This is a genomic window from Chitinophagales bacterium, assembly GCA_040877935.1.
Classification (GTDB): Bacteria; Bacteroidota; Bacteroidia; order Chitinophagales; family CAIOSU01; genus JBBDNB01.
On record JBBDNB010000048.1, the window covers coordinates 57,672 to 115,342 of the forward strand.

General features: G+C 39.9%; 51 protein-coding genes (2 of these 51 cut by a window edge). 19 read left to right on the top strand and 32 right to left on the bottom strand.

What is annotated here, in order from left to right:
* Positions 1–442, top strand: partial view of an iron-containing alcohol dehydrogenase gene (locus tag WD048_13340; protein ID MEX0813196.1) — the end only. Its footprint begins 710 nt before the window's first position; 442 of the gene's 1,152 nt are visible here — the last part of the coding sequence; the start codon falls outside the window, past its left edge; its stop codon occupies positions 440–442.
* Between the two features lie 33 nt (positions 443–475).
* Here the strand turns inward: WD048_13340 and WD048_13345 are convergent, their stop codons facing one another.
* The 3 genes from WD048_13345 to WD048_13355 are packed head-to-tail and all read right to left on the bottom strand — an operon-like array spanning position 476 to position 2,429.
* Entirely contained in the window at positions 476–832 is a 357-nt protein-coding gene (locus WD048_13345; protein MEX0813197.1) for a DUF5615 family PIN-like protein, read from the bottom strand.
* Positions 829–1,116, bottom strand: coding sequence for a DUF433 domain-containing protein (locus WD048_13350; GenBank protein ID MEX0813198.1), 288 nt, complete (start codon positions 1,114–1,116; stop codon positions 829–831). The genes WD048_13345 and WD048_13350 overlap by 4 nt, the downstream gene beginning before the upstream one ends.
* 56 nt (positions 1,117–1,172) lie before the next feature.
* Positions 1,173–2,429, bottom strand: a complete 1,257-nt coding sequence (locus tag WD048_13355; GenBank protein ID MEX0813199.1) for a hypothetical protein — start codon at positions 2,427–2,429, stop codon at positions 1,173–1,175.
* A gap of 561 nt (positions 2,430–2,990) precedes the next feature.
* Between WD048_13355 and WD048_13360 the strand changes: the two genes are divergently transcribed.
* The gene (locus WD048_13360; protein MEX0813200.1) at positions 2,991–3,380 is read left to right on the top strand and encodes a DUF6088 family protein; all 390 of its coding nucleotides are present in this window, start codon (positions 2,991–2,993) and stop codon (positions 3,378–3,380) included.
* A 493-nt stretch (positions 3,381–3,873) separates the two neighbouring features.
* On the opposite strand, the gene WD048_13365 is transcribed toward WD048_13360, so the two are convergent.
* From WD048_13365 to WD048_13435, 15 genes are all read right to left on the bottom strand, one after another.
* Positions 3,874–4,146, bottom strand: a complete 273-nt coding sequence (locus WD048_13365) for a hypothetical protein (GenBank protein MEX0813201.1) — start codon at positions 4,144–4,146, stop codon at positions 3,874–3,876.
* Positions 4,121–4,339 carry a hypothetical protein gene (locus WD048_13370; GenBank protein MEX0813202.1) on the bottom strand — a complete coding sequence of 73 codons (219 nt, stop codon included), beginning with the start codon at positions 4,337–4,339 and terminating at the stop codon, positions 4,121–4,123. Before WD048_13370 ends, WD048_13365 begins: the two co-directional genes overlap by 26 nt.
* 57 nt (positions 4,340–4,396) lie before the next feature.
* Complete coding sequence (gene lptB / locus WD048_13375) at positions 4,397–5,143, bottom strand: LPS export ABC transporter ATP-binding protein (protein MEX0813203.1); 747 nt, start codon at positions 5,141–5,143, stop codon at positions 4,397–4,399.
* A complete protein-coding gene (gene recJ, locus WD048_13380; GenBank protein ID MEX0813204.1) occupies positions 5,124–6,848 on the bottom strand; it encodes a single-stranded-DNA-specific exonuclease RecJ in 1,725 nt (574 codons plus the stop codon). The genes lptB and recJ overlap by 20 nt, the downstream gene beginning before the upstream one ends.
* A gap of 64 nt (positions 6,849–6,912) precedes the next feature.
* Entirely contained in the window at positions 6,913–8,961 is a 2,049-nt protein-coding gene (locus WD048_13385) for a S8 family serine peptidase (GenBank protein ID MEX0813205.1), read from the bottom strand.
* Positions 8,962–9,211: 250 nt separating this feature from the next.
* On the bottom strand, positions 9,212–9,445 hold the full coding sequence (locus WD048_13390) for a hypothetical protein (GenBank protein ID MEX0813206.1): 234 nt from the start codon (positions 9,443–9,445) through the stop codon (positions 9,212–9,214).
* A 151-nt stretch (positions 9,446–9,596) separates the two neighbouring features.
* Entirely contained in the window at positions 9,597–10,943 is a 1,347-nt protein-coding gene (locus WD048_13395; GenBank protein MEX0813207.1) for an NAD(P)/FAD-dependent oxidoreductase, read from the bottom strand.
* The gene (gene kynU, locus WD048_13400) at positions 10,936–12,171 is read right to left on the bottom strand and encodes a kynureninase (GenBank protein ID MEX0813208.1); all 1,236 of its coding nucleotides are present in this window, start codon (positions 12,169–12,171) and stop codon (positions 10,936–10,938) included. The genes WD048_13395 and kynU overlap by 8 nt, the downstream gene beginning before the upstream one ends.
* Positions 12,172–13,074 carry a hypothetical protein gene (locus WD048_13405; GenBank protein ID MEX0813209.1) on the bottom strand — a complete coding sequence of 301 codons (903 nt, stop codon included), beginning with the start codon at positions 13,072–13,074 and terminating at the stop codon, positions 12,172–12,174.
* A 215-nt stretch (positions 13,075–13,289) separates the two neighbouring features.
* The gene (locus WD048_13410) at positions 13,290–13,805 is read right to left on the bottom strand and encodes a 3-hydroxyanthranilate 3,4-dioxygenase (protein ID MEX0813210.1); all 516 of its coding nucleotides are present in this window, start codon (positions 13,803–13,805) and stop codon (positions 13,290–13,292) included.
* 196 nt (positions 13,806–14,001) lie between these two features.
* The gene (locus WD048_13415) at positions 14,002–16,455 is read right to left on the bottom strand and encodes a TonB-dependent receptor (GenBank protein ID MEX0813211.1); all 2,454 of its coding nucleotides are present in this window, start codon (positions 16,453–16,455) and stop codon (positions 14,002–14,004) included.
* Positions 16,452–17,837 (bottom strand): HTTM domain-containing protein, encoded by a 1,386-nt coding sequence (locus WD048_13420; GenBank protein MEX0813212.1) that lies wholly within the window; start codon positions 17,835–17,837, stop codon positions 16,452–16,454. The genes WD048_13415 and WD048_13420 overlap by 4 nt, the downstream gene beginning before the upstream one ends.
* The gene (locus tag WD048_13425; GenBank protein ID MEX0813213.1) at positions 17,837–18,997 is read right to left on the bottom strand and encodes an imelysin family protein; all 1,161 of its coding nucleotides are present in this window, start codon (positions 18,995–18,997) and stop codon (positions 17,837–17,839) included. The genes WD048_13420 and WD048_13425 overlap by 1 nt, the downstream gene beginning before the upstream one ends.
* A 14-nt stretch (positions 18,998–19,011) precedes the next feature.
* On the bottom strand, positions 19,012–20,130 hold the full coding sequence (locus tag WD048_13430) for a DUF4856 domain-containing protein (protein ID MEX0813214.1): 1,119 nt from the start codon (positions 20,128–20,130) through the stop codon (positions 19,012–19,014).
* Between the two features lie 140 nt (positions 20,131–20,270).
* Positions 20,271–25,319 carry a T9SS type B sorting domain-containing protein gene (locus WD048_13435; protein ID MEX0813215.1) on the bottom strand — a complete coding sequence of 1,683 codons (5,049 nt, stop codon included), beginning with the start codon at positions 25,317–25,319 and terminating at the stop codon, positions 20,271–20,273.
* Positions 25,320–25,519: 200 nt separating this feature from the next.
* Here WD048_13435 and WD048_13440 point away from each other — a divergent pair, with 200 nt between their 5' ends.
* Positions 25,520–26,362 carry a sulfotransferase gene (locus tag WD048_13440; protein ID MEX0813216.1) on the top strand — a complete coding sequence of 281 codons (843 nt, stop codon included), beginning with the start codon at positions 25,520–25,522 and terminating at the stop codon, positions 26,360–26,362.
* A gap of 51 nt (positions 26,363–26,413) precedes the next feature.
* On the opposite strand, the gene WD048_13445 is transcribed toward WD048_13440, so the two are convergent.
* A complete protein-coding gene (locus WD048_13445; protein ID MEX0813217.1) occupies positions 26,414–27,175 on the bottom strand; it encodes a class I SAM-dependent methyltransferase in 762 nt (253 codons plus the stop codon).
* Positions 27,176–27,337: 162 nt separating this feature from the next.
* Here WD048_13445 and WD048_13450 point away from each other — a divergent pair, with 162 nt between their 5' ends.
* From WD048_13450 to rlmB, 5 genes are all read left to right on the top strand, one after another.
* Positions 27,338–28,270, top strand: a complete 933-nt coding sequence (locus WD048_13450; protein MEX0813218.1) for a glycosyltransferase family 2 protein — start codon at positions 27,338–27,340, stop codon at positions 28,268–28,270.
* A 3-nt stretch (positions 28,271–28,273) separates the two neighbouring features.
* Positions 28,274–30,358 (top strand): tetratricopeptide repeat protein, encoded by a 2,085-nt coding sequence (locus tag WD048_13455; protein MEX0813219.1) that lies wholly within the window; start codon positions 28,274–28,276, stop codon positions 30,356–30,358.
* A 1-nt stretch (position 30,359) separates the two neighbouring features.
* Complete coding sequence (locus WD048_13460; protein ID MEX0813220.1) at positions 30,360–30,629, top strand: DUF493 domain-containing protein; 270 nt, start codon at positions 30,360–30,362, stop codon at positions 30,627–30,629.
* 66 nt (positions 30,630–30,695) lie between these two features.
* Entirely contained in the window at positions 30,696–33,866 is a 3,171-nt protein-coding gene (locus WD048_13465) for a DUF2723 domain-containing protein (protein MEX0813221.1), read from the top strand.
* Entirely contained in the window at positions 33,820–34,614 is a 795-nt protein-coding gene (rlmB, locus tag WD048_13470) for a 23S rRNA (guanosine(2251)-2'-O)-methyltransferase RlmB (protein MEX0813222.1), read from the top strand. The genes WD048_13465 and rlmB overlap by 47 nt, the downstream gene beginning before the upstream one ends.
* On the opposite strand, the gene WD048_13475 is transcribed toward rlmB, so the two are convergent.
* A complete protein-coding gene (locus WD048_13475) occupies positions 34,589–35,587 on the bottom strand; it encodes an NAD-dependent epimerase/dehydratase family protein (GenBank protein MEX0813223.1) in 999 nt (332 codons plus the stop codon). The two genes, rlmB and WD048_13475, sit on opposite strands and share 26 nt — an antisense overlap.
* Before the next feature lie 215 nt (positions 35,588–35,802).
* On the opposite strand from WD048_13475, the gene WD048_13480 reads away from it, so the two are divergent.
* Entirely contained in the window at positions 35,803–36,609 is an 807-nt protein-coding gene (locus WD048_13480; GenBank protein ID MEX0813224.1) for a hypothetical protein, read from the top strand.
* 18 nt (positions 36,610–36,627) lie between these two features.
* On the opposite strand, the gene proS is transcribed toward WD048_13480, so the two are convergent.
* On the bottom strand, positions 36,628–38,124 hold the full coding sequence (proS, locus tag WD048_13485; protein ID MEX0813225.1) for a proline--tRNA ligase: 1,497 nt from the start codon (positions 38,122–38,124) through the stop codon (positions 36,628–36,630).
* Between the two features lie 124 nt (positions 38,125–38,248).
* Between proS and WD048_13490 the strand changes: the two genes are divergently transcribed.
* Both WD048_13490 and WD048_13495 read left to right on the top strand, forming a co-directional pair.
* Positions 38,249–40,030, top strand: coding sequence for a hypothetical protein (locus WD048_13490; protein ID MEX0813226.1), 1,782 nt, complete (start codon positions 38,249–38,251; stop codon positions 40,028–40,030).
* Positions 40,031–40,058: 28 nt separating this feature from the next.
* A complete protein-coding gene (locus WD048_13495) occupies positions 40,059–41,540 on the top strand; it encodes a hypothetical protein (GenBank protein MEX0813227.1) in 1,482 nt (493 codons plus the stop codon).
* 58 nt (positions 41,541–41,598) lie between these two features.
* Here the strand turns inward: WD048_13495 and WD048_13500 are convergent, their stop codons facing one another.
* Together WD048_13500 and rmuC are read right to left on the bottom strand one after the other, a co-directional pair.
* Positions 41,599–42,885 carry a citrate synthase gene (locus WD048_13500; GenBank protein ID MEX0813228.1) on the bottom strand — a complete coding sequence of 429 codons (1,287 nt, stop codon included), beginning with the start codon at positions 42,883–42,885 and terminating at the stop codon, positions 41,599–41,601.
* A gap of 184 nt (positions 42,886–43,069) precedes the next feature.
* Positions 43,070–44,428, bottom strand: a complete 1,359-nt coding sequence (rmuC, locus tag WD048_13505) for a DNA recombination protein RmuC (GenBank protein MEX0813229.1) — start codon at positions 44,426–44,428, stop codon at positions 43,070–43,072.
* 172 nt (positions 44,429–44,600) lie between these two features.
* Here rmuC and WD048_13510 point away from each other — a divergent pair, with 172 nt between their 5' ends.
* On the top strand, positions 44,601–45,800 hold the full coding sequence (locus WD048_13510) for a proline dehydrogenase family protein (GenBank protein ID MEX0813230.1): 1,200 nt from the start codon (positions 44,601–44,603) through the stop codon (positions 45,798–45,800).
* 24 nt (positions 45,801–45,824) lie between these two features.
* On the opposite strand, the gene WD048_13515 is transcribed toward WD048_13510, so the two are convergent.
* From WD048_13515 to WD048_13525, 3 genes are read right to left on the bottom strand one after another with little or no spacing between them, the layout of a single operon-like run.
* Positions 45,825–46,400, bottom strand: coding sequence for an aminodeoxychorismate/anthranilate synthase component II (locus tag WD048_13515; protein MEX0813231.1), 576 nt, complete (start codon positions 46,398–46,400; stop codon positions 45,825–45,827).
* Positions 46,401–46,410: 10 nt separating this feature from the next.
* Positions 46,411–46,929: a CvpA family protein gene (locus WD048_13520; protein ID MEX0813232.1), complete on the bottom strand. Its 519-nt coding sequence runs from the start codon at positions 46,927–46,929 to the stop codon at positions 46,411–46,413.
* 3 nt (positions 46,930–46,932) lie between these two features.
* Positions 46,933–47,379 carry a GatB/YqeY domain-containing protein gene (locus WD048_13525; protein MEX0813233.1) on the bottom strand — a complete coding sequence of 149 codons (447 nt, stop codon included), beginning with the start codon at positions 47,377–47,379 and terminating at the stop codon, positions 46,933–46,935.
* 153 nt (positions 47,380–47,532) lie between these two features.
* Between WD048_13525 and WD048_13530 the strand changes: the two genes are divergently transcribed.
* The gene (locus tag WD048_13530; GenBank protein ID MEX0813234.1) at positions 47,533–49,392 is read left to right on the top strand and encodes a carbamoyltransferase; all 1,860 of its coding nucleotides are present in this window, start codon (positions 47,533–47,535) and stop codon (positions 49,390–49,392) included.
* Between the two features lie 30 nt (positions 49,393–49,422).
* Here the strand turns inward: WD048_13530 and WD048_13535 are convergent, their stop codons facing one another.
* The 4 genes from WD048_13535 to WD048_13550 form a co-directional block, all read right to left on the bottom strand.
* On the bottom strand, positions 49,423–49,770 hold the full coding sequence (locus WD048_13535) for a hypothetical protein (GenBank protein ID MEX0813235.1): 348 nt from the start codon (positions 49,768–49,770) through the stop codon (positions 49,423–49,425).
* 189 nt (positions 49,771–49,959) lie between these two features.
* Entirely contained in the window at positions 49,960–50,292 is a 333-nt protein-coding gene (locus tag WD048_13540) for a type II toxin-antitoxin system RelE/ParE family toxin (GenBank protein MEX0813236.1), read from the bottom strand.
* Positions 50,276–50,488, bottom strand: coding sequence for a hypothetical protein (locus tag WD048_13545; protein MEX0813237.1), 213 nt, complete (start codon positions 50,486–50,488; stop codon positions 50,276–50,278). The genes WD048_13540 and WD048_13545 overlap by 17 nt, the downstream gene beginning before the upstream one ends.
* Positions 50,489–50,745: 257 nt before the next feature.
* Entirely contained in the window at positions 50,746–51,057 is a 312-nt protein-coding gene (locus WD048_13550; GenBank protein ID MEX0813238.1) for a hypothetical protein, read from the bottom strand.
* 95 nt (positions 51,058–51,152) lie between these two features.
* On the opposite strand from WD048_13550, the gene WD048_13555 reads away from it, so the two are divergent.
* Together WD048_13555 and WD048_13560 are read left to right on the top strand one after the other, a co-directional pair.
* Complete coding sequence (locus tag WD048_13555) at positions 51,153–52,400, top strand: DUF4236 domain-containing protein (protein ID MEX0813239.1); 1,248 nt, start codon at positions 51,153–51,155, stop codon at positions 52,398–52,400.
* A 111-nt stretch (positions 52,401–52,511) separates the two neighbouring features.
* Entirely contained in the window at positions 52,512–53,537 is a 1,026-nt protein-coding gene (locus WD048_13560) for an SRPBCC family protein (protein MEX0813240.1), read from the top strand.
* A 279-nt stretch (positions 53,538–53,816) separates the two neighbouring features.
* On the opposite strand, the gene WD048_13565 is transcribed toward WD048_13560, so the two are convergent.
* Entirely contained in the window at positions 53,817–54,446 is a 630-nt protein-coding gene (locus WD048_13565; GenBank protein MEX0813241.1) for a peroxiredoxin, read from the bottom strand.
* A gap of 219 nt (positions 54,447–54,665) precedes the next feature.
* Between WD048_13565 and WD048_13570 the strand changes: the two genes are divergently transcribed.
* The 3 genes from WD048_13570 (at position 54,666) to WD048_13580 (ending at position 56,883) form a co-directional block, all read left to right on the top strand.
* Positions 54,666–55,397 carry a TIGR00266 family protein gene (locus tag WD048_13570; protein MEX0813242.1) on the top strand — a complete coding sequence of 244 codons (732 nt, stop codon included), beginning with the start codon at positions 54,666–54,668 and terminating at the stop codon, positions 55,395–55,397.
* 91 nt (positions 55,398–55,488) lie between these two features.
* Positions 55,489–56,223, top strand: a complete 735-nt coding sequence (locus WD048_13575; protein MEX0813243.1) for a hypothetical protein — start codon at positions 55,489–55,491, stop codon at positions 56,221–56,223.
* Positions 56,224–56,232: 9 nt separating this feature from the next.
* Complete coding sequence (locus WD048_13580) at positions 56,233–56,883, top strand: hypothetical protein (GenBank protein MEX0813244.1); 651 nt, start codon at positions 56,233–56,235, stop codon at positions 56,881–56,883.
* Here WD048_13580 and WD048_13585 read toward each other — a convergent pair.
* A complete protein-coding gene (locus WD048_13585; protein ID MEX0813245.1) occupies positions 56,872–57,315 on the bottom strand; it encodes a GNAT family N-acetyltransferase in 444 nt (147 codons plus the stop codon). The genes WD048_13580 and WD048_13585 overlap by 12 nt on opposite strands.
* Positions 57,316–57,351: 36 nt before the next feature.
* Between WD048_13585 and WD048_13590 the strand changes: the two genes are divergently transcribed.
* A protein-coding gene (locus WD048_13590; GenBank protein MEX0813246.1) for a hypothetical protein crosses the window boundary here: on the top strand, positions 57,352–57,671 show its start. It continues 562 nt past the right edge of the window; the window shows 320 of its 882 coding nt (coding positions 1–320); it begins with the start codon at positions 57,352–57,354; its stop codon lies beyond the right edge, outside the window.

Consider the following 57,671-nt stretch of genomic DNA (forward strand, 5'->3'; position numbering starts at 1 on the left):
AGCCACCCAACAGTCAGACCTGGAATCGAGAGCAAAAATGCTATTGGCTTCCATGATGGGGGCAATTGCCTTTCAAAAAGGCCTGGGCGTGGTACATAGTTTGGCACATCCATTATCCGGCCTTTTAGATACGCATCATGGTTTGGCCAATGCAGTTAACTTACCGTATGGAATGGCGTTTAATTACAATGGATTTGAAGATCGGTTTGATGATATGGCCATAGCTCTTGGGCTTGGTTATGGAAAAGGTGCTGAAATTCCAGAGTACCTATTTAAATTGAACGATGAATTGGGATTGCCGAAGAAGCTTGGTGAAATAGATGTAAAAGAAGCACATATTCCAGAATTGACAAGATTAGCAGTAGCAGACTTTTGTCATCCTAACAATCCAAAGCCTGTGAGCAGAGGTGATTTTGAAAAATTATACAGGGAAGCACTTTAGTTTTGTAGCCAACTTATTTATAGGAGAAATAGATTATGATTGCTGCTTTTTTAGCCTGATTTTATCTCTCTGAATTACTGTGAATGCACCAGTAAGTTCATTTCCGAGATTAAGAATTACTTTTAAAATCAACTGAGCTTTTTCAAAAGAATTTAGTTTAAATAGCCTTGAGAGGATGATGCCGTTATGTAATTTTTTTGTCCTGAAAACTATCTCTCCAAAATCTTTATCCCTAGTAATCAGAATTCTATTTTCCTTATTTGCAATTTTTAGAATTTCGGTATCTTCAATACCTGAGTTTTCTTCAGCAATATATTTTACGTCAAATTTATTTTCCCTTAAGAGAATCACGATTTGCTTATCAACTCCTTCATCAGCTAAAAATTTCATGCTGATAGATTGTAGTCTTTTTCTCCTCCTAAATTATCTAAGTCTTGAATTAAGTTAAAGGGAATATAAGTTTTCTCTCCTTTCAATGATTTAGATGCAAATGCTAAAGCTGCAAGAATTCCTTCATTGCTTAAATTGGGATATGCCTCAAGCAATTCTTTGTGAGTTTTTCCAGCAGATAATTCTTCTAAAATGAGTTCAACAGTTATTCTTGTCCCTTTAATAACAGGTTTTCCCAACATGATGTTGGGGTTGATTTCAATTATATCGGAATTTTCTTTCATGATATTTATTTTCTTGTAATCTAAATTACCTTTCAGGTTTATTAGTTCAATCTATATCAAGTCTTTTGCTTCTGCTTTTTAGCAGCGGGGAAAAGTATGTTGTTTAAGATCAACCGATATCCCGGAGAATTGGGGTGCAAGCTTAAATCTGTTTTTGGGTCACCTACAAAATGCCGGTAATCCTCAGGATCATGCCCACCATAAAAAGTCCAGGTGCCATAACCGTATTCACCGTGTATATACCGAGCTTCTCCCGCGGATTTGTTTTCTCCCATGACCACAACATCAGATTTCACTAAACTTTTTCTAAAAGCTGTAGCTTGCCCCATAAATCCCTTCACTGTTCTGGTGTGATTTTGCGTGAGCATAGTTGGGATGGGATCCCATTTTGCGGAAAACTCAAAAATGCTAAAGTAATCCAGTTTATCAGGAACATTTCTTCCAAAATTGGCATCTATATTTGAATGCTCATACTCATATGGGTTGGTACGCAATTGAAAATCTTTAAACGCAAAGGTTTTACTGAAATCCAATTTGCCTTGAGCATTGGGGTCTGCCGGGTCTCCATCAAACATGCTTTCACAAATATCCTCCCCTTCAGCAGCAAGTGCAATGTCATAAGTATCTGCACCTGAACACATGGCAAACATAAAGCCGCCACCGGCAACAAAATCTCTTATTTTATGGGCAACACCTAATTTCAAATGTGAAACTTTTTGATAGCCGTGTTTTGCTGCCAATTCTTCCATCTCTCTAACTTGCTCATGGTACCAGGGCTGATTTCTGTATGCAGCATAAAACTTACCATATTGCCCTGTAAAATCTTCATGGTGCAAGTGCAACCAATCGTATTTGGGCAGATCACCCCTTAACACTTCATCGTCATAAACAACATCATAGGGTATCTCTGCATAGGTCAATACTAAAGTAACCGCATCGTCCCAGGGCTGAGCTGATTTTGGTGAATAAACTGCTATTTTGGGTGCTTTCTCCAGTTTCACCGCATCCATATTGGCTTCTGGATGTGCTATTTCCTGCAAAATATTATTGTATTGTGCATTTGCTAAAATATTGTAATCCACACCACGGATCAAACACTCTTTTTCAAATTCAGGAGTCATTTTCATAGCAAAACTCCCACCGCGATAGTTGAGTAGCCAGTCAACTTCTACTCCGTGCTCCAACACCCAATAGGCAATGCCATAGGCTTTAAGGTGTTCGTTTTGCTTTTCATCCATAGGGATGAGCAAATAAGCCGCATGTAAGGAGTGGGTAGTCAATAGTGAAAAAAGAAGAATCAATAAGTAGCGCATAAAACCTTTTGCTTTTTTTTTGCTAAGATAAATGTTTTCCAAACTCTTTTATTTAACGCAAATAATCGGATTTAGTGCGTTAAGGGATGTTAGGAATTAGAATGTCTAATTGCGCTAAAATTTTGGAGTGCCTAAAATTATAATCAGGCAATTATAAGTAACAGCCAAAAGCTATAATATTGTCGCAAATATTTACTCGATAATCGAGATTTAAACCTGCCCGACTAAAAGCAGGCGGGTGCTCCGAGGCTTGCCTCGTAATCAAAAGTATTTTTTCCAAATAAATGCCTCGTGGGCTTGCCCCGAGGTTGTTTACTGTATTTGCGACAAATTACGTGTAAGCATTATGGCCGATTCCGTTGAAAAACAAGTGCTCAATAAGATAAAAGCTGAGAAGAGAGGTACCATCTTCTTTGTAGAGAGCTTTTTGTTCGCTGGCAACGCAAAAACCGTAAACAAGTCATTAGAGCGGCTTACAGACAAAAGAGAAATAACACGGGTAGCTACCGGGATCTACGTACGCCCACAAAAAAGTAAGCTGTTAGGTTATATCACAGCCCTGTGGAAGAAATAGCAGCAGCCATTGCAAAACGTGATAAAGCGCGCATTGTACCCACTGGTAGCTTTGCGCTCAATGCTCTGGGACTTTCAACTCAGGTACCGCTAAAAGCGGTTTACCTTACAGATGGTGCCGCACGGATAATAAAAATTGGCAAGCGAACCATACAATTCAAGAAAACAACACCCAAGAGCCTATCGGCAAAAGGGCCTGTCAGCAAATTGGTAATTCAGGGCTTAAAGGCTATCGGCAAGGACAAAATAAGTCCTGATGAGGAAAGAAAAGTACTAAAATTGCTTCGAAAAGAGAAACCTGAATATTTGGAGCATGATATCTTGCTTGCTCCCGAATGGATTCGAAAAATAACGCGTAAAGTACGAACAAATGAATAGTCATCTAATAGAAATATGGAGCAAGCTCAGCAAGGATGACAAACTTGCAATTTTTAGGGAAGCCTGAGAAAGAGCCGGACTACCAGCTACAGCCGTAGAAAAGGATTGGTACGTAACCTTAGCTTTAAGCATCGTTTTTTCTGCCAAATTTGCAGAACATCTTGTTTTTAAGGGAGGAACTTCGCTAAGCAAAGGCTGGAACCTGATTGAAAGGTTCTCGGAAGATATTGATCTCGCCATAGACCGTAAATTTCTTGGATTTGAAGGTGAGATGAGCAAAAGCCAGATAGAAAAGCTGCGAAAAACTTCCTGTGCATTTATCAGCAGAGATTTTGCAAACGCTATTTCCGATAAGATTGAAAAAATAGAAATTGAGTGGACTTAACTCTGATATGGATTATGAAGTGTCAATTCTTCAATTCCTTTAAAATCATTGGTGTTATGTGTTATTAATTCAAGGTTATGGTCTATTGCTGTAGCGGCTATTATTGCATCAGGTGTTTTCTATACTATGCTTTTTTCGAATTTCAATCGTTTTAAGTATCATAGCTTCTTCAAGGTTATAAATATGAGCAACTGCAATAAATTCCTTTAAAATTTTAAACTCATTGGATTTTATTCCTTGAAAACCAAGTAATTCAATCCTTGTAATAACTGAAATAACAGGTTTTAGACTATCGAGAAATATTTCACCACTTTGAGGTAATTTACTTCCAAAATAATCAATGATAACATTTGTATCAATTAAGAATTTCTTCCCATTCATCCCTTGATTTAGAAAGTTGCTTTTGGAGTGCATCAGCCTTTTTAGAACTAATAATTCCCCTGTACTTTGACATTTTAGCATCTTTCTTAGAAGAATTAATATCAATTGAAATGTTTATCCCCAAACGTCTCGCAAGTGCTAATAACAATTTGTAATCACTATTTTTTTCAATGTTTAATGTTATTGTTTTCATCACCGATTATTCAATTTAACATTAGAAAACTTAATTTACTAAAAAAGTTTCTTGTCCCTACTCCACCCTCTTCCTTTTCTTCTTTAGTTCAAAATTCTCACCCAGATAAACTTTGCGTACTTGTGGATCGGCAGCCAATTCCTCGGCATTGCCCGATTTCAGTATTTGCCCTTCAAAAAGCAGATAGGCGCGATCGGTAATGGACAGGGTTTCCTGCACATTGTGGTCGGTAATGAGAATGCCGATGTTCTTGAATTTCAGCTTTTCAACAATGTTCTGAATGTCTTCCACGGCAATTGGGTCAATTCCGGCAAAGGGTTCATCCAATAGTATAAACTTAGGGTCAACAGCCAGTGCACGGGCAATTTCTGTTCTTCTGCGCTCCCCACCTGAAAGTATATTGCCTTCACTTTTGCGCACATGATCAAGCCCAAATTCATCAATCAACCTTTCCAGCTTTTCTTTTTGCTCGGTTTTGCTCAAATCGGTCATTTCCAAAATAGCTGCAATATTGTCTTCTATGGATAACTTCCTGAATACCGATGCTTCCTGAGGCAAATAGCCAATACCAAGTTGTGCCCTTTTGTACATAGGCAGTTTTGTAATTTCCTCACCATCGAGAAATACCTGGCCTCCATCGGGTTTGATCAGACCAACAGTCATGTAAAAAGTGGTGGTTTTCCCGGCTCCATTTGGCCCGAGCAGTCCCACTACTTCTCCCTGTTCTACTTCTACGGTAACTTTATCGACCACTCTGCGGCCTTTGTAGCTTTTAATCAGGTTTTCAGCTCTTAGCTTCATCATCTTCAAATTTAAGGTCTTTGACCATTAATTGTATATTGCTGTTTCCGTTCCACTCGTTTAAATCCAATGAATAGACCAGTGAAAAACGCGTTCCTTTTGAAATTCTCTTGAAATGTTTCGACTGCTGAAATGCGATTCCGCTTGCCCGGTAAGTATCATTCTGCATGACATCCAGTTTTAGATGTTCTTCTTTTACAATTTTGGAATACCGCGCATCCTTTAAGTGCCTACTGATAAACACTGGCCGCATATTGCCCGGCCCAAAAGGGGCAAATTGTTCTATCAAAGTGTAGAATTTTTGATCAGTAGCCAGGTCTAAACCCAATTCTGCATCAATTTCGATTTCGGGACTAAGGCATTTTTCAGGAATTGTTTCAGAAACAACCATTTCAAATTTTTCGCTGAATGCAGTCAGGTTTTCTTTTTTAACGCTCAAACCTGCGGCATATTTATGTCCGCCAAACTGCTCAAGCAAATCGCTGCAGGCTTCTATGGCTTCATAAATGCTAAAGCCTTTTACCGAGCGTGCCGACCCTGTGGCCATGCCATTGCTTTCAGTAAATACTATTGTTGGCCTGTGGTAATTTTCAATTAGGCGGGAAGCAACGATGCCGATCACACCTTTGTGCCAGGTTTCGTGCCACAGCACAGTCGTTTTTTTATTGATCAACCCGGGTGATTCCCGGATCATTTCCAGCGCTTGTTGTGTGATTTGCTTATCTGTTGTTTTGCGTTCGGTATTCTTCTCTTCCAGCAAAAAAGAGAGTTGATCTATTTCTTTTGGACTTTCTGCAACCAACAGCCTTACGGCATTTTTACCGGAAGACATTCTGCCCGCTGCATTAATGCGGGGTGCAATGACAAAAACCAGGTTGGTAATATTCAGGTCTTTTTTCAACACAGCTTGTTCGATCATGGCCAATAATCCGGGGCGCGGATTTTTATTAATGCGCTTTAGTCCAAAATAGGCCAATACACGGTTTTCCCCGGTTATGGGCACAATATCGGCAGCAATACTCACCGCAACCAGGTCCAGTTGTTTTTCCAGCAGTTCAAAAGGAATATTCAATCGTTCGGCAAATGCCTGCATCAATTTAAAGCCCAGGCCGCAACCACTCAATTCCTTATAGGGATAATTGCAATCCGCCTGTTTGGGGTCAAGCAGGGCAAAGGCTTTTGGCAGTTCAGTACCAGGTAAATGGTGATCACAAATAATAAAATCCAGTCCTTTTTCATTGGCATAATTCATTTGCTCAATAGCTTTCACTCCACAGTCCAGCGCAATAACGAGGGAAAAGTTATTTTCAGCGGCAAAATCTATCCCAGCTAAAGAAATGCCATAGCCTTCCCTGTAGCGATCGGGAATGTAGTAATCAATTCGATCTGGGAAAAAGTCTTTCAGGAAAGCATATACCAAAGCCACGGAGGTGGTTCCATCCACATCATAATCGCCATAGACCAAAATGCGCTCTTCATTTTTTAAAGCTTCTTCCAGGCGGTCAACAGCCTTTTCCATGTTTTTCATCAAAAAAGGATCGTGCAGATGCTCCATTGATGGACGAAAAAAACGATGTGCGGCATCATAGGTTTCAATGCCTCTTTGTACCAGCAATTGGCAAATAATGGGATGCACACCCAATTCCTGCTGAAGTATTTCAGCTTTCTGTGCATCAAAAGTTTTAAATGTCCATCTGTTTTCAGGCATGCTGCTAAATTAATTGGTCTTTGCGACAATACAAGGTGATATCATAAAAAATAAATATAGGCTACTAAAGAAAAATAATTTTGTGGTAAGCTTCTTGGCCTGTTGCATTTGTAAGCTTTAAAAAATAAATACCCGGTGGCAATTGAGCTCTTGAAATTTCCAATTGTTTTTTGTCTTTTACAGGATGTCGCTGAAGTATATTACCAGAAAGATCCAATAATTGAACCTGTGCCAATGCTGAAAATTCAATCCTGATTCTGTCGCTTGCCGGATTTGGGTAAACACTTATGCTTTCAAATTCAGAAGCCACACCATCCACAATATTTCTTTCTACAAATACGGAATCCGTTATAAGGCAACCTGCACCGGCCTGATCGCGCAGGCTCAAATAATACCAGCCGCTGCTCAAACTGGAAAGTGAATCCAGGGTATCGCCATTGGACCAGAAATAGGAGTAGGGTGGCCTTCCTCCTAAAATTTCAACTGAAGCAGTTCCATCCATTTCATTGTTGAGCTCTGGAGTGGAAGATAAATTTAAAAGCAGTGAATCGGGATTTTGAAATGCCAACTGTATTACTTTTTGGCAATTGTTGGTGTCAGAAATGGTGATAAAATATTGTCCGTTTTTAATCCCATAGCGCAGTGAATCTGAAAAAACATCATTCCACTGGAAAGTATAGGGTGTCTGTCCCTGGGTAATTTGGATATTCACTGTTCCGTCATTGTCGCCCGGGCAGGTGATTTCTGATTTCAATACATTTGTTTCCAGGCAAGAAACGCATTGATCTGAAAGGAATAGTTCCAAGCCCTTGAAAAGATTCAGCCGGCCATTGCTTTTTGTTTTGCCAATTAAACCCGGCAGCCATTCTGCACCTTCAAGGATAAATTGCTTTATGATCAAAGCCTGGTCAACAGGTTTTAAGAAAAACGAATCGCAGCCGGCAGCATAGAACAAAGAAGCCGCGCCAGTAACCACCGGTGCTGCCATAGATGTACCACTGCTGACGCCAAACTGGTCATTGGGTCTTACAGTGTAAATGGCCGTACCCGGAGCCCCGAGGTCTATGTGTTTCTTTCCAAAACCTGCTGCTGAAAGTTGGTCATTGCGATTGGTACTTGTTACCGCTATTAAATATGGACTGCTGCAATGGGAGGGAATGTCACCTGTTATATCAATGTTTTTTAGCTGGTTGCTGGTAGCGGCCACACTCAGAATTCCAACCGAACCAAGCGAATCATAAAGGCTGCACCAAAGCGGAAACTCATCTTCAAAAGCATTGTCCACACCAAAAGAGGAATTGGCTGCAACAATATAGGCCCCTTGCGCTCCATTGCTCTGATTGTATAATTTCCGTTGGTCGAAAAGGTAAGAATAGGCTCCAATAATTTCTGCTTCTGAATAATCCGCAACAGCAACCGGCATGATCTGTACATTCCAGTTGACACCACAAACCCCAAAATTATTATTGCCAATGGCAGCAGCCGCTCCGGCTACAGTAGTTCCGTGATTGTTGACCAATATCACGCCATTTTGCGCAAAAGCATTCCAGCCATTATAGTCATCGATGTAGCCATTGCCATCATCGTCAATTCCATTGTTGGGAATTTCCTGGTAATTTTTCCAGAGGTTCAGGTCACTGCTTTGCAGATCAATGCCTTCATCAACTATGGCAATTACAATGGTATCGCCCCTGGCAGTTACCCCCGAATTTCCAGTTGCAAAATCCCATGCCAGTTCAGATTGAATATCAGCTCCTGCTGTCCCTCCATTAATACCTGTATTGTTGTGGTGCCATTGCTGGGCATAGCCCGGATCGTTGGGAGCGGTTTGGCGGGGAGATGCCTTTCTGTTGGGCTGGATGTGTTGCACCATTTCCCATCGGCTCAGTTCCTTCATGCATTTTTCCTTCTGTGTTTCCGGAATTTCAAAGAGGTAAATGTTCCAGGATTTGGAGAGGGTTTTGGAGAATTTAAGATTGGGAAAGGTTTTTTGTGTCTGTTGAAAAAAGCTGTCGAACTGCTGTTGCTTCTGCAATTGCACAATTATTTCACTTGCCAAAACTTGAATGGACAGCAATAATGAAAAAAATAAAAAGCCGAATTTTTGGAGCATCTAAAGAATAATTACTGCAAGGTAGTATAAGTTCAGAAAATGTGCTGGGGTGTAGATTTTTTAAAATTTTGTATTCAAAAATTCCAATGGGTCATGACCCATTGGAAGACTCATTGGAATAATAGTAACTTTTAATTTCTCTTGTTTTGGTCGGATGCGGTCACAATTTACGACCGTATGTCTTTCTCTATTTACATGTAATTAATCTCTTCCTGTCTTGCCCTTAGCGAATATCTAATTTCGAAAGGCATCAGAAATTGTATTTAGCTTCGATAGCATCTTTCACACTTTCATGTGAGACATATTGGCCTTTATCTAATTGTTCCAGACCTTCATTAATTGCAGCTTTGTCAAGATCATTCAGCTCATCCCAAATGTCTGGGCTTTTCTTTTCAAATACTTCTTTGAGCTGCTGCAAGATTTCAACTTCATTGGTATTGAGCAATAAGTGTATTAACTTGATTTTTGTAGCTTGAATGTCCATGATTAAACGGCTTTTAATTAAAATTACAACGTAAGTTCACATCGATAGGGTTTCCTTTTATGAAATTAGTGAAATGGCTTTAAAAATTCATTATTTATAAACTTCAGTTCCAATGGGTCATGACCCATTGGAACTGAAAGAATCGTTTTCATTAATTGCCAGTATTGACCAACTCATTGAATATTTTCTCTAAAATTTCATCAGCCTCACCCCTATCAATTTTCTCGACAATCTCTTTCAAATTATTCTTCCTGTTTTGAAAATAGCGATTGTACTGCTGTCCTTTTTGCCAGGCTTCTGAATAGGAGACATCGCTAAAGGTTACGAGTGAATACATGGGTTTGAAATCATTGGGGTATTTTTCCTGAATGGCTTTTTCAATCTTCTTTTGCAAAAGGAATTGTTCATCGGCCACCAAATCGCGCATTTCAATGAAATTGTGCAGGGCCAAATCAGCAATGGCATCACCATCGGGTTTGCGCATTTGTCCAAAAGTATTGATCATCTCCGGCCATTTTTCGGAATTATTTTCCCACATTTCATCCAACAGATAACAATCTTCAAAACCGGCATTCATGCCCTGTCCGTAAAAGGGCACAATGGCATGTGCCGCATCGCCCAGCAGGCAATATTTATCGCCATAGGTCCAGGGGAAACATTTAACTGTTACCAGACTTGAAGTCGGATTTTCAAAAAATTCTTCTGTCAAATGCGGCATTAAAGCTTTAGCATCGGGAAAATATTCCTCAAAAAAAGCATTGACCGAAGCTTCATCTTTCAACTGCTCAAATGAAACAGAGCCTTCAAAAGCGAGGAACAGCGTACAGGTAAAACTCCCATCCTGATTGGGCAGGGCAATCAACATAAACTTTTTGCGCGGCCAAATATGCAGGGCATTATTCTCCATTTTAAAACTGCCATCTGCATTGGGCTTAATGCTCAGTTCTTTGTAGCCATGCGCCAGATATTTTTGCTCATAATCAAAGCGGTCGGTACGCTGCATGGTGCTTCGAATGGCTGAAAATGCGCCATCAGTGCCAAAGACCAAATCGTAATCAAGCGATTTTCCATCAACCAATAATTGCAAATTGTCCTTATCAAATCCTTCGCAAGGCTGCTCAAAATGGAAATTGACATTCTCCAACTTTTCGGCATTTTCCACCAGCAATTTATTCAATCCGCCCCTTGAAATGGAATTGATAAACTCACCTTCCCTGCCATAAGGCTGCAAATGTGTGCTGCCGTCCAATTCGTGAATGAGCCGTCCATGCATGGGAATGGCCATTTTTTTCACCTCCTCCAGCAAGCCTACTTTTTCCAGTGCTTTCAATCCTCTTCTGCTCAGTGCCAAGTTGATGGAACGACCTGAGTCTGCTCCTTTTTTGCGCATATCGGGCCTGCGTTCGAAAACATCCACAGCATATCCTTTTTGTCCGAGAAATAAGGTCCACAGCGACCCCACCAATCCTGCTCCTGTAATGGCTATTTTTTTACGCATTAATCTTGTTTATAATTTTTGCAAACTGTCTCACTTCCTCTTCCGTATTGTACATGGGCACTGGTGCCACGCGAATCACATTGGGCTCTCGCCAATCAGCAATTATGCCTTGTTTGCGCATTTCCTCAAAAATCTTTTTGCCGTTTTTACCCGTCAAAATCGATAGCTGACACCCTCTTTGTCCCGGATCTTTGGGCGTAATGATTTCAAGACCTGGATTATCCTGAATCAATTGTTCCAACAATCCGGTCAATTGTAGGCTTTTAACCCTTAGTTTTTCCATACCCGCCTCATTAAACAATTCCAGCGAAGCTTTGTGCGCAATCATATTAAAAACCTGCGCATTGCTCAATTGCCAACCGGCTGCGCCTTCCTGTGGCACAAATCCCTTTTTCATTTTAAAACGCTCGCTTTCGGCATTGCCCCACCATCCCGCGAAGCGTGGCAACTCCTTGTTCTTACCGTGTTTTTCGTGCACAAAAACGCCCCCCACCGCTCCGGGACCGCTGTTTAAATATTTGTAGGTACACCACACGGCAAAATCCACCTGCCAATCGTGCAATTGCAAAGGAACATTTCCGGCAGCATGGGCCAAATCAAATCCGGCCAATGCCCCTGCCTCATGCGCAGCTTTGGTGATGGATTTTAGATCGAAAAATTGCCCGGTATAATATTGTACTCCGCTGAACAAAACCAGTGCTAGCTCTTCTTTGTGCTTATGAATTTCATCCAAAATATCCTCGGGGCGCAGGCAATGCTCGCCTTTTCTTGGCTGCACTTCAATCACTGCATCATCATAATCGTAGCCGTGAAATTTCACCTGACTTTCCACCGCATATTGATCGGAGGGAAAAGCCCCTGCTTCCATCATGATTTTGTAGCGATTCCCTTTGGGGCGGTAAAAGCTGACCAACATCAAATGCAAGTTGACCGAGAGGCTGTTCATCAGCACCACTTCTTTTTCCTTTGCCCCCACAAGCTTGGCTGCCCCTTTGAAAAAATGATGGTATTTAAACCAGGGATTCTGTGCATTGAAATGTCCTTCTACACCCAAATTTTTCCAGTCTTCCAGCTCCTGTCGAATTAAATATTTGGTGGATTTGGGCTGCAATCCCAGAGAATTTCCACAAAAATACACCAGCTTTTTTCCGTTTTCACGGGGAATATGAAATTGATCGCGCATACTGAAATTCTCCCCCTCAGTCTTCTCAATTTTTTCTTCAGACATTTATTTCAATTTTTTCAATTCTTTTTTACCGATTCTATCAAACAGAACACCTTTTAAATTTCCCGAAGTGTGGGTAGTCCCATAGCTGCCCGAAGTATTGCTCACCGCTCCAACTGACAATTGCACCAATGCCAGGCATCTGCCCGTTCCTGCCTCCCAAATACTGAGTGCGGCACCGCCCTTATCATCTTGCGAATAGTAGGCATAAGCCTTGGAGCTGTCCTTGTTTTTAATGGCTTCGCCCACCTCTGCTTCATCGGATAATTTGATATTGTACTTGTAATATTTTTTGTACTCCCCGCTTTGTGCCAATTCATTATTGCAAAGATTTTTTTCCAAGAGCAATGTTTTGTTGGGCAATTCACTTGAGGCTTCTTTAATGATTTTGTAAGGATCTATCAAAGACCACTTGCCCTCGTTTTTTGCGGTGTGCTCCCATTGCCAGGAGAGATTGCGAACGAAATCGGGCAATTTGTGCAGGTACTGTTCGTCAAAATTATAAAAGGAATTTTCCTCGTGGTGAATAAATGTATAAAAGGCTTTCCAGCGTTTGGTATTCAGTTCCTCAGCTCCTTCCTTGTTCTCGACAATAGCCAACAAAGTGGAGTAATGCACACTTGTTCCCATTTTTTTGTAGGTATCGGTCAGCATCAGGAAAAAATACTTTGGATTACCAATATACTGTTTCATTTCTTCCTTATAGGTAAAAATAAAAGGGGTGTGTTTCCAGTTTTCTTCCACGGCTTTTTTCAGAGCCTGATTGTGCACCTCATCGCCATTGAGCACCACTGCCATGGTACCTGACTGTAATTGTTGAAATCCCTCTTCATTGATTTTTCCCAATTGGGCAAATGCGACCATATTGGCAATCAACAGCATAATTAAAAATGTTGTTTGTTTCATTGTTTTTGTTTTTTGATGATGGTATAAAAATAATGATTTAAGTGCTTTGGTTGGTTTAGCGATTAGAAGTCGCTCCAACATAATTTGGATATTATACATCCCACATTTTATGTCAAATGGATGATGGAAAAATTTTAATGGAAAATGTAAAGCTTTTATTTCCGGGACTAATCACACATTTACCATTTTACATCTTACATGCAACATTTGACATTTCACGGCCTATCCATCACTGTTCCGCATTTATCACAGGTGCGGTATTCCTCATTTTTGTAGAAATTCTCCATCACTACGGGCAGTTGTTTTACAATGTCTTCCAGTTCAAAATATTCCTCGTAGAGCAAATGATTGCAATTTTCGCAAAACCACTGAAAACCATCTTTTTCGCCCGGTCTGCGATAGCGTTCAATGACCAGGCCAATAGAGCCGGCTGATCTTTGTGGAGAATGTGGCACTTTGGGTGGCAAAAGAAAAATCTCCCCTTCCTTGATTTGAATATCTCGGGGCTGACCGTTTTCCATCACGCGCAAAATGATATTGCCTTCCAATTGATAGAAAAACTCCTCGCCTTCATTGTAGTGGAAATCCTTTCGGGAATTGGGGCCACCCACCACCATTACTATAAAATCGTCATTGTCTTTAAATACTTGCTGATTGCCAACGGGAGGTTTGAGCAAATTGCGGTGTTCGTCAATCCATTTTTTGAAATTGAAAGGAGCTGAAAGTGCCATAATCTTAGTTTTTTGCTTTTGCTAAAAATAAAGGAAGATTAAGGATATTGCAAAAACCATTAATTCCTGAATATGTTATGGTGCTTTTGGATTAATGAGTTTAGGGACAATAATAACATTAAATAGGCCTGGTAAAGCTTTTCATCTTCATGGCAGGAGATTACCAGTCAAGCTGGCAATGACGAGAATATTTCATCTAAAACCTAAACCCAACTGTCCCATACACCGAAATGCCTTCAGCTGGTATAATGCCCGGACCGGGATAGCCTTCAGCCCTGCGCGTGAAGTACATATTGTTGGTCAGGTTGTTGACGCCAGTGCTTAACGTAAACCACTTTTTAAACTTGTACTCCAAAGCCAAATCCATTACATAATAGGAAGGAATAATGCCGTTGACCGCAGTGGCCGTGCGCTCGGCATTAGTGGCCTCGGTATAGTGCTCTTTGGTATAGGAAAATTGATAAGTCGCCTTAAAGCTTTTAAAACTGTAGCTCAGCCCTGTCCTGAAAATAATGGGCGGAACCAGTTCCACTTGCTTGCCCTGAAAAGCAGATTCATCCGAATTGATGTATTTGCCATTTTGCACGGTCAGGTTGGAGAACCAGGATAGGCCATGCAAAGTGTTTTTGTTTCCAATTTTGAAAAAGTCAATTTCCACAAAACTTTCCAGTCCGAAATTGCGCGCATCAGAGATATTGGTGCGGTAGCGATACACATTGTACAAAGCGGAATCCACGCGAAGGACCGCCCCGATTTTATTATTGTAAGAAAGCAAAAATCCACTGACATCGTAGGATAGCCAGTTGCCAATAGTACCCCGAATTCCCAGATCGGCAGAAAAACCCGTTTCATCCTTCAAATTGGGATCAATCCGGAAATTGGGATTGATAATGCGCATATCATTGAAAGTAATGGCGCGATAGTTTTGCGAGAAATTGGCATAAATTTCCGTCAATCCTTTCGGCTTATAGCTCAGGCCAACCCCTGCCAAAAGGAATGAGCGTTTACGATTTCTATCGTCCTGTACTTCCTGACGCAAAATTTCATTACCCGCCAAATCGGTATTGCGCATCACGTAATAGCCTTCCGATTGGGTATTGATGTATTCAAAGCGCACACCGGGCGTAATGCTAAAATCTTTTGTAATTGCAAAAATATTTTCCGCAAAAAGAGAAACATTATAACTCGGAAAAAGATAATCGCTTGCAAATGAATTTTCAGTCTCTAAAAATTCAAAATTGGCATCTGAGCCATCATCGGCAAAGCCTTGCTGTGCAGTTGTTTGTCCAGAATAAAAACGCGCGCCAAACAAGAAATTGGAGGAATTGCCGAACAAATCATATCGATGCACAATTCGTGCCTCTGCTCCTGCATTTTTAAAATTTGAGCGTATGAAATCCCTTTCTTCCATTGGATCTGCACGATTGATAACATCAGGCACGCCCAAAGCTTCGCGAGATGCAATGAGTGAAAAAGCCCTGAAATTAAATCGGGTTCTGCTCGAAAATTTATAATCGATATTCAGCGCGGGCAAATTCCAGCGTACCTTAAACCAGTTTCGCTCCCGAATGGATTGCCTTGGATCTTGCTCAAAAAGTGCATCTGTCAATCCACCGGGCTGTTGCGCCAGGTAATTCATAAAAGTGTATTCAAAACCTATGCGCAATTTCTTATTGTGCCGATATGCTAAATTGGTATGGGCAGTATGCACATCAAATCCAGCATTGGGTCGCCAGCCATTGCCTCTTTTATATTGGTAAAAACTGTAGTATTCAAATTTACCAACGGTTCCGCTCAGGCTGCTGAAACTATTGAAAAAGCCATAGCTGCCAACGGTTTTTCTAAATTCGCCAGAAATCTTTTTGTCTTCAGCAGGGCGTTTCAATTGGAAATTGATCATGCCGCCAAACTGTGTACCGTATTGCAGGGAAGCAGCCCCACGCACCACTTCAATCCTTTCTATGGCTTCGGCTGGAGGACTGTAATAGCTCTCGGGGTAGCCCAAAGCATCGGCACTCATATCGTAGCCATTTTGGCGCGTATTGAAATTGGAAGTTCGGTTGGGGCTCAATCCACGTCCGCCAATTCCAAGCTGAATGCCTGCCGCATCGCTTTCCCAAATATTCAGTCCTGCCACTTTGTTGTAAATCTGCCGGCTGTTGTTGGTCGATAAATTTCCGGCCACTTCATCCATCAAAACCACCTCGCTTTTCTTTCCGGCATAAATGGCGGTTCCTTCAATATTTCGCAAGTGGGTGATCCCGAAATTGTTGCTTTTCATTTCGCGAACCGTTACTTCATTCAATTTTTTGATCAGCGAATCAACAAAGATTTCCACTTCCAAATCTTTTTCGCCCAGCTCTATTTTTTTAGACGCCTTTTTCAATCCAACATACAATACCGATAAAATATAGCTGCCAGATTCCACATTATTGAAAATGAATTCACCGTTTTCATCTGAAAAGGCGATATATTTGGAATTTTCCAAAACCAACTGCGCATGTTCAATGGGTTCCTTGGTTTCAGAAAAGAGCACCCTACCGGAAATATTTGCCGATTTGGCTTTGTCGCCTCCCGTATTTGCCAATACATTAAAGGCTGAAAATAAAAGGAGCAAAATGCCCAATGCTATGTTTTTATAGAATTTCACTGCTTTTGGGCGGTAAAATTTTGAGGATTTGTAAATGGTAAAATCCAGTTTTTGTGCCTAAAACCATCTTGAATAGTAGCAAGGTTTACTTCCGGATCAATGAACAGTCTGCTTCCATTTCCATTGAGGCGCACATAACTTTTCACTCTTACCTCGGGATTTTCTATTCCTTTTTCTCGATAAATATCTTTTAAATAATGGGCAAATTGCAAGATCATATCTGGCTGTGTGGCCATCATTTTCTCCTGGTTTTTACTCAAATATTCATTGGGTTCAACTTCAGTGGATTTTCCGGTTTCTGGATTTGTAACATAGAAAAAACAAGTGCCCGCTTTTTCCATTAGCATTACCCGCCAGGAAAAGCGATAACCTTCTTCTGTCCAGAACAAATTGCCCGGATATAGCGCAAAACGAAATGGAAAAAGCAATTGAAAGGCAAAGTGGCCAATCAATAAAACGCCCAAAATATTTAGTTTCAATGTGCTTATTTGCCAAAGCCTGGGCTGGATGAATTCTTCAGTATTTATTTTGAAAATAGCTTTAACCCGTGCCAATATTCGCTCGTGAAATGCAGGTGGAAAAAAGATCAATGTGAGCAAAATCATGATGTAGGGAAACATGCCAATTTGGAACAATGCCGCTGTCATCAAATGAAAAAACAAGACGGACAAATAGGCAAATGGCCGGGTTCTGCTGAAGGAAAGAAAAAACACGATGCTGAGATCGTAAATGGCACCTGCCCAACTGAAAAAATAGGCGACCCACAATTCCTTAAACAATGGCCCAATCAAAAACATATCAGATTTTGCAGGCAACCAAATGCGCATGGGCTCGGCATTGATCAACCAATCGTAGTTCAATTTTGCCAGCCCGGCATAAAAATAGACAATGCCCAACTGCACCTGAAAAATCAAAATAATCCAGCGGGGAATGTGGCTGCGTTTGCTTTTGGGATTGATCAGCACATCCAATGAGAAATTGCGATTGGCCGGAACAAAAACCAGCAGAAGCGCCATAATGCTGATGAAATAATAGTGATTGAGGTAATTGGAAACATCAATCAGCTCAACATAAGTAAAGGCCAAGAAGAACGCCAGCGCAGCATAGCGATACAGAAAACCCAGCATTATAAAAATGGCGCTACCCCCCATAAAAGCAAAAAGGGCATAAATGCCCCATTCACCGGGTGCTGTCACCCATTCAAAACCGTAATATTTAAAGAAAAAATCGGGCTGAATATATTGCGATTCTATCCAGCCATTGGCCACAAAGCGAATGATACTTGCCAACATCACCCCACCAAAAAGCACGCGCAAAAACACCAGCGGAGCGATAGAAATCGGCTGCTGCAAAAATGCTTTTATGGAATTGGGCTTAGGCATTAATCTCCGTCATTGTCTTGATAAGTGATTTGAATGCCAATGGCAGAAGTCATATCTGTTTTTATTAATACTACAGTTTTAACAAATTCGTCAAAGGCTGTTTGCACTAAAGATTCATTGGAAATAACTGCATCAGATAATGGATCTGGAACAGCTTGCAAGGCGGTTTCATCTTTTTCAAATTGCTCAATGATCGCTTCCGACAAACTTTGTCCATCGCGGTATTCTGCGCCCAATTGATCTAAATAGCTCTCTAAGCTCGGTCCAGTTTGACTGGAATTAAAAGCCTTGCCCCGAAATACATTGACTATGTTTTGTAAATTAATCAGTGCCAATTCTTTGGAAATGCCGCTGTAATAGGCTTCTACATTTCCGGGTAATGCCTGACCAGATGATTTTGCGCCCAGTGGAATTCCAATTCTTGGGTTTTTAGTCAACTCGAATTCAAAATTGAATTCATTGATCAAAAGACTGGTAGAACTTCCGATATCCGTTCCTGTTGCCCCTACAAAAGTAGATCTGTAATTGTCCCATTTGTCAATGGTAGAGGTGGTTCTGGTGGAAATATCTCCAAAAACATCTTCTAAATATTGCAAGCGATTTGCCGCATCGGCATCTGTGGTGTAATATTCCAATATTTCAGTATTGTCTTCACCCAATCCGAAAAGTAGGTAGTCCATTGCAGGAAGTCCTTTGGCTTTGATATTTGAGGGAATGTCCAAATCATAGCTTCCTTCGCTGATGTTTTTGTCAATTATAAATACATCGGTAGGAAAAGTATTGACATTGGAGCGCAAAATCACTTCTGCTGCAGGGCCAAATTCATACAATTCGACATTTTGCCAACTTCTGTAAGTATTTAGAAAAGTGGTTTGCAACAGCGCCAAAGCCTGTGTGCTTGGGTTATTGGAAAAGGCATTCAATACCGTTTCCAGGCTATCCACTTTTTGCTCGAAATGCTGGTAAGCAGGCAATATTAGGTTGTCTGCATAATTCTCCAGCATGGCTTGCCGATCAAAATCATCACCATTGTTATCACCGTCTTTATTGCCGCAAGAGGGCAGTAAGAAAGTAATGCCCATAAAAACCAATAGCAGACCAAAAGTCCGCCATTGATTGTTATGAAACAAAACTGTTATAGTTTTTTTGCTTTCATTCATTGTTGAAATATTTTTTACAAGTTTGCTTTTACATCATCCAAGCTATATACGCTTGAAATTTCATCTCTAATTGTAGTCAAATCATTATCAGTTGTAGCGTATAGGTTGTCGCCTAAATCATCAAGCCAGCCATCTACCTGTGCATTGGTAACTTTACCACCTTCATTGAATTTCAGGGAGAAAATAAATGCGTAAGCTTCAGACAATTGGTGGTTTCTGGTTACAGGATCGGTATTGCCACGCGCATCGTTCAGGTAGTGGATTGCAGTTCCGGCAACAACCAATTCCCACTCATTTCTGATATCGGTAATCATATTGTCGCGGGTAGTTAAATCGTCATTGGAAATAGCAGCTCTTCCTTTTAAGAAAGCGTCCATGATTTTTTGGTTACTGCCCAAAAGTTCATCCCTTCCATCGCAGTATTTACCCCAAAAACGATCAGATTTGCTTTGAGGAAAATCTGTTGGCACACCAAAATAACCGAAAGCCTCATCCCAATGGTGCTCCATTGTAGTGTAATATTTTCCGGCAGCTTCATCAGCAGGACCAGAATTGTCCACATCCATTTTTCCATCACCGAGGTAAACAGAAGTACCTTGATAATACATCAATGCGCCCATCAAACCTTTTTCGATCAACTGTGTGAATTCATAGCCGTTTTCATCTAATAGGTATTGTTTTTCTCCATTGTCGGCAACACCAGCGGTTCCGTCAGCAGCAGCATCAGAAGACAAACTTGCTTGCTCGATGGCGTCTGCATATTCATCAAATTTTGACTGTACGGAAGGCGCAATTTTGTCGAAAATTTGTTTGGTAGAACCATTTAAATTGCTCGCGCTGTAGTGGTCGCCAATGTTTCTGTACATTTCCTTGATTTTGTCCGCATCCAATTGCGCACCGTTGTTTCCAGTTTTTAAGTAGCTTGTGATTTCAGCAACCATATCCAATCGCTCAGTCTGACCGGTATAGCTTACAGTGTTTCTGCCTTCAGCATCTGTAAATACATAAGTAGAGGGTACATCGTAAGAAGTATCTTCGTCCTCATCATCCTTGTTGCAGGATGTCAAAAAAGTGGATGCACTCAAAACGAGCATCGCTAGAAATAAAAAGTTTGTTTTTAATTGATTCATCATAATTTTGGTTTTTGTTTATTTAGACTTATTCTAATTACAGGGCAAAAGTAGCTCTGTGAGACAATTGGTACAATACCTATGGGTAGGTATATTGATTGGAATAGGATAAGATTATGAGGTTGGAGTATGCTTATTGACAACTACCGGATCAAAGTCAGCGAGCCGTGCCATTTGTCAGAACGGCCATCCTTAAAGACCATACTGAATCGCCAGGCAAATACATCGGGAGGGAGCAGTTCGCCTTTGTAGGTTCCGTCCCACTGGAAATTAGGATCGTTACTTTCGAATATTTTCTCTCCCCAACGGTCAAAAAGAAGTACGCGGAAATATTTTATACCTTCCAGATCACCAAACAGCTCCCAGAAATCATTCTCCCCATCGCCATTGGGTGTGAAAGCGTTTGGAATAAATATATTGTAGGGCTCCACGATCAGCACAGCTGTACCTACGTCATAACAACTGTCCTCATTCAATACCACAACGGTAAATTCAGTGGAATTTAGGGCTGTAAATTCAGGGGCAGGACAATCGTCACATGACAAGTCACCGGCAGGTTCCCAACTGTATGTGAAGATGCCATCCTGGTTTACTGAAGTTTGCAGGACAATGGTCTCACCTGTTTTGAGTGTGTCGTATTCAGGGGAGACACTTATGCTGAAACCAGTATCCGGCTCGTTGATGGTAAAGGAATCTGTCAAAAGACAGCCATTGGCATCGGTGATGCTCAGTGAATAGTCACCTGCACTTAGGTTGCTAAATATTCCGTTGTTGTTTGATGCTCCCGAAGAAAGTTCAAAAGTATAGGCTGGTGTGCCGCCATCATTTGAAATGATAATCTGCCCCTGCGCCTGGCCTTTGCAGGGTGCGTTCTGGATTTCAAAGAGGGAGGAAAGGGGGGCGGGCTGACCTATAACCACCGAGATAGTATCTGTACAGCCATTGCTGTCAAGAACGGCAAGGTCGTAGGTACCTGCTGCCAGACTATTGAAATGTCCATTGGGATCGTGTACAAAATCAAGACCATTGTCAGTGACAGTAAAATCATAAGGAGGGGTTCCGGCTGGTACATTTGCAACGATACTGCCAGATGAATCTTCATAGCATAGCAGATCGGTAGTGGTTGCGGTCAGTTCCAAAGGCTGAGCTTCATTCAGGGAGAAGCTGCTGTCGGTCTCACATCCGTTTTGATCACTAACGGTGACGGAATAATCCTCGGCTGCCAGTGAGCTGGCCGTGTCATTGGCGGATACATTGGGGTTCCAGGTAAAGGAATAAGGGCTGCCATTTCCACCAATTACGGACAATATGATATTGCCGGAACTGTCATCAATACAATTGACATCGTTCAGTTGTGCCGCTATTATAATTTCTCCAGGTTCAGAAATACTAAAGACACCCAATTGCCCACAACCTGAGGAATCCAGTACTGTAACGGAATAATCCCCTGCCGGAATGTTTACGGAAGGGGCAGTACTGCTGTCGCTCCAAAGGTAGGTATATGGAGGGTTCCCAAATGTTGGGTTGACAGTTGCCGAACCATCTTCACCGAAACAGGACGCATCGATAACATCAACTAAAATGGTATCCGGAACAGGTTCAGAAATTTCTATGCTGTCAATGAAAGTACAGCCATTCTGGTCAGTGGCTGTTACAGAATAAGTTCCAGCATCAAGATCGGAAATGGTGTCGCCAACAAGGCCGCTGGTCCATTCATATACCACGGTTCCTGTGGCATTGATAAATTCAGCAGAAGCCATGCCATCCTGTGCACCAAAGCATGAAATATCCATGGCGTCAAGCCACAAAAGCTGTGGGTCAGGTTCGGAAATAGAATCTGAGAAAAAAGCAGGACAGCCAAAGGCATCCATGATGGTATCTGAATAAATGCCTGGAGATAGATCAGTTAGGAGCAGCGTGTCAACAAGTAAGGTATCGCCCTGGTAAAAATAAGGGGCTGATCCACCTGAAACCACGATTGAGAGTGTGCCGTCATTAGAACCGTGACATGTTGCATCTGTTGAAAAAGTAAGAACTATTAAAGAAGAATCGGGTTCAGATATGGTGTCAGAACCAAAAACTTCACAGCCGTTACTGTCTGTAATTGAGAAATTGTATATTCCCGAAGTTAAGTTTGTTGGATTACTGCCAACTACCGAATTTGAATCCCATTGATATGTGTAAGGTGTTGTTCCTCCATTAACAAAAATGTTGATGGCTCCATTACTGTCTCCAAAGCATTCGATATTGGTTGAAAGAGAGGTGAAAGTTAACTCATCAGGCTCATTTATGCTAAATAGTCCCAATTGCCCACAGCCGGAAGAATCGGTAACGGTAACGGAATAATCCCCAGCCGGAAGGCTTACGGAAGGATCGGTACTGCTGTCGCTCCACAAGTAGGAGTAAGGAGGGTTTCCGAACGATGGGTTGACAGTTGCAGAACCATCTTCACCAAAACAGGGCGCATCGATAACATCAACAGAAATGGTATCGGGATCAGGTTCAGAAATTTCTATGCTGTCAATGAAGGTACAGCCGTTCTGGTCAGTTGCTGTTACAGAATATGTTCCAGCATCAAGACCGGAAATGGTATCTCCAACAAGGCCGCCCGTCCATTCATATACCACGGTTCCTGTGGCATTGATAAATTCAGCAGAAGCCATGCCATCCTGTGCACCAAAGCATGAAATATCCATGGCGTCAAGCCACAAAAGCTGTGGGTCAGGTTCGGAAATAGAATCTGAGAAAAAAGCAGGACAGCCAAAGGCATCCATGATGGTATCTGAATAAATGCCTGGAGATAGATCAGTTAGGAGCAGCGTGTCAACAAGTAAGGTATCGCCCTGGTAAAAATAAGGGGCTGACCCACCTGAAACCACGATTGAGAGTGTGCCGTCATCTGAGCCTTGGCAGTTTGCATCGGTAGCTTCAACGATAAGGGAATCAGAAGCAAAGGCGGAGACATAAAAATTAGTGCAGACCGTATCGGAGCAGGAAGTGTCGGCATTAAAGACAATGGCACAAAGCTCAAAGGAATCAGCGGAAAGACTGGCAACAGGAACCTCATAAACATGGGGCATGGCAACGGTATCAAAGACAGTTCCATTTAAAGAAAGATGGGCAAAAGCTCCACCGGTAAAAACTCTGATAACGGTATCACCAAGGCAATAGGTGGAATCAAAAGCGGAAATTTCCGGGTCGATATTGCAGCAGGGTTCTACAAATACATCGACAGTATCGATTCTGTCACAATTAATTGAATCGAAGGTGTGTACCACATAAGTAGCATTTGAATCAGGAGCAATAAAAGGACTTTGGCAAGTGTCGCAAGAGAGATAATCATTGCCATTGATTTGTTGCCACAACCATGAAATGCCTGAACGAGCATGAAGTTGCAAAGTATCTCCTATGCAAACTGTTGAATCATGATAAGTAATGAATGGATATGTGATTACACCTGCATTGTAAGAATAAGCTTCAGCAAAGGCATGTCCGTAAATTGTAGCTATAAATCCTGGTTCAGTTTTCGTATCATCAATATCATGATACTGAGCTTGGGTAGTTGAATTGGTTACATCAACTTGTATAAACTCATAGTTTGTACCAGGTACTGAATTCCAGGTACCATTTAAAGGAGCGTTGTTCAATAAAATTCCATTATTTGATGTGCCGTCAGAAATTGTGATGATTGTAAGAAAGTCTTGTTTGCCATTGTTGTTGTTTGCATGGGGCATTATAGCAGCAGTAGTATTTGATATCATTTGATCTAATGCTGAAAGATAAAGCATACTCGGCCCTATTTGCGAATTGGTATTATTTGGATTTAGAGAGGCGCTAAATTGAGTTACCGAAATAGGATTTGTACCTCTGATATACATTGGCGTTTTTATTGCGCTTAAATTAAAACTGCTTAGTGGCAATTCAACTATTTCAGCGCTACCGGGTATTCCTGATGTTTGGGATGGGTTGTATCCTAAAATTACATATTCCCCTTTGTTGAGATTGATATTGTTTCCTGTTGATTGAGAAACCAGATATTCACCATTAATTTCTATTTCAGTGTCAGCTTCTCTGGCTACTATTTTGAAATAATCAGTACTAGCTGCATTTTGAAATGGCGTTGAAATATACGTACACCCCCAGCTTTCTACCGGATAGATTTGTTCATATAAATGATCCCAATTACCTTGCCCATTAACGTGTATTGAATCACCGGGTATTGCAGAGGCCATACTTCCACCAAATACAGCAATTTTCTTTCCGTTTACGGAACGAACCTCTGTGCCGCTCAAATCTATACTATCGCCCTGAATCTGAAGCGATTCACCTTTATTCAACAAAAAAGTATATGTAGATCCTATGCTGAAATTGTTTGAATTACTGCCAAAACAATTGGAATAAAGCGTTAGGTTTCCGGTATAATTGCCTGGCATCATTCCTACATTAGAATTGACTATTCCATTATTATTGTTGGTGTATGCATGAGTGGGCACTCTAAATTCTATTTCAGTATTGTCTTCAATAGCCGCTATACCAATTTCACATGGCCCACCTTTATTACCCCATGGTGGATTACTCCCACCATGAGCTCTATTCATTCCATCAAGTAATCCATCAGAATAATGCGTGCTTACAATATAATTTGTTCCTAAAGATTTGTCTGGTAATATTAAACTTTGATCGCGGCTGTATGCTTGTCTTGATTCTGCATATACACTTAATGGAATTTCATTTGTATTTGCATTAGGAATTGAAAGAACCTCAATCACTTTATTTTGGCAATAGCCATTAAACATCAACTGAATGTTTCTTACATCTCTTTCTTGCCTTGAATAAGATGTAAAGGCTGTGGGTTTTAACTCAAATTCTCCAACCTTACCTGGATCAATACTAAATTGGTTATTACCCAATGAAGTAACATGTGCTTGGTTGTTGATGTATGAAAGTAAACTATTCCCACCGCTGAAGTTTAATTCAATATGGGCTGTTTCTGTTTGGCTTGTATTGCTAATATAAACCCATAAAGTAATGTCGTTGTGATAAAAATCCGATACATCTCCTGTTAGTAATGTTCTGTTTTGAAGGTAGGCAAAATGGAATGATGTACCTTCAGAAGTGAAGTTGTTTTGGGCCACTACACAAGGCGTGAAACAATACATAGCAAATAAAATAAATGAAATTGCTCTACACATAATTAAAACTAATGATCATCTAATATAACTAAAATGAGTAAGAACTTACAGAATTAAAGCCAGTGACCATGCCATTTGTCAGAACGGCCATCTCTAAAAATGACACTGAAACTTTAAATCCACCTAAACTTGTGTTCCTTTTTTAATTATTTTAGAGCGTAAAATAACATTGAAATAACAATACAACAGGATTACATTATATGGACTTTTTTATATTAGGAAACCCGAGGTCTGGTACAACCTTGCTTAGGTTAATGTTAAATAGCCATTCTTTGATCGGAGTTCCTCCTGAATCCGGTTTTTTACAATGGTGGCATGAAAAATATAGAGATTGGAACATATCGGATTCAGAGAATATTGAAAAATTAGATGTTTTTTTAGATGATGTCCTCAGTTCAAAAAAAATTGAATATTGGGAAATGGACAGGCAGTTATTAAAGGAATATATTCTTAAGAATGCTCCAGGCAGTTATATTGAAATAATTGACTGTATTTATAAGTTTTATTGCAAAAACAAATTGATTATAGGTGATAAAAACAACTATTACATACACCATTTAGATGAAATTCAAAAAATAGCACCACGGGCAAAATATATACATATAGTAAGAGACGGAAGAGATGTTGCCTGCTCTTATATGAAGATCAAAGAATTAGACCAGTCTTTAAAATACATACCAAATGTTTCATTTGAAATTAGTGAAATAGCAAAAGAATGGAACGAGAATCTTACAAAAATCGAAAACTTTGTTATGCATAATGATTCGCTTACAATCAGGTATGAAGACTTAATTAGTAAGCCAAAAATGATTTTAAGTAAGGTATGCGATTTTTTAGAGGTAAATTTTGAAAAGAAAATGCTGAGCTATAACCAAAAAGCATTCAATGATGAGCCTGTATCAAATATGAAATGGAAGAAAAAGACATTTGAAAACTTAGACTCTACCAACAAGGGTAAGTATTTAACAATTTTATCTGAAAATGAAATACAAACTTTCAATAAAATAGCTATAGAAAACTTAAAGAGATTTGATTATGAATAGACAATTCATTTAGAAGAAACCAACCGTATGATTGTTTTAACTTCAGCTCAACTATTTTTTCTTTAATACAGCTGTTAAGCTAAGCCCAAATGGAAACGTTATAAATTTTTCAATTTGTTTCTCAAAAGGAATAATATACTTATCATAAATTCCACCTTGTTTAGAAACTAAATCCCTGCCTTGATCACTTTTCAACTTGATTTTTCTCAACTTGAAAAAAAACAAGGAACCGAGCACCCCAATTGGATCCTGGTACCATAATTTGACGATATCATATTTATTAGGATCAATAATGTTTTTCATCATGGATTTGTTGTAGCGTCTATAGTGCCCTAACATTTCATCATGGCCTGAAAATAACCATTGCAATGCAGGAACTTCTATAAGTACATAGCCATCTTTTGAAAGTAAACTATGGGTATGGTCAAGAGCAGCTTTATCCTTTTCGATATGTTCCAATACATGAATAAAGAAAATGGTATCAAAAGTGCCAAAATCAGAAGCATCTAATTCAAATATATCTTTGCATGCAGAGCTGACAAAGTCCGGGAAAGGATATTTGTCTTTGTATAGCTTATGAAGCTGAACGGAAGGTTCAATGGAGACTATTTTATTTAGATCAGCATTTTCATTAAGAATTTGTTTAGTAAATCCCCTTGACCCACTTCCAACTTCTAAAATTTCTTTACCAACATACTTGGCTACTAAATCATACTGATATTTTCTGTAGTTGTTCAGATCAGATAAGGAGACTTCACCTTGTCCCCAATCCATTCCATGTACATATTTGTCTTGTGTTGTATTTTCTTCCATCTATCAATATGTTAAATGATTAATTGGCGAATCTAATAAAGAAAGACTTAAATGAGAACATACAGCATTAAAATCAGTGTAAAATGTATGTAGAGAGTATGAGCTTTGAAAATCAACTTAGGTTGAGTTTGGTAAAATGTTATTTTTGTAAAAATTATTACTATGCAACTTATTTCATTTGTAATCCCAGTCTTCAGAAATAAAGATTCGTTAGAGCCAACTTACGAACAAATCACTACGCTTTTTAAAAACGAACTGAGCGATTTCAATTATGAAATTGTATTTGTAGATGATGGATCTGATGATGGATCTATAGATAAACTCTTAGAATTAAGGGAAAGAGACAAACAAGTTAGAGTTTTTAAGTTGTCTAGGAATTGGGGACAAATTAGTGCTGTTCAATGTGGTTTGATTAAATCGAAGGGAGATGTTGCTATTAAAATGTCTGCTGATTTACAAGAGCCTATATACGACATTCCAAAATTTATTAGAGAATGGGAAAAGGGTAATGACATAATAATTTGCTATCGAAAAGAACGGGCAGATTCTTTTATTGCAGATAATACCTCTAAGTTTTTCTACTTCTTAATGCGAATTGGAAATCCAAGAATGCCAAAAGGTGGTTTTGATTTTTATATTTTGAGTCGCAGAGCTGTAAATCAAATGAATAGTATAAATGCGCGTAATCGTTTCTTGCAGGGTGATGTGCTTTGGATGGGTTATAATGTTAAATATATGCCGTATAAAAGATTGCCCAGGAAAATTGGTAAATCTCAACACCATTTGTGGAGAAAGGTTAAAGTGTTTATTGATGGTTTGATTTATACATCTTATTTGCCTATCCGACTCATGTCCTTGTTTGGTGCATTAACAGCTGTGGGCGGGTTAGTTTATATGATTTTTATTATTATAAATCGTTATTTAAAAGACAATCCCGAGAGTATGGGCTGGGCTTCACTCATGGTGCTCAACCTGATGATTGGAGGAATGATTATGTTGATGTTGGGTATTATTGGAGAATATGTGTGGCGCATTCATGATCAAACAAGGAATCGCCCTGATTTTATCATTGATAAAAAATATGACAACGATTAAGAAATGAAATTAGACGAGAATATATTCAAGAAAGGCACTTTTGTATTATTTGCATTATTTCTGATTTTATACCCGGCAATTAGTTTTGATTATGGTGTGACTGGTGATGAATATGTACATTCTGCACAAGCCAAACGGGTTATGAAGTATTACACTTCAGGGTTTCAGGACAAAACCAGTGCAACAACAGGCATTATTACAAAAGATGGGAATAATTATTTGTATGGACAAAGTATAGACAATATATGTGAATTGCTTTATCGTGCCTTGCCATTTACGGATTTGTTTAATCTACGACATGTGGTAAGTGCACTCTTTGGTGTAATTGGTATGTTTTTTACTGCATTGGTCGTTCGAAGTGCGGGTGCGGGATGGACTGGAGCTTTTTTAGTAATGCTGTTATTTGGTTTGGCTCTTCCACGATATACAGGTCACATGATAAACAACCTTAAAGATGCGCCTTTTGCAGTTGCATATATCATCAATATTTATGCAATGATTCGCTTTTTTAGGGAAATGCCTATTCCATCGAAAAAATCATTGGTTTTATTGACCCTGAGCCTAGCACTTCCGCTAAGCATCAGAGCTGGGGGGTTGCTTTCTTTTGCTTACCTGGGGCTTTTTGCTGCTGTGGATTTATTAATGAAAACTGGAGTAAAAAAAATAGGAAGTCAAATTTTCATTAACAATATCAAAACATACTCAAAATATATTATTCCAATTTTGATTGCAGGATACTTTTTAGGTTTGGTCTTTTGGCCTTATGGTATTGAAGCTCCATTTTCTGCACCGTTTAAATCCTTAAGTGAGTTTTCTAATTTCAGCACATCCATTGGCCAGATATTTGAAGGCGAAATGATTCCTAGTTCACAACTTCCTTGGTATTATTTGCTCAAATATATTGGGATTACAACTCCTTTAGTCACGCTTTTAGGGCTGATTATTTTTTTACCTATGGCATGGCTAAATAAAGAAAAATGGAATCACTTTGTATTATTCATCCTGCTGTTTACTCTAATTTTCCCCATAGCGTACATCATTTACAAAGAAGCAAATGTATATGGTGGTTTGCGACATGTTTTGTTTGTATTGCCTTCTTTATTAGCACTTTCTGCATTAGGTTGGTATGGCTTATTTACAAGTTTTAAAGCAAAAGCAATAAAAGGGGTTGCACTAGCGGCATTTGTAGTATTGTCGTTTTTGCCACTTAAGTACCTTATTGCCCACCATCCATATGGAGTAGTTTATTTTAATGAGTTTGTTGGGGGAACGGAAGGTGCCTACGGAAAATACGAAATGGATTATTACGGTACAAGTCTGAAGAATTGCCTGAGATGGTTAGAGGAAAATGAAAACATTTTCAACCGTACCGAACCACTTTTAATGCGCACCAATGCCGAAAGAAACCTCAGGTATATTCGCGGCTTTGAAGGACAACCCAGAAAACTTCCGGACAGAGATATCGTCCAGTTGCAATACAGTCGCTATAATCAGCGAAGTGAAGACCCCTGGGATATTGCTATTTGGCAGAACATCTATATCCCTCCTTCTCAATTGACCAATGGCACTTATCCTAATGAAGAAATACTTTACACAGCCGGTGTTGGTAAAGCAGTGTTTGCTGCTGTAGTCAGAAGGCCATCCAATGAAGATTACAAAGGTTTTCAGGCATTGAATGCGGGCAATAATCAGCAAGCTATTAAACATTTCAGAAACTATATAGAAGTACACAAGGGTAATGAAACTGTTTATCAGGCTATGGCACGTGTTTATTTTGATACAGGTGAATTTAAGAATGCTGCACGTGCAGCCGGGAATGCGTTGAAATTAGACCGGTCTTTGATTCAGGCATATAATATTGCCGGACTTTCTTACCTCAATCTCAAAGATTACAACAATGCTATCAATGCTTTTAACGGCATGGTTAAGAGTAGGCCTAACCCAACTGCCTATTATTATTTGGCAATCTGCTATGCAAATTTAAATGACAGAAATACAGCACTTGCTTATATAAACAATGCCCTACAGATGAATCCGAATTTTAAAGAGGCACAGCAACTAAAACAACAATTAACCGGAGGAAGATAACATGAAAGAGGATGCTTTTAAAAGCTTAAGGGAAAAACTTGAATTGCAGGAATGGCCGGGACAATATATGTACAAATTCATCTTTAAGGGTGACAATCGAAAGATAGCACTGATAGAAAAGGAATTTGACGATGCTGCCCAAATTGATATAAAAACATCTTCTAAGGGGAAATATGTAAGTATTACCGTTAAAGAAAATGCAAACTCTGCCGGTGAAATTATTCAAAAATATATGGAAATATCAAAAATAGAGGGAGTAATGATGCTTTAACATTTTGTAGAATAATCTAAAGCTATATTTACTTAAATTTGCCCGCATATTAAACAATCATACTGCATGGATTTATACAAGAAACTGAATACAATTGTTGGGTGGCTGGTCTTTCTGGTTGCACTCATTACCTATACATTGACACTGGAACCCACTACAAGTTTTTGGGATTGTGGAGAGTTTATAGCTGGCGCATATAAATTACAGGTAGTTCACCCGCCAGGTGCTCCGTTTTTTCTTCTGTTGGGCAGGATATTTACACTTTTTGCGCCCGATCCTTCCTGGGTGGCCTATACCATAAACTTCATGTCGGGGCTTTCCACAGCTTTTGCCATTCTTTTCCTGTTTTGGGTAACCACTCATTTTGCTCAAAAGCTGGTGTTTAAGGGTGAAGAACCCAATAAAAATCAAGTATTCTCTGTAATTGCTGCCGGTTTGGTTGCAGGTCTTTCCTGTACTTTTCTCGATACGGTATGGTTTTCTGCAGTCGAAGGCGAAGTTTATGCCCTTTCTTTATTTTTCATCATGCTGGTTTTTTGGCTGATGGTAAAATGGGATCAGGCCAAAGATGAGAAAACACGTGACCGCTGGCTGGTTTTTATTGCCTTAATGCTGGGTATATCTGTTGGAGTACACCTTTTGAGTTTGCTTGCAATGCCAGCTATGGGGATTTTATATTATTACCGCAGATTTAAAACCCGTACCTGGATAGGTGTGCTACTTGCTTTCACAGGTGGTTTTCTGGTGCAAATGTTTATATATGTAGGTGTTGTGCTCAGCTTAACAACCATTTTAGCTAAGGCGGATCTGTTTTTTGTCAATACGCTTGGGTTTGGATTTGGCAGCGGGGCAATATTTGTGCTGCTTGCAATTGTCGCACTTTTCGTTGCAGCTTTGATGTACACCACTCGCAAGAAAATGGTATTGGTCAATACAGCTTTATTATCCTTGATGGTATTGATGATTGGCTATTCAACCTATGCCATTGTAATGATCAGGGCACATGCAGATACGCCTATTAACATGAATGAGCCTTCAAATTTATTTCGACTCAATTCCTACCTGAACAGGGAACAATATGGAGATCGTCCTTTGCTGTATGGACCACATCACAATGCTTATCCAACTGATATTGAGAAAAAAGGGAACAAATACCATCAGGGTGAAGAAAAATACATAGTTATTGGAGAGCGTGTTGATTATAAGTTTGCAGAAAAAGATAAAATGTTTTTTCCCCGCCTGGGATCCTGGCAGGATGAACGCCACGCAAGAGCATATAATGCTATGCTGGGACTTGAAAAAGGAGAGGATCCTTCTTTCAGGGATAATATTAGCTTTTTCGTGAATTATCAATTAGGCTTTATGTACCTGCGTTATTTTATGTGGAATTTCACAGGAAGACAGGATGATATCCAAGGCCGCTATGACAATAACAATGGTAAATGGATTTCTGGAATACCTTTTATTGATCAGTACAGAATTGGCCCCTTAGATAATTTAACTGATTATCAAAAAGAAAATAAAGGCCGAAATTTATATTATTTCCTTCCGCTTTTATTAGGACTTTTGGGTTTATACTATCAATATAAACGGGATCCCTGGGATGCAGCTATTTTAATGGGTTTATTTTTATTTACCGGTATTTTGCAGGCAGTTTTTCTTAATTCACCGCCTTTTGAACCCAGGGAAAGGGATTATACACTTGTAGGTTCATTCGTGGCTTTTTCTATTTGGATTGGTTTTGGAGTGCTTGCACTGTATGAATTTTTAAAAGAAAAAATTCCTGCTAAAACAGCTCTTGCCGGTTCGCTGGCCATTTGTTTGATAATCCCTGTTCTACTGGCTGCTGAAAACTGGGACGATCACGATCGGTCAAGGCGTACCACTGCTCTCGATTTTGCTATTGATTACCTGGAATCCTGTAAACCCAATGCAATTTTGTTTACGCAAGGAGACAACGATACCTACCCGCTTTGGTATGCGCAGGAGGTAGAGGGAATCCGAACAGATATCCGAGTAGTGAATTTGAGTCTGCTTGGCGTAGATTGGTATATTGATCACTTGCATAAAAAGATGAATGATGCCGAAGCTGTGAAATTGATTCACACAACAGAAAAATATTTGGGTAGCAACAGGGATGTCACGCGTTATTATGATGCTAAAAAACTACCGGCAGACCGTTATTATGAATTAAAAGATATTGTTGGGTTTATTGCAAGTGATGATAGCCGCACTAAAGTAACCATACAGAGTGGAGAGCAAGTCAATTACCTTCCTGCCAAAAAACTCAAGATATCTGTAGATTCTGTAGAAGCGGTGAAGCAGAAAATGGTGCCCCCCGAGTTCTATAATAAAATTGAAACTGAGCTAACGTGGAATTTGAATAAAAACAATGTGCTGAAAAATGATTTGATCACTTTGGACATTATCGCTTCTAATTTCATGGAACGCCCCATTTATTTTGCGGTATCAGTCAGCCCGAGTGCATACTTAGGCTTACAGAAATTTTTCCAGTTAGAAGGTCTGGCTTATCAAATTGTGCCCGTAAGCGAAAAGAGCAGCGATGGGCAAAGTGGTTATGTTGCTACTGAAATCATGTATGATAATGTGATGGATAAATTTAAACTGGGTGGAATCGAACGCAAAATTCAGAAATCTTATACTGTAGAGGGTGGAGAGGATATTGATGCTGTAGCATACAAATTTGGTAAAACAGTGCCTGAACTTAAAGCAGATATTGTTGCTGAATCAGTGAGTCCGGGTCAAACAATCAACTTTACTTATCCCGATCAGGATATCTATCTCAATGAAAATATATTGAGAATGACCATGAACCTGCGCAGCAATTATGCCCGTCTGGCTGCTGCTTTGTTAGATAAAGGAGATAAAGAAAGAGCATTAGCAGTGCTCGACCGTTGTATGGAAGTTATGCCAGAAGCTAACGTGCCTTACAATATATTTATGATCAAGTTTCCTGAACTCTATTACCAGGCTGGTGATGCAGAAAAAGCACGTCTTTTGATCAAGCAATTGTCAGAAGTTTACGAGCAGGAGTTAAAGCATGCTTCAGATGTTGTTGGAACCTATGACCCCAAGGCCAAGCGAAATATGCAACAAGCCATTGCTGTTTTCCAGGAGCTTATTCGTATTACGAGATCCAATGGAGACAAAGACCTGGAAGCTGAATTGAATGAAAAATTCAGTAGCCTACAGGAATATTTTGCAAAAGCACAATAATTTGGCCTTAAAGAAAAAACACCTTGTTTTTGGTCGGCATCCTGTGTTAGAAGCATTGCAGGAGGGGCAGTCTTTTGAAAAAATTTTTCTGTCCTCAGGAGCCAAAGGAGCTGAAGCAAGCAAGGTTGAGAAAATAGGCAGGGAACAGGATATTCCGGTTCAAAGAGTGCCAGTTCAAAAACTAAACAAACTTTGTACTGCTAATCACCAAGGCATGCTTGGTATTCTCAGCCAGATTAAATATTACCAAATCCAGGACATCCTTGACCAGGCCTACAGTGAAGGAAGAGACCCGCTCTTTATTGTGCTGGATCATGTGAGTGATGTTGGGAATTTTGGAGCTATTGCCCGTACAGCAAAATGCTGCGGTGTTGATGCCATTGTGACCCCATTAAAAGGCGGTGCATTAATTACAGGAGACGCTATAAAAGCATCTGCCGGAGCACTGAATACACTTCCTGTTTGTCGTGCCAGGTTTTTAGATGAAGCCATTGCTCTATTAAAACTCAATGGCCTGCAAATAATAGCTGCTGATATCAAAGGGAACAAAAACCTACACGAACTTGATATGAAAATTCCACTTGCAATAGTTCTGGGTTCTGAAGACAAAGGACTTTCCCGAAAAGTAGAAGAAGCTGCCGATTATTTATTTAAAATTCCCATGCAAAGCGATTTTGATTCGCTGAATGTATCGGTTTCTGCCGGGATGATCCTATATGAGCTTATGCGTCAACGCCTCCTTGCCTGAGCAACTCTGGTTTTTTGATATTCAGTTGTTTACTGAGTTCCTCTAACATATTAATAGTAGTAGCAGAAATATCCCATTTCCAATGCCAGTTCCAGTCGGTTTTAGCATAAGTATCGTCAATACTGGCCGGCCAGTTCCGCGCTATCTCCCTTCGGTAATCCGGTTCATATGAAATTTCAAATTCGGGAATGTATTTTTGAATTTCCTGAGTAAGATCTTCCGGGGTGAATGACATACTTGAAATATTGTAGCTGGAATGTACGCTCAGCCTGTCAACAGGAGCATTCATCAGGTCTAAAGTGCCTTTAATGGCATCTTCCATGTGCATATAGGGCAAGCAACTATCAGCTTCCAGAAAGCAGGTATATCGTTTGTTTTTTAAGGCTTCGTGAAAAATTTCTACTGCCCAGTCTGTGGTGCCACCACCCGGTGCTCCTTTATAACTGATTAAACCAGGATAGCGCAAGCTTCTTATATCTAAACCTTTCTTGTGATAATAATAATGACACCAACGCTCACCGGCCAATTTAGAAATGCCGTAAATAGTATGTGGATCTGTTACCGTGTATTGGCTCGATTGGCTAATAGGTGTTCTTTTTCCAAATACAGCAATAGAACTGGGCCAAAACATTTTTTTTATGTTTAAATCTGTTGCTACTTCCAGAACATTCAGCAATCCGTTCATATTGATTTCCCAGGCCAGTCTGGGATTTTTTTCGCCCACTGCAGAAAGTATAGCTGCCAGATGATATATCTGGGTAATATCGTGGCGCTTGATCACTTCAGCCAGTTTTTCGGCATCCATAATGTCTATTTGTTCAACCGGGCCTGCCTCAAAATTTTCTCCTGTCAGTGCTTTAATATCAGAAGCAACAACATTGTCATCTCCCATTTTTTTTCTTAGAGACAAACACAATTCAGTTCCAATTTGGCCTCCTGCTCCCAAGATCAGTATTTTGTCTTTCTTTGGCATAATTCTATTTTTCAGCTGCAAAATTAAGGATAATCAAGAGCCCAACCTAAAATTTTGAGTTTTAGCATTGTTATAAAAACACTTACAGAATCATTGAAAAACAAGCTTTTTATAGTATGTGATTTTACCTAAAAATAAATAATGTTTTTTGAGAATAAATCTTGAATATTCGTTACATTTGCAAGCAATTATCATAAATCTTAATCTAACCAGCCATGAAATTTGTAAACCTTTCTTTGTTAAGTGTTTTCACAATTCTTTTAGTACTCCCATCTTGTACAAAATGGAAAGAAAACCGCTCTAACACACCTGCTGTTGATCATACGATTGCCCAATCAACAGTACATGATTTGTTTAGACAGGCCTATTACAATGCGAAAATTGCAGAAGGAAAAACCCAGGATATTGATGAGTGCAGTAATTTCAGTAGAGATGGTGAAAATTATCCCGTTACTGTTACTTTGGATTTTGGAGAAGAAAATTGCGAGGGTCGATACAATATTAATAGAAGAGGAAGTGTGGTGATGATCATTGACAAGGCTTTCAGCGAAAGTGGGGCAAAAATCACTGTCAACCCACAAAATTTTTATGTGAACGATTATAAAGTTGAAGGCAATTTGGAAGTGAGTTATTCAGGCAGAAATGCTGAAGAAAATCCAACATATAAGCTTACTGCCTCTGAACTGCTTTTTACTGTTGACGAGTCAACTTCATTTACCTGGTCACTCAACCGCACTTATGAATTGATCGATGGAAAAGCAGATATGAATTTCGTATGGGATGATGTATTTGCAGTTCGAGGATCGGCAAATGGTTCTGATAGAGAGGCTGCTGTTTATACTGCCGAAATTGATGAGTTCCTGACCTATGCGCTCAATTGTCGCTGGCCTTCAGCTGGAAAAGAAAATCTGAATACAGAAGATCGCGATGAAAGAGAGATTAATTATGGGGATAGCGAAAGCTGCAGCAATAAAGCAGAAATCAAGCGTAAGAAAAAAAGTAAGTCGCTTGACATGCGATAATCCACTATGTCTGTGTTTCTAATATGCCCTGGCAAACAATACCCTTTCTTTTGAGGGCTTTCCGCTAAGTATGCATTTACCTTCTTCCTGTGGGTTGTCCAATGGAATACAGCGAATAGTGGCTTTGGTCTCCGTTTTAATCTTGTCTTCTGTCTCAGCAGTACCATCCCAGTGTGCTGATACAAAACCACCTTTTGTGTCTAATATTTGCTTCAACTCCTCATAAGAGTTTGCTTCGCGAATATTTTGATCCCTGAAAGCTTGTGCCTTTTCAAAAATTGCTTTTTGCATGGTACCAAGCAGTTCTTTAACATGAGCAGCTAATCCCTTAATCGGAACTGAAGTTTTTGCTTTTGTATCCCTGCGTGCCAGTTCCACTACTTCATTTTCATAATCTCTCGGGCCAATTACTATGCGCAAAGGAATGCCCTTGAGTTCATTTTCAGCAAATTTAAATCCGGGACGTTTGGTGTCATCGTCATCCAGCGTTACGCGAATTGGGGCATTTTCATAAATTGTACTTTCCAGTTCCTTTTTAAGCCCAAGGCTTTGTTCAAGAATCTTTTCATTCATTTCTGGCAGATTCTTGTTGAACATTGGAATAATAACCACATGGACAGGTGCTATTCTTGGCGGGATAATTAGTCCTTCATCATCTGAATGTGCCATTAGAAGTGCGCCAATCAGCCTGGTAGAAACGCCCCAGGAAGTTGCCCATACATATTCTTCACCACCCTCTTTGGCTGCGAATTTCACGTCAAAGGCCTTGGCAAAATTTTGTCCGAGAAAATGAGAAGTCCCGGCTTGTAATGCTTTTCCATCTTGCATCAGAGCTTCAATACACAAAGTGTCTAATGCTCCGGCAAATCTTTCATTGGCACTTTTACGTCCTTTGATTACAGGAATGGCCATATATTCTTCAACAAATTGCGCGTAGATATTCAGCATTTGAAGGGTTTCTTCTTCAGCTTCTTGTTGTGTAGTGTGGGCTGTATGTCCTTCCTGCCAGAGAAATTCTGCTGTTCTGAGAAACAATCGTGTACGCATTTCCCAACGCACAACATTTGCCCATTGATTGATTTTCAATGGAAGGTCTCTGTATGATTTTATCCAGTCTCGATAAGTATTCCAAATAATGGTTTCTGAGGTAGGTCTAACAATCAGTTCTTCTTCTAATTTTGCATCAGGATCTACAATTATTCCATTTCCATCAGGATCATTTTTTAATCGATAATGGGTTACTACCGCACATTCTTTTGCGAAACCTTCAACATGGGCTGCCTCTTTGCTCAAAAAACTTTTTGGAATAAACAAAGGAAAATAAGCATTTTGATGGCCGGTGTCTTTAAACATTTTGTCTAAAACACTTTGCATATTTTCCCAAATGGCATATCCATAGGGCTTTATAACCATGCATCCTCTCACAGAAGAATGTTCTGCCAGGCCTCCTTTTATAACAAGATCATTATACCACTGACTGTAATCTTCTGCTCTACTACTGATTCCTTTTGCCATTATATTCTTAAATTGGTACGCTATTTGATTTGAAGTGAGCGAACAAAATTAGCAAATTATTGATTGCTTCATTAAACGAAATCAAAATCATTTAGTCCAAGTATCAAGATAAAAAAATAAAGCCATGAAAACTATATTCAATATCCTTCTGCTTTCATTATTGTGCATTTTCACTCAGGCACAAAATGATGACATTTATTATGTGCCCGGTTCAGATAATACTGGCACTCAATCTGATCAAAATTCAGGTTATGAAGACAATTCAGAGCAAGATTATTATCAAAATGAGTATAACGATAATAATAATAAACGCAATAATGATCCTTACCGATACAATGGCACTGATGGGTATGATACTGAATCATACAGAGATCAAAGTGGCAATACCTACAATACTAATAACTATTATGGCAATACCGCTGATTATTATTATACAGCGAGAATGAGACGTTTTTATGATCCATATATGGGCTTTGGTTATTACAGCAGCCCTTATGTTGATATGTATTATTACGATTATAATCCCTACTATTCCGGCATGAGTATTTACGGATATTACAACCCTCATTGGTCTAATTCATGGTGGGCCACACCTGGATGGAACTCATATTGGTACAGGCCCGGATGGTCTTTTTCTGTGGGCTATAGCAATACCTGGGGCTGGAACAATTGGTATTTCGCAAATTCGTGGAATAGACCCTGTTATTATCCTGCATACGGATATGGCGGAGGGTTTGGCTATAACTACGGTTATTACAACGGCTATTTAAACGGCTACAATCACGGTTATTACAATGGCTATCATGATGGCTACTACGGAAGTGGTAATTATGGAAATCCTGCCTACAACAGTTCATCAGGTGGAGGCAGAGGAACCTATCACGGCCCGCGTTATTACAATGAACGCAACCAAACACTTGCATTGTCTGATTCACCGCGCTCTTATTCTGATGGAGGAAAAACTTCAGGAGATAGTGGCGGAGGTAAAGTCGGATCAGGAAAAACCGGAGGAAGAGTTGTTTCTAACCCTGCTATTGAAAAAGCTTCTGCCAGAACAGCCGAAATTAAAAATACACCCCGTGTAAATACGGACAATGTTAGATCAGGTACGAGTCAGCCTGCTTCCAGAGCTTCAGGTTCTGAATCGCGAAAAATTGACAATTACAGCAATACTACTAAGCCAGTAAAAGAGTACAAGCCTTCTGATGCGGGGCGAAATACTTCTACACCTGTAAACCGTTCAGGAACTGAAAGAAGCGTAAATCAACCTGCTGAAAGAGATGTAGCGCGATCTGCACCTTCATCAGGAAGAACTGTTGAGCCGGCCAGAACTCAACCTTCACGTTCAAATACAGCTCCTGCAGAAAGGAGCGCTGTACCATCAAGAGCACCCAATACTACTGCTCCAAACCGTTCTTATACAGCACCGGATAGAACTGCACCGGCTCCTTCAAGAACAGCTCCTTCAGATACAAGAGAAGCTACTCCAAGCCGGACGCAGCCTCAGCGTCAGTATTCTCCACCTTCCAGAAGAGAAAATACTTCTCCCGGTTCACCGTCAAGAGTGAGCCCTGAGAGAGCCTCTCCAAGATCATATGAGCAAGGTGGTAGCAGGAATACAGCTCCTGCTCCTTCGCAACGCTCTTATACTCCACCTAAAAGTGATTATGCTGCTCCGTCAAGAAGTACACCTTCTCGTACGGCTCCTTCTACAAGTCCAAGTCGTTCAAGTGCTCCAAGCAGAACAGCGCCATCGCGAAGTACTCCAAGCCGTTCTTCCTCTCCAAGTAGAAATTACTCTGCGCCTTCGCGCTCTTCATCACCTTCTATGTCGAGTCCTTCAAGGGGAGGCGGCTCAAGAAGTGTTTCACCATCTGGAGGAAGCAGGTCAAGCTCTCCACGATAGATACATAATGTAAATAAACAATATAGGCATGATTGATTTTTCAAAGAAATTAGGCTTGTTTTTGGGCTTTTTATTTGTAAGTGTGTGGACTTTAGCCCAATCACCTTATGAAGCGTTGCGCTATTCTGAAACAACTTTTCTCGGTTCTTCCAGAGGCAGAGCGCTATCCGGTGCATTCGGTGCGCTTGGGGCAGATTTTACAGCAATTGGAGTCAATCCCGGAGGCGTTGGGATGTTTCGTAAGAGCGAGTTTGTTGCTACATTAGGACTTCAGGCAAGAAGTAATTTTTCAGGTTATGCCAATAGCGAAACCGATGACCTGCGCGTCCGTGCCAACATCCCCAATATCGGTTTTATATACACCAAACTATTTGTGGATGACAGCGGAAGAAAAACAAAAGGCAAATGGACCTCCTTTAATTTTGCTGTGGGAATCAATCGTACTGCAGATTTTAATGAGCACCGCTTTTGGGAATCTAAAAATGCCAGACGCTCTTTACTTCCTGCACTTGCAAATGAGCTCAATGGATTAGGGCCCAATCAAATTTCAATGGGAACTGCATCAGCAGAGGCCGTGATGGGCTGGAATTCTTATCTGCTGAATCCATTGCCTAATGATACTTTGTCTTATTCTTCTGTTACAGACAATCGAGAAATAACACAAAGAATCAACTCTGAAATCCAGGGTGGCATCAATGATATTTCCATTACGCTTGGGGCGAATTACAATGATAGATTGTACTTTGGAGTTTATCTGGGCATTCCGGTTCTGCGCTACACAGAAAACATAACCCACAGGGAGTTGGATGAAGAAAATGCCTATACCGGCTTTGACAATTTTCGAATGGAACAGGAGCTCTCTACAATGGGTATTGGCTTTAATACAAGAATTGGCTTGCTTTACCGGGTCAATAATTATTTCAGGGTAGGTGCTTCTATTCATTCACCAACTTTTTATGGCCTTCAGGATGAGTTTTCAGGAAGTATCAGCAGTGATTTAGATACCACAACCCATCGCTACGAGACTGCAGAAGGGAGTTTTGATTACAGTCTTTCCACACCCTGGCGTTTTAATGCAAGTACAGCTGTACTGTTTGGAAAATATGGTTTCTTCTCGCTTGATTATGAATATGTTGATTATAGAAAAGCGCGCTATTTTCTCGACAGTGATTATTCTACATTTGAAAATGTGTTGAATGAAAGTGTAGATAATATCGCACAAAATGCTTCTAATATTCGGGCAGGAGTAGAGTTTGCAATTGGCCTGTTCAGGATTAGAGGAGGATATGCTATTTATGGGTCTTCACTGAGTGGTGAATCCTTTCTTGGAAGAAACTCAGGGCAAATGGCCTCAGGGGGTGTCGGATTTCGCTTAGAAAAGGTTTATCTGGATTTTGCTTATAACAGGTTGATCTACAAAGAGCGCCTGAATGTACTTTTCAATGGCATTCAATCAACCGACAAGGTAGTGCGCAATATGGTAACGGCTACTGTGGGTTATAGGTTTTAACCTATCGGTCTTTCAGAAAATAAAAAACCCCGGTTGTCCGGGGTTTAATTTTTTGGGGTTATCGTTTATTTAATGGAGGAAATTCGCGTTGATTGTGGCCGGTATATATTTGTCTTGGCCTACCAATCGGTTGTTTTTCATCAATCATTTCTTTCCATTGAGCAACCCATCCCGGTAAACGGCCAAGTGCAAACAGTACCGTAAACATTTGTACTGGGAAGCCAATAGCCCTGTATATAATACCTGAATAGAAATCTACATTTGGGAAGAGTTTTCTATCAACAAAATAATCATCTTTCAATGCAGTTTTTTCCAGTTTTTTAGCAATATCAAGGATTGGATCATTAATGCCGAGTTTGTCCAGTACTTTGTCACAGGCATCTTTAATCAGGAGTGCGCGCGGGTCAAAGTTTTTATAAACACGGTGTCCAAAGCCCATTAAACGGAAAGGATCGTTTTTGTCTTTGGCTTTATTGATCCATTTTTCTACACTTCCGCCATCTTTCTTGATATTCTCCAGCATCTCAATCACTTTCTGATTGGCACCTCCGTGAAGCGGTCCCCAAAGTGCTGCAATGCCTGCCGAAATTGAAGCGTAAAGATTGGCCTGAGAAGACCCTACAATTCTCACTGTGGATGTAGAACAGTTTTGCTCGTGATCGGCATGAAGGATCAATAATTTATTCATAGCATCTACAACCACAGGATCTACTTCGTATGATTCGGTAACATGACCGAAAGTCATATACAAATAGTTCGAAACATAGTCGAGATCATTTCTTGGGTACATGATCGGATGCCCTGCAGATTTTTTATAAATCATAGAGCAAAGCGTTGGCATTTTAGCCAACAGACGGATCATGGTCAGTTCCTTTTCCTCATTGGATCGGTTTGGATCCAGTGAGTTGGGGTAGAAAGAGGAAAGCGAAGATACCATTGCGATCAATTGCCCCATTGGGTGTGATGCTGTAGGATAAGCATCAAAAATATGTTTGGTGTCTTCATGAACGAGGGTGTGTCTTGTGATTTTTTCTTCAAAAGCACTGAGTTGTTTTGCATTGGGCAACTCACCATTGAATAACAAGTAACATACCTCTATAAAAGAAGAATTATTGGTCAGATCTTCGATAGAATAACCCCGATATCTAAGGATTCCTTCTTCACCATTTAAAAAAGTGATTTCGCTGGTAGTCGCACCGGTATTTTTATAACCTGTATCGAGGGTTACATAACCGGTTTCAGCTCTAAGGCTCTTTATATCAAAGGCTTTTTCGTTTTCAGTTCCGGTAAATACCGGAAATTCGTAAGTCTTATCTTCGAGGGTTAATTTCGCTTTTTCTGACATTTTGGTTTATAGAATTTTTATTTGAGATTGCAGCAAATGTACGGAATCGGGGTTGAATTTTAAAAAAAATGATTGTCCGAAACATTTGGGATTCGGGCTTAAGGCTATTTCTTAATATTGTTTAACAGTTTTTCATTGATCTCATATTACTTGGAAAAGTATAAATATTAAGCTGTGTGTTGTTCTATTCTTTTTCATCCGTATCCAGTGCTTTTCTAAGCAAATCTTCCGGCAATTGCTTTTTGCTTCTAGCGCCCAATTGTTTGATTTTCTCAGCCCGGCTTATCAAGTTGCCCCGTCCTTCACTCAGCTTGTTCATGGCATTGCTAAATGATCGGTTGCTTTGGTCTAATCTGCTTCCCAGATCCGTCATATCATCGACAAAGCCTTTGAATTTATCGTAAAGATTCCCGGCATTTTCAGCAATTTCTATCACGTTTTGGCTTTGGTATTCGTTTTTCCAGATATTGGCAATGGTTTTCATGGTCGCCAGAAGGGTAGAAGGAGTTACAATAACAATATTGTTTGCAAAGGCCTCATTAAACAAGTCTTGTTTGTTTTCTATAGCCAGCGAAAAAGCAGACTCTATGGGCACGAAAAGCAAAATAAAATCCAGTGATCCAATTTTATAAAGATCCTGGTATTGCTTTCTGTCAAGGCTTTTGAAATGACTGCGCAATGATTGTATATGTCCGTTCAGGTAAAATGCTTTCTCTTTTTCATCTTCAGTATTAATATATTGCTCATAGGCAGTGAGCGATACCTTCGAGTCAATAATTACTTTTTTCTGGTCGGGCAAATGCACGATAACATCGGGTTGAAAACGCTTGTTTTCATCTGTGGTAAAACTCGTTTGGGTGTCGTATTCCCGGCCTTTTTGCAAGCCAGACATTTCAAGAATGCGTTCCAAAACCATTTCGCCCCAATTGCCCTGGGTTTTTGAATCGCCTTTGAGCGCTTTGGTCAAATTGTGTGCTTCGTCCTGCAATTGTTTGTTGAGGTCGCGCAGGCTCTTCAATTCATGTGAGAGTTCGGAGCGTTCCTTTGATCCCCTGATGTATGTTTCATTGATGGTTTTCTTAAAATCTTCAATACGCTCTTTCAATGGATCAAAAACATCCTTTAATTTTTCCTTATTGAGCTCAGTGAATTTGGTCGATTTTTCATCAAGAATGCGGTTGGCGATCAGTTCAAATTCTTTGTGAAACCTTTCCTGTAGATTTTCAATATCTGCTTTTTGCTCCACCAATTTTTCAAGTAGATTTTCATTTCGGGTTTCTAATTCAGCAACTTTAGACTCAGATTTGCGATAGGCGTATTGCTCTTCCTCTCTTTTTACTTGCAAATTATCCAGTTGCTCTTTAAGCAAGAGGCTCCTTTCTTTCAATTTTTCCGCTTCCAGTGTAATATTTTGTTTTTCTGCTTCTGATTGTTCAAATTCATCAAATGAAATTTGCTTATTGTTTTTGTGTTTGAAATACATAAATAGTACCCCAAATATAAATCCAATAAACAATCCGCCTATGCTGCTTATTATATCCACGAATAAATTGTTCTAAGTAAACAACCTCGGGGCAAGCCCACGAGGCATTTGTTTGAAAAAAATACTTTTGATTACGAGGCAAGCCTCGGAGCATTTAAATCTCGATTATCGAGTAAAAATTTTAAAACTAAATCTGTGAAAACTAGCGTATTTTCGCCCTTGTTTTCAAGCTATGAATAATAAAGATACAAAGACCAAAAGACTCTCTTTCGAGAATACTGCCATTGCTTTTGCCGATAAGAGTGATTTGGAGTTAAAAGAGGCTTATTGGATGTATAAACTGATCAACAATGGAACCCTGGTGGAATTGGGCAGTTTTTTTACAAATATGGCATTGAAATTCCGTTTTCCGGTAAAACCTGTAGTCAAGGCAACTGTTTTCAAACTTTTTGTGGGAGGTGAAAGCCTGGAAGAAGCACGTCCGAAAATCGAGCGCCTGGCCGGTTATGGCATAAATACCATTTTGGATTATGGAGTAGAAGCCAAATCTTCTGAATACGATTACAACAAGACCTTGCAGGAAAAATTGAATGCCATTGCTTTTGCCGGAAATCAAAAATCAGTAAAAGTGCTCTCTTGCAAAATTACCGGACTCGGGCGTTTCAGGCTGTTTGAGAAAGTACATGCCGGAGAGCGGATAAGTTTGACAGAAGAGCGCGAAATGGAAAGAGTGGTAGATCGCGTAGAGCAATTGTGTGAAGCTGCAAAAAGGCAGAATATTGCGCTGTTTTTTGACGCAGAAGAAAGCTGGATTCAGAGACCGCTGGACATTATCATTCGCGAGATGATGGAACAATTCAACCAAGAAAAAGTGATAGTTTACAATACCTACCAGATGTACCTGAAAAATCGCTCAGAGGATATGAAGCAACACTACAAAGATGCTTTGGAAAGCGGTTTTAAGTTTGGTGTAAAACTGGTGCGCGGGGCCTATATGGAAAAAGAAAGAGATCGTGCCCATAAAATGAATTATCCTTCTCCGATTTATGACAACAAGCCCGCTGTTGATGAGGCGTATAACAAAGCACTGCGCTATTGTTTGGACGATGTGAAAAATATCGCACTGTGTGCAGCTACCCATAATGAGGAAAGCTGTATGTATCTGGCAGATGAAATTGAAAAAAGTAAAATCTCAAACGATCATCCGCACCTGATGTTTGCCCAGCTTTTGGGAATGGGCGAAAACCTCACCTTTAATTTAGCCGATTATGGTTTTCATACAGCTAAACTGGTGCCATTTGGCCCGGTCAAAGATGTGATTCCTTACCTGATAAGGCGCGCTCGTGAAAACAGTTCAGCAGAAGGGCAAATGAGCAGGGAATTATCACTTTTGAAAAATGAGATTGAGCGCAGACGTATTTTCTCTGTATAACTTTCAGGCTTGTTTCCATAAGGCCTAAAGCCCCGATAGTTTCAGCCAGTTTTCCAATATTTTCAATCCGTATTCACTCAGTATGGATTCTGGATGGAACTGAATCCCGTAAATATTTTTATCCCGATGTTTTATGGCCATAATGGTGCCATCTTCGGTTTTTGCTAATATCTGTAAGGGGCTGTTTTGCTGCAATTGGATAGCCAGGGAGTGATAACGCATTACTTTAAAGTTATTTGGCAAACTTTTAAACAAAGGCTCATTTTTTTGTGCAACATACATTTCATTTGCCTTTCCGTGTACCGGGGTTTGCATTTCATAGAGCGTGTCTCCAAAATACTGCCCTATCGCCTGATGTCCGAGGCATACGCCTAAAATCGGTATTTTTCCACTGGCCTTTTCAATCAATATTTTACAGAGTGGGGCTTTAGCAGGCTTTTCTGGACCGGGCGATAAGACAATGCTTTTTACTTTTTGAAAATCGATTTTCTGCCATTCCAGGGAATCACTTCTCAGTACTTTGTAATCAATACCAAGTTGTCTGAAGTAATCGTACAAGTTGTAAGTAAATGAATCGTAATTGTCTAAAAGCAGATGCATTGCAGAACACTTATTTTTTAAGGTATTCACTCAATTGCTCAAATAAGCCATTGAACCAGGGCAGTATTTCAGATAGAAAACTGTAGGTAATAGGTGCAATGGGCATGATAAAATTGAAAGTATTGGATTCCGTTTTTTGTGCTTCGCTGATGAGCGCCATTTGATCGGCAAACCACAAAAATGTGCTGAATACCAGCGTGAGCACCAGGCACCAAAGCAAGGCTCCCAGCAATTGATTGATAAAATTGAGGTATAGCGTTTTAAGAACACTTTCAACAGCCCAGGCCACTGTTCTCACCAATAATATTACTACAATAAAAAGCAGTAGAAATACGCCAATGGAAATATAAACCGATTCCAAATTAAAGGTATCCTGAATCAATACAATGAGTTGGCCGCTGTATTTCAGTGCTGCAGCCAGACCCAAAAAAAGCGCTAAAATGCTAAAAATGGAATGCACCAATCCCCTTCTGAAACCCAGAAAAAAGCCAAAAGCCAAAAAGGCCAGATATACAATGTCAACGACCATTGATTAGCCCAAGAGCGATTTCACGATATCCGCAATCATTTTACCATCTGCTTTTCCGGCAAATTTCTGATTGGCAATGCCCATCACCTTACCCATGTCTTTCATGGAAGAAGCACCGGTATCGGCTACGATCTTTTCGAGTTCTGCTTTCACCTCTGCCTCGCTCATTTGCTCGGGCATAAATTTTTCTATCACAGCAATTTCAGCCGCTTCTTTGTCCGCCAGATCATCGCGATTTTGTTCCTTGAAAGTCGCCATAGCATCTTTTCTTTGCTTTAGCTCTTTTTGCAAAATCTTGAGCTCAGCAGCTTCATCCAGTTCCGTGCCTACTTTTTCGGTTTTTGCCAGCATAATGGCAGATTTAACGGCACGCAAAGCGCGCAAACTGTCTTGGTCTTTTTCCTTCATGGCCGTTTTCATGGCCGTCATTATATTTTGTTCTAAACTCATGGCTGTAATTTTTATTCGAAGTTAATGAAAAAAGAACGCTGATGACACAGATATAGCGGGTTTACCGCTGAAACATCAGCGAATATCATGATGATCAGCGGCATCAGCGTTCCATTCCCTCCATTCCCCAAAATAAACTATTTTCGCAATGCTATGAAGATAATCGGGATTTCGGCTTTTTACCACGATTCGGCTGCTGTTTTGCTCAGCGATGGCGCAATTGTAGCGGCAGCACAGGAAGAGCGATTTACCCGCAAAAAACACGATGAGGGTTTTCCTGCCAATGCCCTGAAATTTTGCCTAAAAAAAGGCAATTGCCAACTCGAAGACATCGACTATATCGTTTTTTACGACAAGCCTTTTTTGAAATTTGAGCGATTGCTGGAAACCTATTATGCCTTTGCCCCAAAAGGTTTGCGTTCCTTTTTAAGTGCCATGCCCATTTGGATGAAGGAAAAACTTTTCCTCAAGCGATTGCTCAAGGAAGAACTCAATAAGCTGGGAAAATTCGATGCCAAAAAGCAAAAGATTCTATACAGCGAGCATCATTTGGCACACGCTGCCTCTACCTTTTTTGTGTCTCCTTTTGAGGAGTCTGCCATACTCACCATTGATGGTGTGGGCGAATGGGCAACGGCAAGTCTAGCCATGGGAAAAGGCAATGACATTCAAATTTTGAAAGAACTGCACTTCCCGCATTCGCTGGGTTTGCTCTATTCTGCCTTCACTTATTTTTTGGGCTTTAGGGTCAATTCCGGGGAATACAAACTGATGGGACTGGCGCCCTACGGCAATCCAGAGGATCCACAGACAAAGGAGTTTGTCGATTTGATCAAAAGCAAATTGATAGACCTGAAGGCGGATGGTTCCGTGTGGCTGGATCAATCGTATTTTGATTATGCCACCGGGCTGCGCATGGCGAATGATAAAAAATGGGAACAGCTTTTTGGCTTTGCGCGCAGAAGTGAAAAAGAGGCATTGCAGCAAAAGCATTGCAACCTGGCCATGGCTATACAGCAGGTAACAGAGGAAGTGGTGTTGAAAATGGCTGAGTATTTAAAAGAACTTACGGGCCAACAAAATATTTGCTTGTCAGGTGGTGTGGCACTCAATTGTGTGGCCAATGGAAAATTGGAAGAAGCTGGGATTTTTGAAAACATCTACATACAACCTGCTGCCGGAGATGCTGGAGGGGCTTTGGGCGCAGCGATTTCCACGCATTTTATGTATTTGCAAAATGAAAGAACTGCGCCAAAAAATGGTATTGATAGCATTTTGTACAGCTACCTCGGCCCTGAATTTTCCAATGCTGAAATTCAAAGCACTTTAGATGGTTTTAAAGCGGATTATCAATTATTGGAAACCCATCAGATTTCTAAAGAAACCGCCAAACTACTGGCAGATGGAAAAGTAGTAGGTTGGTTTCAGGGGGGTATGGAGTGGGGGCCACGGGCATTGGGCAACCGTAGTATTTTAGGCGATCCAGGTCGCAGCGATATGCAGAAAAAACTGAACCTTAAAATAAAATACCGCGAAGGTTTTCGTCCTTTTGCACCTATCGTAATTGAGGAAGATGCCCATCAGTTTTTTGAAATGAAAGGTCCTTCGCCTTATATGCTCATGGTAAAACCCGTTCAGCAATCTATTCGCAAACCGCTGCCCAGTGATTTTTATGATATGGAATTGATGGAAAGATTGAAAATCGAACGCTCTACTTTACCCGCCATTACCCATTTGGATTTTAGCGCACGCATTCAAACCGTTTCCAAAGATTCCAATGAGAGGCTCTATGATTTGCTTCAAAATTTCAAGCAGGAAAAAGGCTATGGGGTTTTGGTTAATACCAGTTTTAATGTGCGTGGCGAACCCATTGTCTGCACGCCCGAAGATGCCTACCATTGCTTTATGAATACCGAAATGGATGCCCTTGCGATTGGAGATTTTCTACTGCTAAAAGAAAAACAGCCGAATTGGGAAAAGAAAAGTGCTGAAGAGTTGTTTGGGTTAGATTGATTTTAATTTACTCAAAATGCACTTCCGCGATTAATTAACTTTTTCAAATAAAAAAGTTCTTTCTACAGTCCTTCCATGCTGGGTACTTCCATATATTACTTCAACTAGCTTATAGTTTTTACGCTTGTACTTATCAATGATATTATTTACTGTCAACTGATAACTTTCCATGTTTTCAGGCACAAACACTTCTATGTCTTGGTTTTCAAGTACTTTCCCATTTTCAGTTACTATAACTTTACTGTAATCCTGATATCTGGATTGATAGACATTGACCATCAGATAACCACTGTTTTCCTGTCCTTTTAAATCCATTGTGATCAAGAAAAAAGAGATAAAAAATAAGATGACGAATGTTTTAAGCTGATCTGGTTTCATAGCATAAGTTTTTTAATGTTGATTTAGAGATAAGATGAGAATTGCTAATTTAATCTAAAATCATACTTTTTAATAAAATATTCTATTGAGTTCTAAGTGGTGAGTAAGAAGTGAACTTATGTTACTAAGAGGAAAACAAGCCTACTGGAAAAAGCTAAGTGCCGAGGAGTTGTTTGGGTTGGATTGAGTTTATTTATTCGAAATTTCACTCAACAGTTCTACCAATTCTTTATTGGTGATATCACTTTGCTCAGACTTGTCATAAATATCCAATAAATAAACAACTTTCCCACGAATATATAAATATGTAATCACCCTTGCGCCACCTGATTTTCCTTTGTTTTTAGACTTTATAGCAAGCCGAATTTTGTAGCAATTTTTTCCAAGTGCAGTTCCCGTTTCGGGATCAGCGGAAAGTTTGTTGTGGAGTTCTAATAGTTCTTTCTTAAGAGAAGGGAATTTTTTGATAAGACGTTTTGCCCTTTTCTGAAAATACGGTATGGTTTCAATCTGGTATTTCATCCAGAAAATCCTTGAGTGAAGTGGTTTTAATCTTCCCTTCTTTTGCCAGGTTTACTTCTTCTACGGCTTGTTTCAGGCCTTTTAAGAATTCTGCTTTTGTATTTGTTAAAGGAGTAGCTTTAACAAAAGAGAAGTTTTTGAGTACCTCAACAAAAAATGCTGCTTTACTATCCTTTATGTCTAACAGAATTTTCATACTTCCATTATTTATTTGAATACTGTAAGAAATACAATAGATGTAAACGATGCTTGCGTTTTATTAGTTCTAGTGAAAATAATAAATTCCATGTAAAGTCCATATCCCGTGTTTTGTCTTTTGAAACCGACAAATTAAGGCAGTTTTTGTCTTTTTAACTCGACATTTTACAAAAGAATTTAAGAAATAAAATTAAAGATGAACACCGAAATGTTGTAACTCGTGCTGCAATAGCTGTTTTTAGGTTTAGACATAGATTATTCATTCTCTCTAACCAGGAGAAAGAATAAAGTACCTGACGCAAAGCCATCTCTAGTAGTAGAGAGAACTTTATAGCCTTTGTCTTCAAAACCTTGAACTATCTTAATGACCTTATTATAATCTGCATAGTTATTTTCTTCACCTTTGCTGGGTTCGATTACATTATATTCTTCCCCATTAACCGATATAAATATTACTTCAGACCTTGGTCCTCTAACAAGAATAGTAACGTAATCATTATGTGCAAACAATAATTGACTTGATAAAACAATTGTTACAATTAACAATGACTTAATGAATAAACTCATACTCTTGAATTTTAAATTTACCAAATATACCAAATAATTGCCTGATTGAAAGAAATTGGATTTTAATTAAGTTTATGAAATCATAAAAATCAACCATGGCCTACTACCTCAGAAAAGCACTTTCATTTGGTCCTTTGCGATTGAATTTTTCAAAAAGCGGCATCGGGCTCTCGGCAGGAGTTACGGGCGCAAGAGTTGGCATTGGCCCCAAAGGTGCATATGTGCACGGAGGCCGCCACGGATTGTATTACCGCAAATATTTATCATCGGGAAAAAAGAGCGCCAAAGCCGATGCACAAAATCTGCAATCGGGCAGCAGGGCGTATTTTGTCGATACCGGACTGACTTATGGCAAAGGCATTCCACAAGCCGATGAAGCAGAAATACCCGCTGCCCCAGATCTTGAAAAAGGAGGCTGTCTGGCCAAAGGACTGCTTATGCTTGGGGTTCTCATGCTATTTCCAGGCCTGTTCTTTTGGCCTTATTGGATTTTTTTTCCTGCTGCATTTGCAATATTGCTCGGTGTTGTTTTAAGCTATCAGAACAAGAAACAGGTGAAAACGAGCAGGGCTTTGTTGGAAGAAATTGAAAGGGATTTTGAGGAAAGGAAACCCGTTGAGGAAATCATCTTCAAAATCAAGAAAGCCAATTTACCTGCACAGCACAAGCAATTCCTGGACTTTCACTTTTTTGTTTTGCTGCACGATACCTTTTATGAGCAGCCGGAATATATTCAGCCGGACGAATTGCAGAAACTCGAAAAACAACTGGTTTTACCAGAAAAAGACAAAGCAGCCATAAAGGTAACGGTGTTCCAAACCTTTCTGGATGAAATGATGGAAGATCACCTGATTTCAGCGGAAGAAGAGCAGCAATTGATACAATTAAAAGATACCCTGCAATTGAAAGATGCTGCCATAGATCGCGAAATCAAATTGATGGATGCCATGGTGGAAATGCGCAGGGCCATGGAAACTGAGCCCAGCCCGCTTCAAAGTGAATTGCAATTGAAAAAAGAGGAAAAACTCTACTATCGCAATGAAGGAAAGCTGTTGAAAGAAAAAATCCAAAAGCGATTTCAGCGCAACAATATCCAGTACAAAGAAATTGGCTACGATGTGGATATGGAAGGCGAGGTTTGCCTCACAAGCGAGCGCATTTTGATCATTGCCGATGGCGAACGCTCTTATTCATTGGATGATGTGAAGGATGTAACCCTGTCATTGGAAGACAATACCCTGCAACTCAGAATCACCAATCGCAAAAATCCCCTGATCTTTTCCATGCCCGATGTGCCTGTTTTTGCAGGGAAACTGAATCATTTGCTGCCCGACACAGCTTAACTAAGCTAAATTGTAATTATTTGTTGCCTAACACTTAAAATTTTGTTTGTGTAGCAAATATAAATTCCAAATTATTTTATAGATTTAAGGCTTAAACCAAAACTTATCGTCATGAAAGCTTTAAAAATAATCGGAATTCTGATTTTGCTGCTTGTAGCTGTTGTAGTAATACTTGGGCTTGTAGCACCCAAAGAATACAATGTGGAAAGAAGCATTACCGTTGATGCCCCTTCTGTGTATGTCTGGGAGTATGTTAGTAGTCTTGAGGCGATGCATGAATGGTCACCCTGGAAAGACCGCGACACCAATCAGGTAGTGGAATACACTGGTGAACCCGGTACTGTTGGATCAAAGATGACATGGGCAGGAAATGAAAATGTAGGGGAGGGTTCTCAGGAAATTATATCCATAACGGATGAAGAGCGCATAGAAACGGAGTTGATTTTTCTAATGCCTTTTGGAGAGAGCAAATCAGATGCTTATATCCTTTTGAAGAATGGCGAAAATCAGACCGAAGTTACCTGGGGTTTCAATGGCAGCTCACCTTTCCCAATGAATGCCATGCTGCTTTTTATGGATATGGACGAGGTACTGGGTAAGGATTTTGACGAAGGGTTGAACAATCTGAAAGAGGCAGTGGAATCAAGCTATGATGAAAGTGCTCAAAGTTCCCTTTCCATCAATGAAATTGAACTGGATCGAAGGGTATATGTGCTTAAAAGGGATACCGTCAAATTTGATGCAATAGGTGATTTTTTCGAGGAACATCTTGGTGCTGTGTACAATGCCTTCTTAGAAAAACATGAAGAAGATGAAGCAGGAATGCCTTCGGGTTTGTATTATTCCTGGGATGAAGAAAACATGAAAACCTATATGGGAGCCGGCATACAGGTTAATAGTAGCGAAGTTAAGCTGAAGGGCTATGAAACCATCGTGCTTGAACCCGGCAATGCGCTTCAAGTTGATTATTATGGTGCTTATGAAGGGTTGGAAGAACCGCATACGATTATCAATGATTACATTGCTGCCAATGGACGCCAGTACGCTGGCCCGGCAGTTGAAGAATATGTTACTGACCCAGCGGAAGAACCCGACACTTCCAAATGGTTGACCAGGGTTATTTATTATGTGGAGTGAATTTTGCCCATGTTAACAACAAAAAAAGCGCAACCCGAATTTGGATTGCGCTTTTTAAACCCGGATTATGTATTGGAACTTTGTCATGCCCGCCCGAACGTACCTTTTCGGTACGGGCAGGAAGCTTGAAAGCACAATAAAATCAGGCTGTTTGGAAATTTTGGCATAGCACCGCTATGGTGAAATTGAAAACAGCAACGAAGTGGCTGATTTTGAAGTGATTTCAGGCTGCAATAGATTTTCTAATGCATATTCCGGGTTAAATGCTTATGAACTGAATTAATGTGTAGATAAGTAGCTTGCTACACCTTCAGCATCGGCTTTCATGCCTTCTTTTCCTTCGTCCCAATTGGCGGGGCAAACCTCACCTTTCTCTTCAAAGAACTGAAGCGCTTTGATCATTCTCAATGCTTCATCTACGTTTCTTCCAAGCGGCATGTCATTGACAATTTGGTGACGTACAACACCTTCTTTGTCGATCAGGAACAAGCCTCTGTAAGCTACGGGCTCGCCTTCAAAAACAGTATTGCCTTCTTCATCGTATTCATAATCTCCGGCCAATACACCGTAGTTCATGGAAATGGTTTTGGAAAGGTCGGAAACCAATGGGTAAGTTACACCCTGGATTCCGCCATTGTCTTTTGGCGTATTCAACCAGGCCCAGTGTGAAAATTGTGAGTCTACTGAACAGCCCACAACTTCTACTCCCAGTTTGTGGAATTCATCCAGTTTGCTTTGAAATGCGTGCAATTCCGTAGGGCACACAAAAGTAAAATCAAGCGGATAGAAAAAGAACAAGACATACTTTTCGCCAATGTACTGGCTCAGTGAAAAATCTTCTTCAAATTCTTCTCCATTTAATACAGCATTGGTACTGAATACCGGTGCTTTTTTTCCTACTAATGACATAATTATCTCCTTTTTTATGATTAAATAAATAAGCTGTTTTTCAACAATGACAAATATACTAAAGCTGAATGTAGGGACACCTGTTTGGGCTTTATTAAATGTTAAAAATTGCTATAAATAAAATTGATTCAGACATAGTTAGGGGTTATAAGCATTACAAAACTTATCTTTTCCATACCTTTGAAAGTAAAGGATTTTTCACTTAAAAAACCAATTGAAATGGCAGATGTAATTGATTATGAGATTTTGGGAGGGGATTTGCAAAGTGTTGAAATCGAGCTTGATCAGGATGAAGGTGTAAGAGCCGAAGTGGGAGCAATGCTCTATATGGAAGAAGGCATTGAAATGGAAACCAATACCGGTGGCGGCCTGCTCAAAGGTTTTAAGCGTATGATCACCGGTGAAAGTTTTTTTATAACCAATTTTTACAACAAGGGACATGGCAAGAAAAGAGTAGCTTTTGCCGCACCCTATCCCGGAAAAATTACCCCAATAGACCTGACTGAAGAAGGGGGCTCTTTTTATTGCCAGAAAGATGCTTTTCTCTGTGCTGCCAAAGGCATAGATATAGAGGTGGCTTTTACTAAAAAAATGGGAGCCGGACTTTTTGGAGGTGAAGGTTTTATTTTACAAAAACTACAGGGCGATGGCCTGGCTTTTGTCCATGCCGGAGGTACTACTATTAAAAAAGTACTGGCACCAGGAGAAACACTCAGAATCGATACTGGCTGTTTAACTGCTTTTTCATCAAGTATAGACTATGATATAGCCTTTTTAGGTGGTTTTAAAAATGCGCTTTTTGGAGGTGAGGGTCTTTTCATTGCTACTGTTAAAGGACCCGGAACAGTTTATTTACAAAGTCTTCCATTTAGCAGACTGGCCGACCGGGTAGTACAAGCTTCAAAATTGTCATATGGGGGCAAAAAAGAAGAAAGAGGTTTTGGTATTTAAATCTGAATGCTACATATCCTTTGAAAGACAATAATTTTCAAACAAAGCATGAATCAAAGCGTTAAATTTGACGCAGGCACTTTTACTTCTTATGATTTTATTCCTTTTATTTATTTCAGCTTTTTTTACGCAAAGCCTTTTTGCCCAGAATGATACACTGCGCAATAATGAAAACAAAAAAGTAATTGTAAGAGGCTTCGTAAAAGAAGAAAAAGGGGTGGGCTTTGAAAGTGTGTATGTTTATAATACCCGAACCAAAAGTGGTCTGCTGACTGAGCCTGACGGGAGTTTTTTGATAGATGTATTGAAGCGCGATACGCTGAAAGTAGTTTCTCCCGGCTATAAGACTAAAATTATTACGGTAAAAGACTCTGCAGATAAAGCCGTTTATTTCGTTCACTTGACACTACAAAAACTAGTTGTTCAACTTGAAGGCGTGATGATAGAAACACCTCGCGATTTAGAAGATATCCAGGAAGATATCGATCAGCTGGGCAGCAGTTCTTATGATTACAATACAAAGAAAGCAGGCAAAGCGATTACAAGCCCTATTTCTGCATTATACCAACGCTTTAGCAAAGATGCCCAGCAGCAGAAAGAGTTAGCTCGACTGGAGAATGAGGCCATGAACCGAAAAGTGGTCAAGGATTTGCTGAATTATTACAATCAGGAGGGAATTATTGATCTTGCCAAAAAGGAATACGATTTTTTCATCAGTTTTTGTGATTTAAACGATCAATTTTTAAGCTATGCTTCGCAATATGATGTAGCAGTGAAAATCAAAAAGTGCTATCAAAATTTTGAACAGCGCTATCAAAAATATTAATCAGCAAGCTTGGAAACCCTACACATAAAAACTACTCGCACAGCCCGTTGTCAATTGCTATTGCCAAAAAGCAACAAGAGTGAAATAAATGAATGTTGGGTAGTTCTGCATGGCTACGCACAACTGGCATCAACATTTTTAAAATCTTTCGAAGCTTTTCAAACCGATCACAGAATCATTGCCGCTCCCGAAGGACTCAATCGCTTTTATGCCAAAGGTTTTAATGGAAATCCTGCCGCTACATGGATGACCAGTGAAGACCGCGAAAATGAAATTGAGGATTATTGCAATTATTTGCAAAAACTGTATGAGACCATAAAGCAACAATACAATCTAAATGCAGATTGCAAATTTGTTTTGCTCGGTTTTTCACAGGGAGTTGCCACACTCAGCAGATGGATAAATAGAATGGAACCAGATTTTGACATTTTGGTATTCTATGCAGGATCAATTGCGCATGATTTGGATTGGAAAAAATTTATTGTGCAGGTAAAGGGAAAATTGCACATCGTTTCGGGCGATGAAGATCCGTTTATCAGCGTGGAAAAACTGGAAGAAGTGCTGGAGGAATACCGCAACAAAGGCCTGAATTTTGAAATGCATTATTTTCACGGTGGGCATGAGATTGATACAAATGCGCTTGATTTTTTAAACGACTAAATTTTTCTCAAGTTTATAATGCGGAATACCCACTTCTTCAAAAGCCTCCCCTACTTGCTGGTATTTTAGTTTTTGGTAAAATGGCAATGCTGTGGCTCTGGCATGGCAATACATTTTTTTAAAACCTTTTTCTCTTGCATATTTTTCAGCAGCTGCAATCAATTTTTTGCCAATTCCTTTTGATTGATAAGCTTCATTAACAGCTACCTGACGCATTTTTATTTTTCCCTTAGATTCAGGAACCAGCACCAGGCAGGCAATGCAGTTTTCGCGATCAAAAAATGCCAGATGAAGCATGTTTGTTTCCTTTTCCAATTCTGCTTCTGAAAATTTTAACCCAAGTGGCTTTCGCAACAATAGGTCTCTGAGTGCCACCGTTTTCTTATAATCTAAACTGGCAAAATTTATCTTTTTGAGATTCAAGGCATTCATTTTGTAAATTTACAGTTCTGATTAAAAAACTAAACCATGAAAAATTTCAAATTTTTACTGCTTCCATTTCTATTACTTGCTTTTGCAGCTTGCGATAAAGATGATGATTCCGATAATGAGCCCGAAGAGCAAATGAGCTTCAAATTTAAATTTGATCCCAATCAGGAAAGACTGGGGAAATTTGGCGAACCGGAAAGCATTCCTCCTGAAAATGCAGCTCAATCTCCCCGCTTTAATGGCATGAGTGCACATTATGTAGAATTGGCCCCGGACAAATTCACTATGGTTGGTGAGGGTGTAGTGCTTTACAAAGCTCCTGAAACTTCGAAAGGTGGAGACAATGCCATTGATTTTGA

Coding starts and splice junctions, on each gene's coding strand:
- WD048_13345 (MEX0813197.1), bottom strand. CDS start 832: ATGAAATTTTTAGCTGATGAAGGAGTTGATAAGCAAATCGTGATTCTC.
- WD048_13550 (MEX0813238.1), bottom strand. CDS start 51,057: ATGAGTTTATTCATTAAGTCATTGTTAATTGTAACAATTGTTTTATCA.
- WD048_13410 (MEX0813210.1), bottom strand. CDS start 13,805: ATGGCACTTTCAGCTCCTTTCAATTTCAAAAAATGGATTGACGAACAC.
- WD048_13540 (MEX0813236.1), bottom strand. CDS start 50,292: ATGAAATACCAGATTGAAACCATACCGTATTTTCAGAAAAGGGCAAAA.
- recJ (MEX0813204.1), bottom strand. CDS start 6,848: ATGCCTGAAAACAGATGGACATTTAAAACTTTTGATGCACAGAAAGCT.
- WD048_13475 (MEX0813223.1), bottom strand. CDS start 35,587: ATGCCAAAGAAAGACAAAATACTGATCTTGGGAGCAGGAGGCCAAATT.
- WD048_13350 (MEX0813198.1), bottom strand. CDS start 1,116: ATGAAAGAAAATTCCGATATAATTGAAATCAACCCCAACATCATGTTG.
- WD048_13420 (MEX0813212.1), bottom strand. CDS start 17,837: ATGCCTAAGCCCAATTCCATAAAAGCATTTTTGCAGCAGCCGATTTCT.
- WD048_13555 (MEX0813239.1), top strand. CDS start 51,153: ATGGCCTACTACCTCAGAAAAGCACTTTCATTTGGTCCTTTGCGATTG.
- WD048_13435 (MEX0813215.1), bottom strand. CDS start 25,319: ATGTGTAGAGCAATTTCATTTATTTTATTTGCTATGTATTGTTTCACG.
- WD048_13465 (MEX0813221.1), top strand. CDS start 30,696: ATGGATTTATACAAGAAACTGAATACAATTGTTGGGTGGCTGGTCTTT.
- kynU (MEX0813208.1), bottom strand. CDS start 12,171: ATGTCTGAAGAAAAAATTGAGAAGACTGAGGGGGAGAATTTCAGTATG.
- WD048_13385 (MEX0813205.1), bottom strand. CDS start 8,961: ATGCTCCAAAAATTCGGCTTTTTATTTTTTTCATTATTGCTGTCCATT.
- WD048_13530 (MEX0813234.1), top strand. CDS start 47,533: ATGAAGATAATCGGGATTTCGGCTTTTTACCACGATTCGGCTGCTGTT.
- proS (MEX0813225.1), bottom strand. CDS start 38,124: ATGGCAAAAGGAATCAGTAGTAGAGCAGAAGATTACAGTCAGTGGTAT.
- WD048_13460 (MEX0813220.1), top strand. CDS start 30,360: ATGAAAGAGGATGCTTTTAAAAGCTTAAGGGAAAAACTTGAATTGCAG.
- WD048_13405 (MEX0813209.1), bottom strand. CDS start 13,074: ATGAAACAAACAACATTTTTAATTATGCTGTTGATTGCCAATATGGTC.
- WD048_13525 (MEX0813233.1), bottom strand. CDS start 47,379: ATGAGTTTAGAACAAAATATAATGACGGCCATGAAAACGGCCATGAAG.
- WD048_13355 (MEX0813199.1), bottom strand. CDS start 2,429: ATGCGCTACTTATTGATTCTTCTTTTTTCACTATTGACTACCCACTCC.
- WD048_13585 (MEX0813245.1), bottom strand. CDS start 57,315: ATGAATGCCTTGAATCTCAAAAAGATAAATTTTGCCAGTTTAGATTAT.
- WD048_13430 (MEX0813214.1), bottom strand. CDS start 20,130: ATGATGAATCAATTAAAAACAAACTTTTTATTTCTAGCGATGCTCGTT.
- WD048_13455 (MEX0813219.1), top strand. CDS start 28,274: ATGAAATTAGACGAGAATATATTCAAGAAAGGCACTTTTGTATTATTT.
- WD048_13520 (MEX0813232.1), bottom strand. CDS start 46,929: ATGGTCGTTGACATTGTATATCTGGCCTTTTTGGCTTTTGGCTTTTTT.
- WD048_13515 (MEX0813231.1), bottom strand. CDS start 46,400: ATGCATCTGCTTTTAGACAATTACGATTCATTTACTTACAACTTGTAC.
- rlmB (MEX0813222.1), top strand. CDS start 33,820: ATGAAAAATTCAGTAGCCTACAGGAATATTTTGCAAAAGCACAATAAT.
- WD048_13480 (MEX0813224.1), top strand. CDS start 35,803: ATGAAATTTGTAAACCTTTCTTTGTTAAGTGTTTTCACAATTCTTTTA.
- WD048_13490 (MEX0813226.1), top strand. CDS start 38,249: ATGAAAACTATATTCAATATCCTTCTGCTTTCATTATTGTGCATTTTC.
- WD048_13370 (MEX0813202.1), bottom strand. CDS start 4,339: ATGAAAACAATAACATTAAACATTGAAAAAAATAGTGATTACAAATTG.
- WD048_13535 (MEX0813235.1), bottom strand. CDS start 49,770: ATGAAACCAGATCAGCTTAAAACATTCGTCATCTTATTTTTTATCTCT.
- WD048_13545 (MEX0813237.1), bottom strand. CDS start 50,488: ATGAAAATTCTGTTAGACATAAAGGATAGTAAAGCAGCATTTTTTGTT.
- WD048_13510 (MEX0813230.1), top strand. CDS start 44,601: ATGAATAATAAAGATACAAAGACCAAAAGACTCTCTTTCGAGAATACT.
- WD048_13425 (MEX0813213.1), bottom strand. CDS start 18,997: ATGAATGAAAGCAAAAAAACTATAACAGTTTTGTTTCATAACAATCAA.
- WD048_13440 (MEX0813216.1), top strand. CDS start 25,520: ATGGACTTTTTTATATTAGGAAACCCGAGGTCTGGTACAACCTTGCTT.
- WD048_13565 (MEX0813241.1), bottom strand. CDS start 54,446: ATGTCATTAGTAGGAAAAAAAGCACCGGTATTCAGTACCAATGCTGTA.
- WD048_13450 (MEX0813218.1), top strand. CDS start 27,338: ATGCAACTTATTTCATTTGTAATCCCAGTCTTCAGAAATAAAGATTCG.
- WD048_13560 (MEX0813240.1), top strand. CDS start 52,512: ATGAAAGCTTTAAAAATAATCGGAATTCTGATTTTGCTGCTTGTAGCT.
- WD048_13390 (MEX0813206.1), bottom strand. CDS start 9,445: ATGGACATTCAAGCTACAAAAATCAAGTTAATACACTTATTGCTCAAT.
- WD048_13575 (MEX0813243.1), top strand. CDS start 55,489: ATGATTTTATTCCTTTTATTTATTTCAGCTTTTTTTACGCAAAGCCTT.
- WD048_13500 (MEX0813228.1), bottom strand. CDS start 42,885: ATGTCAGAAAAAGCGAAATTAACCCTCGAAGATAAGACTTACGAATTT.
- WD048_13365 (MEX0813201.1), bottom strand. CDS start 4,146: ATGAATGGGAAGAAATTCTTAATTGATACAAATGTTATCATTGATTAT.
- WD048_13570 (MEX0813242.1), top strand. CDS start 54,666: ATGGCAGATGTAATTGATTATGAGATTTTGGGAGGGGATTTGCAAAGT.
- lptB (MEX0813203.1), bottom strand. CDS start 5,143: ATGATGAAGCTAAGAGCTGAAAACCTGATTAAAAGCTACAAAGGCCGC.
- WD048_13495 (MEX0813227.1), top strand. CDS start 40,059: ATGATTGATTTTTCAAAGAAATTAGGCTTGTTTTTGGGCTTTTTATTT.
- WD048_13445 (MEX0813217.1), bottom strand. CDS start 27,175: ATGGAAGAAAATACAACACAAGACAAATATGTACATGGAATGGATTGG.
- WD048_13395 (MEX0813207.1), bottom strand. CDS start 10,943: ATGCGTAAAAAAATAGCCATTACAGGAGCAGGATTGGTGGGGTCGCTG.